Raw genomic sequence first — 55,233 nt, 5'->3', positions numbered from 1 at the left:
GACCGGGGCCTTCTGAAATCACGGGGTGTCTCCTGGGGCGCATCAGAGTACCGACGGTACGCAAGCGCTATTAATTAATTCAACTTGAATAAATTTTAGGAAGTCTTTAGGCCTCAAATCGCAGGGTTTACCCGGTGTATTCGAAACAGGAAGTAACGAAACCGCCAGCGCGGGCGGTTCGGACGAGGGCCTGTCGCTGGACGGAAGGCCGGAAAGGGGCGGAGCGCATGCTCCGGATACTAAAAATATCCGGCGCGGAAAACGTGCTTATTTCACACGTACATACCCGGACAGACAGCGCTCGACGGGTCTGCCAGGGCGACGGGTCATAGCGTGAACGCCAACACCTCGGTCACCACGCCGTCGATGGCGATCGGCAGGGCGAGCACGCCGTGGTAGCCCGGGCCGGACGTCGGGGCGATGCCGGGCAGGCCGGTGGCCAGGGCCTGCAGGACGACGTCGGCGGGCGCGGGGCCCGCCGGTGACGACGATGCCGTCGCGCCCTCGGCGTCGAAGCCGTAGGCGAGGGTGGGCACGGTGCCGGCGCCGTCCGCGACGGGGGCGACCCAGCTCTCGACCCGCAGCGCCGCCGGGACGGTCGCCGGCCAGAGGAAGCTGACCGCGTAGTTCTCGCGGCCCGGCACCGGGCAGGGGAAGGCCATGCCGCTGCGGATGCCGGCCGATGCGGCGGCGGCGGCGCGCGGGAAGGCGGCCGCGTTCGACAGGTCGGCGAAGTACACCGAGGCCTCGTGCTGCCAGGCCAGGCCCGGCAGCCCCGTGCCGCGTTCCAGATAGGTGTCGCTCGACGCCGCCTCGAAGCCGCCCGGCGTGGCGCCGTAGTAGCCGTCGGCCAGGGTCATGTCGGGCGTCACGCGCGGGTCGTTGCGCCACAGCTCGACGGCGCCGACCTCGGCCTGCACGTCGCCGCAGAACAGCAGCACCACGGCCTTGCATTGCTGGTCGACGAACACCGGGTGCGCCACGGCGCAGCTCAGGCCGGCCTCGCGCGCCGCCTCGGCGCGGCGGAACGGGCCGGTCTGCAGGTCCTTCAGCAGGATCGGCCGCCGTTCCTCCCAGGCCATGCCCGGCAGGCCCTCGCCGCGGCCGAAGCACATGCCCCGGCTGAGGAAACCGAAGGCGGCGGCGGCGCCGTAGAGCCCGCCCGCGAGTTCGAGGAGCTGGCCGTCCGCGTCGGGGATCCAGAGTTCGGCGGCTTTGATCAGGGTGGTCATGGGGTTCCTCCTTGCGTTGTTTTTCAGGTTCCGAAGCGGGCGGCCGGGAGCGCCGCGGCCGCCAGGCCGTGCAGCACGTCGCCCACGACGATCACCGACGGGCTGCCCAGTCCGGCCTGCACGATCGACACGCCCAGGCGCGCCAGCGTCGTGGCGACGTGGCGCTGCGTCGGCAGGCTCGCGTGCTGGATCACCGCCACCGGCGTGTCCCCCGGCAGGCCGTGCAGCAGCTCGGCCTGGATGTGCGAGGCCCCCGCCACGCCCATGTAGATCACCAGCGTGAGCCGCGCGTCGCGCGCGGTGGCCGCCAGCGCGCGCCAGTCGGTCGGGTCCTGCGGCGCCGCCGCGCCGGTCTTGGCGTGACCGGTGACGAAGACGACGCCCTGGGCGTGATCGCGGTGCGTGAGCGGCACGCCCAGGGACGTCACGGCGGCCAGCCCGGCGGTGATGCCGTTGACCACCGTGGCCTCGATGCCGGCCTCGCGCAGGTGCTCGACCTCCTCGCCGCCGCGGCCGAAGATGAACGGGTCGCCGCCCTTCAGGCGCACCACCGTCTCGCCCTCGCGCACGGCGGTGATCATGAGTTTCTCGATGAAGGCCTGGGGCGTGCTCTTGCAGCCGCCGCGCTTGCCCACGTGGACGATGCGCGCGCCGGGGCGGGCGTAGGCCGCGACGATGGCGTCGTTCACCAGGTCGTCGACGAACAGCACGGTGGCCGCGCCGATGGCCTTGACGGCCTTGAGGGTCAGCAGCTCGGGGTCGCCGGGGCCGGCGCCCACCAGGGTGCAGGTGCCGAGGGCGGCGGAAGAGGAGAAGGTCGGAGCGGTCATCGTGGAAACGTCGTTCTTGGAAATTCTGGGGCGTGGGGCGTGGGGCGTGGGGGCCGGGCGGATCGGCGCTCAGCCCGACACCGGCAGCGCGACCGGTGGCGTCGCGGCGCTCGCGGTGGCGCGCACCATGCGCTGGAGTTCGGGGATGCAGGAGCCGCAGTTGGTGCCGCACTTGAGTTCGCCCTGCAGCGCGACCAGGCGCTCCTTGTCCGAGCCCGCGCATCGCGCCAGGGTGCCGGCGATGGCGGTCTCGGTGATGCCGAAGCAGCTGCAGACGATCTTGCCGCGCGCGGCGACGCCGGCCGGCGCAGTCGCGCCCGGGCGCAGCAGCAGTCGGCCGAAGGTCTGCGCCGGCAGCTGCTCCTGCAGCAGGGTGCGGATCCAGGCCTCGGCGCGGACGTCGCCGCCCAGCAGGAAGCCTTCGAGGTGCGCTTCCTGGCCGTCGCCGGTGCGCACCAGGCGCGCCGCGCGGCGCTGGCCGTGGCGCGCGTCGACGTAGCGCAGGGTGTCGGCGCCGGCCAGGCCGAGCAGGTCCTCGACCTGCTGGAGCAGTGCGTCGTCCGGCGCCTCGTGCGCGGCGGCGCGCAGCAGGATGCCGGTGCGCTCGACGGCGGCGTCGGCGCCGGCGACCAGCGCGCCGCCGGTGCCGAAGGGCACGCAGCTCGCGAACTCGAAGCGCGGCATCAGCGCGCGCAGCGAACGTTCCACCGCCAGCGCGCGGTCGGCCGGCAGCCAGGCCATCGCCAGCAGGCCCCAGGGCAGCTCGGCCTTGAGGATCTTCACGGCCGCGTGCTTGAGCTCGGGCTGCTTGGAGTCGGGGCAGTAGGCCGGCGTGGTCAATGCGTTGACGCCCGCGATGGCCTCGCCCGCGCCGGAGCGGCCGCCGAGGTATTCGGCGCCCCAGTGCATGGCGATGAAGGCCTGGCTCAGGCCGACCTCCGGGCTCGACTGCACCGGGATCACGACCGAGCCGCGGCGCGAGGTGACGTGGACCAGATCGCCGTCCTTGAGCTGGCGCCGCGCCAGGTCCTGCGGATTCATCTGCACGACGGGCTCCGGGACGTGGCCGAACAGGCGCCCGAGCGTGCCGGTGCGGCTCATGCCATGCCACTGGTCGCGCAGGCGCCCGGTGTTCAGCGAGAACGGGAAGCGCGCCTCGCGCGCCTCGGCCACGGGCTTGTAGGGCGCGACGTGGAAGCGCGCGCGGCCATCGGGCGTCGGGAACACGCCGTCCTCGTAGAGCCGCTCGCGGCCGCGCGCGGCGCCTTCGGGCAAGGGCCACTGCTGCGGGCCGAGCGCGTCGAGCATCGCCCACGACAGGCCCGTGATGTCCAGATCGCGCCCGCGCGTCGATTCGCGGTGCTCGCGCCAGATCGCCTCGGCGCCGGCCGCGTCGTCCAGGGCGTAGGGGAACAGGGTGGTCGACGCGACCGCCGGCAGCTTGCGCTCCAGCCGCCGCGCGAAGTCGGCCACGGCCGACCAGTCGTGCCGCGCCTCGCCCGGCGCGGCCACGGCCGGCCGCACGCGCGAGATGCGCCGCTCGCTGTTGGTGACCGTGCCGACCTTTTCGCCCCAGGTGGTGGCCGGCAGCAGCAGGTCGGCGTAGGCGCAGGTGGCGGTGGTGGCGAAGGCCTCCTGCACCACCACGAACTCGCAGCGCTCCAGCGCGCGCCGCACCGTGGCCTGGTCGGGCATCGACTGGGCCGGGTTGGTGCAGGAGATCCACAGCGCCTTGATCTGGCCGTCGGCCGCGGCCTCGAACATCTCCACCGCCGTCTTGCCCGGCGCGGCCGGCACGTCGGCCACGCCCCACAGCGCGGCGACCTCGGCGCGGTGGTCCGCGTTGGCCATGTCGCGATGGCCGCCCAGCAGGTTGGCCATGCCGCCGACCTCGCGCCCGCCCATCGCGTTGGGCTGGCCGGTGAGCGAGAACGGGCCCGCGCCCGGGCGGCCGATCTGCGCCGTCGCCAGGTGCAGGTTCACCAGCGCGGCGTTCTTGGCCGTGCCGGAGGACGACTGGTTCAGGCCCTGGCAGTACAGGCTCAACGTCGCGGCGGAGGTCGCGAACAGCCGCGCGGCCTCCAGCAGGTCCTCGGCCGCGATGCCGCAGACCTGCGCGACGCGCTCGGGCGTGCAGTCGCGCACCAGCGCGCGCAGGGCGTCGAAGCCGCTGGTGTGGGCGGCGATGTAGTCGGGCTTGGTCCAGCCTTCCCACAGCATCAGGTGCAGCATGCCGTGCGCCAGCATCACGTCGGTGCCGGGCTGGATCGCCAGGTGCAGGTCGGCGATCTCGCAGGTGTCGGTGCGCCGCGGGTCCACCACCACGATCTTCATCGCCGGGTTGGCGCGCTTGGCGTCCTCGATGCGGCGGAACAGGATCGGGTGCGCCCAGGCCGTGTTGCTGCCGGTGATGAACAGGCAGGCGGCGTGGTTGAAGTCGTCGTAGCAGGCCGGCGGCGCGTCGGCCCCCAGCGTCTTCTTGTAGCCGGCCACCGCGCTGCTCATGCACAGGCGCGAGTTGGTGTCGAGGTTGTTGCTGCCGATCAGGCCCTTCACCAGCTTGTTGAAGACGTAGTAGTCCTCCGTCAGCAGCTGGCCGGAGATGTAGAAGCCGACCGCGTCGCGCCCGTGGGCGTCGATCACGCGGGCGAACTCGGACGCCGCGTCGTCGAGCGCGTCGTTCCAGCCGATGGCCATCGGCGCGGCATCGCGCGAGGGACGCCGCATCGGCCGCAGCAGGCGCGTCTGGCGCGTGACCTCGGCGGCGGCCGTCAGGTGCAGGGTCGAGCCCTTGGTGCACAGGCGGCCGAAGTTCGCCGGGTGGTCCGGGTCGCCGCGCACGCCGGTGATCTGCGCGCCGACGGATTCGATGATCACGCCGCAGCCGACGCCGCAGTACGGGCAGGTCGAGCGCGTCTCGCGAGCCGAGACGGTGAGGTCCAGGGCCGGCGCCAGGGGCTGGAGGAGGGACATCACGACGCGTCAGCCCCCGTGGGGCGCCTGCACGCCGAAGCTCTCGTCGCCCAGCGCGCCGGCCGTGGCCGCGCCGGGGCCAGCGCGCGGCGCGGCCAGGTCGAGCGCGTGGGTGGCCAGCTCGGCCGCGTCCAGCTGCACCGCGCCGGCCTCCACCTGGCAGGCGAAGCGCGGCACGCAGCCCTCGTCGGGCGCGCGGGCGCAGCCGTCGTCCAGCGCGATGGTCCAGTTGTGCAGCGGGCAGGCCACGCTGGTGCCGAACACGATGCCCTGCGACAGCGGTCCACCCTTGTGCGGGCAGCGGTCGAGCAGGGCGAACACCTCGTCGGTCGCGGTGCGGAACACCGCCACCGCCACGCCCGCCGGGCGCGCCACGCGGCGCGAGCCCAGCACGGGGATGTCCTCCAGGCGGCAGATCGTCGTCCAGTCGGTCATGGGATCTTCTTTCTCTTCTCGTGGGTTTCTTGTGGACGGGGAGACTCAGGCCGTCACTTCGGCCACTGGCACGAACTGGCGCACGTCGACCGACGCCTGCACCGATTCGAACCACGGGTCCGGCTCGCCGTCGAGCGCGAACTGCAGCCGCTCCCACAGCGCCCGGCGGCCCTCGGCGTCGTCCAGGATGCGCTTCTTGACGTGGTCCAGGCCGACGCGGCCGATGTAGTGCACCGTGCGCTCCAGGTACCAGGCCTCGCCGCGGTAGAGCTCCAGGAAGGCGCCGGTGTACTCCATCACCTCGGCGGCGGTCTTCACCTTGATCAGGAAGTGCGCCACCTCGGTCTTGATGCCGCCGTTGCCGCCGACGTAGATCTCCCAGCCCGAATCGACGCCGATCACGCCGACGTCCTTGATGCCGGCCTCGGCGCAGTTGCGCGGGCAGCCGCTGACGGCGATCTTGACCTTGTGCGGCGAGTACATCGCCCACAGCGCGTGCTCGATGTCTTTGCCCATCTGCGTCGAGTCCTGGGTGCCGAAGCGGCACCACTCGCTGCCCACGCAGGTCTTCACCGTGCGCAGCGACTTGGCGTAGGCCAGGCCGCTGGGCATGCCGATGTCCTTCCAGACGCCCTGCAGGTCCTCCTTCTTCACGCCCAGCAGGTCGATGCGCTGGCCGCCGGTCACCTTGACCGTCGGGATCTTGTACTTGTCGGCGGCGTCGGCGATGCGGCGCAGCTCGTCGGGCGTGGTGTGGCCGCCCCACATGCGCGGGATCACCGAGTACGTGCCGTCCTTCTGGATGTTGGCGTGGCTGCGCTCGTTGATGAAGCGGCTCTGCGGATCGTCCCTGGCCTCCTTGGGCCAGGTGCTGATGAGGTAGTAGTTGACCGCTGGGCGGCAGCTCGCGCAGCCGTCGGGCGTGCGCCAGCCCAGGCCGGCGTAGACCTGCGCGTGGGTCAGGTACTTCTGGCCGCGGATGGCGTCGCGCACGTCCTGGTGGCTGGCGTCGGTGCAGCCGCACATCGCCTTCTTGCCCGGCGCGGCGGAGTAGTCGCCGCCGGCCGTGAACATCAGGATCTGCTCGACCAGCCCGGTGCACGAGCCGCACGAGGCGCTGGCCTTGGTGTGCTTCTTGACCTCGTCGAGCGTGAACAGGCCCTTCTCGCGGATCGCCTTGCAGATGGTGCCCTTGTTGACGCCGTTGCAGCCGCAGACCTCGGCCTCGTCGGGCATCGAGGCGGCCTTGCTGTGGCCCTCGTGGCCGGTGTCGCCGATGTTCGATTCGCCGAACATCAGCTTCTCGCGGATGTCGACGATGCTGCGGCCGTCGCGCAGCAGCTTGAAGTACCAGCTGCCGTCGGAGGTGTCGCCGTAGAGGCAGGCGCCGATGAGCTTGTCGTCCTTGAGCACCAGCTTCTTGTAGACGCCGCCGAAGGGGTCGCTCATGACGATCTCCTCGGTGCCCTCGCCGCCCATGAACTCGCCGGCGCTGAAGAGGTCGATGCCCGTGACCTTGAGCTTGGTCGAGGTCAGCGAGCCCTGGTAGCGCCCGATGCCCCACTGCGCCAGGTGGTTGGCCGCCACCTTCGCCTGCTCGAACAGCGGCGCCACCAGGCCGTAGGCGATGCCGCGGTGCGCGGCGCACTCGCCCACCGAGTAGACGCGCGGGTCGGTCACGGTCTGCATGGTGTCGTTGACCACGATGCCGCGGTTGCAGTGCAGCCGCATCGACTCGGCCAGCGCCGTGTTGGGGCGGATGCCCACGGCCATCACCACCAGGTCGGCCGGCACTTCCGGGCCTTCCTTGAAGCGCACCGCCTTGACGCGCCCGGCGCCGTCGTCGACCAGCTCCTGCGTCTGCGCGGCGAGGCGGAAGGTCAGCCCGCGCCCTTCGAGCGACTGGCGCAGCAGGCCGCCGGCGACGGCGTCGAGCTGGCGGTCCATCAGGCAGGCGCTGTTGTGCACCACCGTCACGCTCATGCCGCGCAGCATCAGGCCGTTGGCCGCCTCCAGCCCGAGCAGGCCGCCGCCGATGACCACCGCGTGCTTGTGCGTCCTGGCGGTCTCGATCATGTAGTCGGTGTCGGCGATGTCGCGGTAGCCGATCACGCCCTTGAGGTCCTTGCCCGGCACCGGGAGGATGAAGGGGTTGGAGCCGGTGCACAGCAGCAGCCGGTCGTAGGTGGTCTCGACCACCTCGCCGTCGGCGCCGACCGCGCGCACCAGGCGCTGCACGCGGTCGATCTCGGTGACCCGCTTGCCGGCGTGCAGGGTGATGCCGTTGTCGGTGTACCACTCCCAGCCGTTGAGCACGATCTCCTCGATCGTCTGCTCGCCCGCGAGCACGGGCGACAGCAGGATGCGGTTGTAGTTGGGGTGCGGCTCGGCGCCGAACACCGTGATGTCGTACATGTCGGGCGCGAGCTTGAGCAGCTCCTCGAGCGTGCGCACGCCCGCCATGCCATTGCCCACCAGCACCAGTTTGAGTTTCTTCATGGGGTTCGATCCTTTCGTGGGTTCAAAGCAAATGCGATGCCCGGCGCGCGTGGACAACAATCGCGCCATGAGCTTCGATGTCGAGATCGGCTACAGCAGCCACCGGGGACCGCGCGACCTGAACGAGGATTTCGCCGGCGCCGTGCGGGCGCCCAAGGGCGAGGAGGCGCGCGGCCTGATCGCCGCCATCGCCGACGGCGTGTCCACCGGGGGCGGCGGGCTGGAGGCGGCGCAGACCACCGTCATGGGCCTGCTGGCGGACTACTTCGCCACGCCCGACACCTGGGAGTCGACGGTGGCGCTGGACCGCCTGATCGGCGCCCAGAACAACTGGCTGGCCAGCCACAACGCGCGCCGCCAGGACGCCCGCACCGGCCTGACCACCCTGACCGCGCTGGCGCTGCAGGGCCACCGCTACACGCTGGCCCACGTCGGCGACACGCGCGCCTGGCACGTGCGCGCCGAGGCGGCCGAGGGCGCTGGCGCGGAGGTCGCGCGCCTGACCACCGACCACGCCTTCGAGCAGCGCGACCTGAAGTCGCAGCTCACGCGCGCGGTCGGCCTGGACGACCAGGTGCGCGTCGACTACGCGCAGGGCGACGTGCGAGTGGGCGACTGCTTCGTGCTGACCACCGACGGCGTCCACGGCGTGCTCAAGGACGTGCGCATCGGCGAACTGGCGCTGGCCGGCGAGGTCGAGGCGGCGAGCGAGGCCTTGGTGCAGGCGGCGCTCGCCGCCGGCACGCGCGACAACGCCACCGCGCTGGTGCTGCGCGTGACCGGCCTGGACGCGCGCTCGCTCGAGGACGAGCAGGTCGACGCGCGCCGGCTCGCCGCGCCGCCGCTGCTGAAGATCGGCGACGTGATCGACGGCTACACCGTCACCGCGCGCGTGGCCGACACCGGCGTGCACCTGATCTACCAGGCGCGCGAGACCGCCACCCGCGCCCTGGTGGCGCTCAAGACCCTGCACCCTTCGCGTGCCAGCGATCCGCAGGAGCGCGCCATGCTGGCGCACGAGGCCTGGCTCGGCCTGCGCGTGAGCGCGCGCGGCGACGCCGGCTTCGTGCGGGTGCATCCGCGCGATCCGCGCGCCAGCGCGCTCTACACCGTGTTCGACTGGCACGCCGGCCGCACGCTGGAGCAGCGCCAGGCCGACGGCCCGGCGCCCGTGGCCGAGGTGGTGGAGGCCGCCATCCAGTGGGCGCGCGCGCTCGGCCGGCTGCACCGCCACGGCGTGGTGCACCGCGACGTCAAGCCCGGCAACCTGCACCGCGGCGACGACGGCCGCTGGCGCCTGCTCGACCTGGGCGTGGCGCTGTCGGGCCGCGAGGACCCGGCCACGCGCGCCCTGCACGCCGGCACGCCCAGCTACATCAATCCCGAGCAGTGGGAGGGCGCCACGGCCGACGCCGGCAGCGACCTGTTCGCGCTCGGCGTCACGCTCTACCAGTGGCTGGCCGGCCGGCTGCCCTACGGCGAGATCGAGCCCTACCAGACCGCGCGCTACCGGCGCGACCCGGCCGCGCTTTCCGGCATCCGGCCGGACGTCCCGCTGTGGCTCGACCACTTGGTGCGCCGCGCCGTCGCGCGCGATCCGCGCGAGCGCTTCGAGACCGCCGAGGAGCTGCTGCTGGCGCTCGAGCGCGGGGCCTCGCGCCCGGTCGCCGCGCCGGGGCCGATCCCGCTGATCCACCGCGACCGCGTGCTGCTGCTGCGCATCGGCCTGGCGGTCTCGCTGCTGTTCAACGCCGTGCTGCTGACCTGGCTGCTCTTCCTGCCGCGATAGGGCCGCACCGGCCGACGGCCGCAGCGGCGGACGCGCGCCTGGTCTCATGATCAGGAACGCACCGGGCGGCGGGCCGTGGGCGACTTCTTCAGGCCGGTGATGGGCGCGGCCGACGCGGCGGCGGCCGGCGACACGCGGGCGCGGCCGCCCTTCTCGGCCCAGGTGCGGGTCCAGCGGATCTGCATGACGCGCATCACGCCCAGCATGATCAGCGACAGCGCGGCGAAGAACACGAAGCCCCAGACGTAGCTGCCGAGGTACTGCTTGGACAGGCCCATGGCGTTGGGCACCAGGCCGCCGCCGAGGGCGCCGATCTCGCCGATCATCGAACCGGCCACGGCCGTGCTGGCCGGCCAGCGCAGCGGCACCAGCTGGAACAGCGCACCGTTGCCCGCGCCCAGGGCGGCGAAGCACACGATCAGCAGCAGCGTGGTGAGCATCAGCGAGGCCGAGCTCACGCCCACCAGCGCCAGGCCGACGGCCACCACGATCAGCACCACCGTCAGCGTGTTGACGCCGCCCCAGCGGTCGGAGATCCAGCCGCCCACCACGCGCACCGCCGCGCCCATGAAGGCCGCGAGCATGGTCAGCTGGCCGGCCTGCACCTTGGAGACGCCGAACTGGTCGTAGTAGTAGGAGGGCAGGAAGGTGATCAGGCCGATGAAGCCGCCGAAGGTCACGCCGTAGATCAGGCTGAAGACCCAGCCGTCCTTCTCGAACAGGCAGGCCACGTGCTCGCGGAAGCTGGCGTGGCTGTCGACGTCCGGCGGCTCCTGCGCGAAGACGATCATCACCACCATCGGGATCAGGATGGCGACGGCGGCCACGCCGTAGACGGCCTGCCAGCCCAGCCACTGCGCCAGCGGCGGCGCCACCAGCACCGACACGGCGGTGCCGATGTTGCCTGCGCCCACCAGGCCCATCGCCAGGCCCTTGTGCTGCGGCGGGAACGAGCCCGAGCCGAGCGACAGCGCGACGCCGAAGCTGGCCCCGGCGATGCCCAGCAGCACGCCCATGGCCAGCAGGTCGTTGAAGCTCTTGACGAAGAAGAAGCCGAACAGCATCGCCACCGCGATCAGGGCCATCTCCACCAGCGTGGCGTTCTTGCGGCCGATGTACTGCGACAGGATGCCCAGCGGGAAGCGCATCAGCGCGCCCGCGATGATCGGCACCGACAGCATCAGGCCCTTCTGGGCCGGCGTCAGGTTGAAGGTCTCGCTGATGAACGGCGCCATGGCGCCGTTGAGCACCCAGATGCAGCACGAGAACGCGAAGTAGAAGAAGGCGGCGAACAGGGTGGGCGAGTGGCCCGATCGCAGGAAGGACTTGAAGGTCGACATGGCAGCTTGGGTTCGATGCGATGCCTCGACACGGGCCCTGGCAGGCTCGCATCGTCGGCGGGTTGGGGGGAGGATTCCGGCGGCGTCGCCGGCGGTGAGGTGCCGGGCGGCGAGCGCCACCGGGATCCGCGGAACCGCGGAGAGATCACCAGGACGGTGCTTCGTTGCACCGTGAGCCGTCGTTCATGCAAGCTCCGTGCCCGGTCCGATCCGGGTTAGCCTCGGTGCTTTTCGGCGCCCCGCGCGTCACGAACATGCCGACCTCGCTGCACCTCGTCCTCGTCGACCTGTCCCTCGTCCCGTCCGCCGGCCTCGCCGGGTCCGCCGGAGCGTTCCCGGCCGTGCGCCGGGCCGTGGAAGAGGTCGGCGGACGACGGGTGACGGTGCATGCCGGTGCGCAGGCGTTCCTGCGCACGCTGCCCGGGCGCGCGGGCGACGTCCCGGCGTCCGACGGCACGGGCGCGATCGGCGCGGCGGACGTCCGGGTGCTGCTGCATGCGCCCTCGGACATCGACGGCGTGCTCGACCTCCTGCGGCGCGTGGCCGTCGCGGACCCGGTGCCCGGCGGCATGCCCTGGCCCGTGGCCGTCGTCGGCCCCCCGCTCGACGCCGCCGCGCACGAGGCGCTGGTCGAGGCCGGCGCGCAGGCCTGGGCCGACGTCGGCGCCATCGACGCACCGGCCCTGCGTGCATTGACCGACCGCGCCGGCGCGCGCTGGCGCCGCGAGCGCGCGCTGCGGTCCGAACTGGTGCAGCTGCGCACCCGCATGGACGAGCGCAAGTGGGTCGACAAGGCCAAGGGCCTGCTGATGCTGGCGCGCGGCATGGGCGAGGACGAGGCCTTCGCATTGCTGCGCAGCACCGCCATGCACGCCAACCTGCGCCTGGGCGAGGTCTCGCGCGCGGTGGTCGACGCCGCGCAATGGGCCGAGGCGGTGAACCGCGCCGGTCAGCTGCGCATGCTGTCGCAGCGCCTGGCGCGCCTGGCCGCGCAGGTGATGGTCAACGTCGAGACCGCCCGCAGCCTCGACCAGCGGCGCTCCGTGGCCGAACGGATCGACGAGAACATCGCCCACCTCGCGCGGCTGCCGCCAGAGCCCGCCTGCGCCGCCGCGCTGGCGCGGGTGCGCGCGGCCTGGGAGGCGCTGGTGGCGGTCTGGCCGCCGCGCACGGCGCCGCGCGACATGGTGCGCATCGACGCCGCCGCCGAGGCATTGCTCGAGGGCGCCGAGGTGCTGGCCGAGGCGCTGCAGACGGCCAGCGGCCGGCGCGCGCTGCGCATCGTCAACCTGTGCGGACGCCAGCGCATGCTGGCCGAGCGCATCGCCAAGGGCGCGCTGCTCGCGACCTTCCGCACCGGCAGCGACGCCGCGCTGCTGCCGGCCACCGCGCTGGCGTTCGAGGACGCGCTGGTCGAGCTGGAGCAGGCGCCGCTGACTTCGCCGGAGGTGCGCGCCGCGCTGGCCGCCGCCCGCGACGAATGGCTGCGCCTCGCGCGCAGCCTGCAGGGCCTGGGTAAATCGCAGGGCGGCGCCGCGCTGGCCCGCTCGGCCGAGGCGCTGGTCGACACCTTCGACCAGCTGGCCGCGCAGTACGAGCGCAGCCTGCAGGTCATCCTCTCCTGAGCCGGCGCGTGCCTACGGGTTCGTGCAGACGAAGCTGCCGGCGGCGTTGACGTTGCCCGCGACGTAGCGGGCATAGGCGGGGTAGGCGCACAGCGGCCGGGTGCGGCCCGGCACGCCGGCGGTGTCGGCCACCACCTGGGCCGGCGGCACGGTGGCGTTCTCGACCCAGTTCTCCAGCGTGGTGAGCGAGTCCCAGGCGGCGTTGAAGACGCTGCTGGTGGCGTGGCCGTAGCCGGGGATCTCGTAGTAGCGCACGAAGTTGTCGACCTGCGCGCCGCCCATGGCGTTGCGCAGGCGCGCGTAGTACTGCGCGGTGGCGCGGGGGCTGACCAGCGCGTCGTGCGAGCCGTGCGCCATCAGGATCTTGCCGCCGCGCGCCTGGAAGGCCGACAGGTCGGCGCTGTTGACGTCCTGCAGCGCGGTCAGCTCGACGATGCGCGACTGCAGCGCGCCCGGGTTCTGCGGATCGACCGCCAGCGAGTTGGCGTTCGGATTGCGCGTCACGAAGAAGCGGATCCACTGGTCCCAGAAGGTGCTGCCGTAGGGTGGCGCGCCCGCGGCCGTGACCGCCGGCATCGGGAAGGCCGGGGCCAGCGTGCCCAGCGACAGCGTGACGATGGTCGGCTGCAACGGGCTGGCGCCGGTGGCGCCGAAGTCGGTGGCCCAGGTGTTGAAGCCGGGGTAGGTGGTCTCGCCGCTGGCCAGGCGGTAGGGCAGCACCAGGGGCGTGTTGGTGACCTCGAAGGCGTTGATCTGCGCGTCCGAGAGGCAGCCGTCGCCGGTGTCCGCACCGCCCGCGCAGCGCAGCGCCGTGCCGTTGAAGGTGGCGGTGCGCGGGTCGAAGCCGGCGTTGCAGGCGGCGACGTTGCTCACCACGCCGTCGGCGACGCCGTCGAGGCCGTCGCAGGCGGCGGTCGAGGCGTCGAGCAGCAGGCGGCGCTTGGCGCGGCTCGGGTAGGCGCCGGGCTGGGCCAGGGCGCGCGTGATGCGGCCGAACTGCAGGTCCAGCGAGGCGGCGTTCCAGGCCGGGTAGAGCACGATGGCGCCGTCGAAGTCGGCCGGCCAGCGCGTGACGGCGAACAGCGCCTCGCGCCCGCCGGTCGAACCGCCGGCGAAGTAGGTGCGGTTGGGCCGGGTGGCGTAGCGCGCGTCGATCAGCGCCGTGGCCACGTCGCGCGTCTTCTTGATGGCGTCGCTGGCGAAGTTGCGCAGCATCTCGTCGTTGGCGCCGAAGCTGCCGTCGCGGCTCGTGGTCACCGGATCGGCCTGGTGGCCGGAGTCGCTGCCGAAGGTGGCGTAGCCGCGGCCGAGCGGCGTGGGCCGGTCGGCCGGACCGGCCGGCACGTTGCCCGCGCCGGTGGCGATGATGCCGTTGTAGCCGCCGCCGCCGAACATCATGGCCTTGCCGTTCCAGGCGGTGGGAAGGTTGAGCTGGAACTTGATGCTCTGCGCGGCGGTGTCGACCGGGCGGATGTCGCCCAGCACCCGGCAGTACTCGCCGACCGCCGTGGCGCCGCTGCCGGCGGCGGGCACGACGGTGGTGCTGGTGACGACGGCGCCCGTGGTGGCCAGGCCGATCGCGTCGGCGGCGACGGTCATGCCGTTCAGCTGGGCGCAGGTCATGGCCTGCCGGGGCGGCGTGGCAGGGGCGTCGTCGTCGCCGCTGCCGCCGCAACCCGCGACGAGGAGCGTGGCGGCCAGCACCGTGCCGAAGGCCGTCGGGCGGCGTGGAAAGGAGAAAGCCTCGGCCTGGGAGGGCGTCGTCATGTCGTGTCTCTTTCTTGTGAGGGGTCTGGCCGGGGTTCCTTTCCGTCGGGATGGCGGGGGACGCGGCGCAGCCAGCTTAGTGGGCCGCGCGCCGCACCGTATCGGTGATTAGCCGGATGGCGTCGCCGCGCGGGCGGCGCCGTCTCAGCGGCGGTACGGGTTGTTCGGGAAACGGTCGTGACGGTCCGGCACGCCGTCGCGGTCGCGATCGCGGAAGCGACGGTGGGCGCGGCGGTCGTACCCGTGATCGTGGCGGTGGTCGTACCGGTGGTCGTAGCGGGGACCGTGGCGGGGCGGCGCGACGCGATACGCCGGCGGTGGCGGCTGCACCACGATCGCCTGGGGCCGGTCGTGGCGGCCGCCCGGATGGCCGTGGGGCTGGGCCTGCGCCGGGGTGGCGAGGGCGCCGAGCGCCAGCAGGGCGGCGGCGGCGGCGAGGAAGATCTGCTTCATGGCGACTCCTTGGAGCTTGCGGGGGGTTGCGATGCCGCCATGGTGGCCCGCGCACGTGAACGCCGTGTAAGGCGCGCGCGAAGTCGGGTGAACGTGTGCAAGCGGCCCGCGAAGTCGGTTCGCGCGATCTTCCTCAGGCGTCGGCGGAACCGGGCGGGCGGCTCCGGCGTGCCGGTCCGGCGACCCTCAGCGCCACTCCTTGGGCAGCAGCGGAACCACGCTCTGATCGGTCATCGCGTAGTGCCTCACGATGGGTTCGCGGTCGAACAGCTTCTTGCGGTCCTCGGCGTCGATCGACGGCTGCAGCGGCTCGGTGCCGACGTACTGCCGGATCGCGTCCATCGATTCCCATACCGAGACGACCGCCACCTCCGTGGTGCCGTCGCCCAGGTCGCGGAACAACGCGGCGGCGCGCTCGTTGCCGGGGGCCGCGTTCATCTCCTTGAGCTTGATCGTCTCCAGGTACGTCTGGCATTCCTCGCGCAGGGGTGTGCGGATCCAGAACGTCCATGCGCGAAAAATCTTGTCCATGCCAGGTCGAATGAAGGTGAGAGGTCGTTGGGATCGGTGGATTCCGGGATGCGGTCGTGCGGTCGCGCTGGCGCGTCGGGACAAACATTAGAGGTGAATACTTTTGAATTACAAAAGCATGACACAACCACTTTTTCTTTGTATCGGCGCCAAGCCCCATTCTGCAGGGGCTGCCACGAGAGCATTCGCTAACGAGAATACCAAAAGTTACTCAAGCGTGGTATTTGTCAGACGAATTGTGAGTCTTTGTCAATTCCCTGCGGACGATCGAGCGTCTCAATGAAGTCGAAAATACTCATGATGATCGACTATCGCCGCACGACATGACAGCCACCTTGCTGGACCACCGGGCCAACAGGCTCCTCGCGGCATTCGGGCCGGAGGACATCGACCGCTGGCTCCCGCACTTCGACCTCGTCGATCTGCCCCTGGGCTGCGTGCTGTGCGAGCCCCACGAGCAGCGCACCTATGCCTATTTCCCGACGACGGCCGTGGTCTCGATGATCTATCTCATGGACACGGGCGCCTCGGCCGAGGTCGCCGTGATCGGACGCGAGGGTTTCGTCGGCGTGTCGACCCTGCTGGGCGGCGGCTCGACGCTCAACCGGGCCGTCGTGCAGAGCGCCGGCCAGCTGCTGCGCCTGCCCGCGCGGATCATCCGGACCGAGGTCGAGCGCGGCGACCGCGTGATGCGCCACCTGCTGCGCTACACGCAGGCGCTGCTCACGCAGGTGTCGCAGACGGCCGTGTGCAACCGCCACCACTCGCTCGACCAGCAGCTGTGCCGCTGGCTGCTGCTGATGCTCGACCGCATCGACGAGGACCGCCTGGAGATGACGCAGGAGATGATCGCCGCCATGCTGGGGGTGCGCCGCGAGAGCGTGACCGAGGCCGCGCTCAAGCTGCAGGCCGCCGGCGTCATCAGCTACCGGCGCGGGCGCATCGACGTCATCGACCGCCCCGGCCTGGAGCGGCGCGCGTGCGAGTGCTACGGCGTGGTGCGCTCGGAGTACGGGCGCCTGCTGCCCGAGCCGGCCTAGCGCAGCAGCGGGATGTTGTTGCCGCGCCGGTCGAAGATGCCGAAGTCGGCCGCCTTGCTGCGCAGCAGCCGGAGGTCGTCGAGCGCTTCGTCGCGCACGTCGTAGGTGCGGGTGCCACGCGCCAGGAGCCGGCCCTCGGGGTCCTGCAGTTCCCAGTGCCAGCATCCCGTCGCTTCCTGATAGACCACAGCTCTCACCGGACACCCCGCTTCCTCTGAGATTCAAAAGACCAGTTCCGCGCCGTTCGCGCAGCCGAGCCGACCGCCGACCTCGGTCTTGGCGAGGTCGAGACCCAGCATGTCACGCAGCACGGTGTTGAGCAAGGGATCGACCAGGGGCGCGAGCACGCTCGACACCACGGTCCCCAGCGCCGTGACGACGCCGCTGAGCGCGCCGGCCACGGCGGCGAGCACGCTCGGCGTGGTGTTGCTCATGGTGCCCGTGGGTCCGGTGGGCGGCACGGGCTGCAGCAGGGTGGCGGCCGAGCGCAGCGTCTGGCCGATCGAGTCCGTGACGTTGAGCGTCGAGAGCGCGAGCCAGGCCGGCTCGGCGCGCACGTCGGGCGGGTTGGCGAAGGTCTGGTCGACGGTGGTGGCGCCGAACGCCAGGTCCCCCTTCAGGGCCAGGCCGCCGCCGTAGAAGGGGATGCGCGATCCGCAGGTCGTGACCACGCCGAGCAGCACCTTGGTGCAGACCTTGGCGCCGACGTCGAGCAGCGGCAGGGGCGCCACCACGGGCGCCGCCGCGCCGCCGAACACCTGCGCCTTCGCCTGCGCGAGCGTGCCGCCGAACGAGCCGATGCGCAGGGTGGCGGCGGTGGTGGTGGTGCGCGCCGTCAGCGAGGTGGCGGCGGGGTTGGCGCAGCTGAAGTCGGTCACGCGCGAGGCGCCGCCGCCGACCTCCAGGCCGATGTCGATGCGCACGTTGGGCGAGAGGAAGAGCGCGTCCTGGATCGGCTGGTTCGCGCATTGCACGAGGCAGGCCACCACGTCGGCCAGGTTCAGGTTGAGCACGCTCTTGAGCGTCGACATCAGCGGCCCCAGCGCGCTGGACAAGGCGTTGGTCAGGTTGGCCAGACCCGTGAGCAGCGGCAGCTCCACCGTGATCAGCGTGCGCACCTGCGCCGTGCGCACGGCGATGGCGTTCGGTCCGGTCGGATCGAGCCGCGCCAGGCCCGGGTCGCCGATCGCCGAGAGCTGGGGCGGCTCGATCACCCGCGCGCTGGCCGTCAGGTTGACGAGCCCGGGCACGCCCAGGGGCACGCTGGCGACCAGCCCGTTGCTGCCGTTGGCCAGCTGCACCATCGCCTCGACGAGCTGGAAGACCTGCAGGTCGACCGCCAGCGCGGCCGCGGGCGTGCCGCTCTGCACCCTGATCAGGCTGCCCAGCCTGACCAGCGGCTGGGCGCCGGGGACGTTGGCCGCCAGGCGCAGCGCGTCCAGCGCGCCGAGCGTCGCCTGGGCGGTGTCGCCCTGCCGGGTCAGCACCGTCGCCGCCGCCTGCAGCAGCGTGCCCACCGGCACGGCGGTGTCGAGCACCTGCTCGTAGCGGCCGGCCGCGATCCCCAGGGTCAGTGCGAGCTGGTCGAGGTAGGCCAGCAGCTGCAGCCGGCTCGTGGCCAGCCCGTCGTACGCCACCGCGTCGAGCGCCAGCGAGCCGCCGAGCATGCCGCCCAGCACCGCGTTGAGCAGGCTCGCGCGCGCGCCGTCGATGCCCGCGAGCGTGCTGCGGATGGTCAGCGCGGCGCGGGGCTGACGCCGCGCGGCGAGGGCGCGGACCTCGATCGTGCGCGGCTGGGCGCCGGGCAGGTTGGGCATCAGCAGCGCGGGCGTGCGGCGCATGGTGACCGTCACGGCGTTGGGCGCCTGGCCGGTGGCCGGCACGCCGTAGTGGGTCGGCGCGGCGTAGGTCGCCGGGTCCCAGCGGCCGCAGTCGACGTCGCCCGCGACCAGGGGCAGGCCGGCGGGCAGGTTGAGCGCGGCGTTGGCCACGGCGGCGGTGCGCGCGCCGGCGCAGTCGGCGCTCGTCGCCAGCGCCTGCGCGCCGGCCAGCGCGGCCAGATCGACGGCCTTCTGCATCTCGCGCTTCAGGTAGAACAGCCAGCCCAGCTCGGTGCCGACCAGCACGCCCACCAGCAGGCCCAGCGCCAGCGCCGTCTGCACCAGCACCGAGCCGGAGGATCGACGCCGGCGGGGCGGGTGGGAGGGGAGGGCGGGCGGCATGGAGCGAGGCATCGGAGGACGGAGCGACGAACCGGGGCGGCTCAGGTCGGCCGCGCCATGGTCGCCCGGCGCGTCATCGCGTCCGGCACCCAGGGCATGCCCGCTAGCGGCATGAGCGCGTTGTGGCTGTACCAGTGGGTGACGCTCACCGTGACGACGCCGCCCGTGGCGGCGACGGCGACCTGCACGTGCGTCGCCACCCAGGCCCGGCGGCTGGCGAAGGTGGCCGCCACCGGGGACGGCACCATCAGCGAGCCGGCCAGCGAGTCGAAGACGACGTCGCTCACCCGCTGCGCGTCCGGCGCCGTGCCGTTGGGCATCAGCGCCACCGCGCGCACGCCGTCCTCCGCCGCGCGCGCGATCGCCTGCTGCAGGTAGAGGATCGCGCCGAGGGTGACGATGCCGTGGACCAGCGCGAGCAGGATCGTGAGCACGAAGGCGAACTCCACCGCCGCCACGCCGTCCTGCCGGCCGCGCGCCCTCATGGCGCCCGCCCGTCGAGCAGCATGCTGGCCTGGCCGGTGAGGGTGGCGGGCATGGCGAAGTTCATCATCGGCAGCATGCGGTCGATGCCCGAGGCGGTGACCGTGACCCGGACCTGACAGCGTTGCGCCCAATCCGCGCCGCAGGCGGGCGTCGCGCAGTCGTCGGTGCCGCTCTGGCAGATCCGCGCCACCACCACGGGCGCGGTGGCGAACCAGCCCTCCACCCGCGAGGCGGCGACCGTGGCGGCCTGCGCGCGGCGCAGTTGCAGCTGCTGCTGCGGCAGCGGGGCGGCCGTGCCGGCGACCTTCTGGTAGCGCAGGGCGGCGCGCGCGCCCTCCTCCGCGGCGTGCTGCAGTCCCATGTGCAGGGTCAGGGCGATGCCGTAGCACAGCGTGGCGTAGATCAGGCCGAAGAACGCCAGGAAGACGAAGGCGAACTCGATCGCGTACACCCCGCGCTGGCCTTCCACCGCACCCGGCGCGCGCCGCCGCCGCCCGCGGGCGCGGAGGTGGTGGTGCGCCGCGGGCCGGGCCATGGCCGTCAGCGCCCCGTGCCGCCTTGGGAGGCGCCGCCGCCGGCGGTGCTGAAGCCGAAGCGCTCGGGGATCGGCTGCTCGAAGCTCTTGAGGTAGCGCTGGTAGCTGCGCCCGGCCACGTCGCCGGGGATCGGGCGCGGCACCGGCGAGGCGGCGGTGCCGTCGCGCTGCAGGGCCAGCAGGCCTGCCGTGGCGTCGCCCACGCGCGTGGGTCCGGCCGGAGCGGCCTCGGTCCCGGCCTGCGGCGACGCGAGGGGCTCGGCGGTCTCGGCGGCGCGGGCGGTCTGCTCGACGGCGAGGAAGGCGAGCGGACCCGAAGCCAGGCTCAGCGCCAGGGCCGCCAGGCGGCGATGGAGGGAGGGGCGGGCGCGTGTCATGGCGGGCTTTCGTCGGCGGTGCGGGAGGAGGCCGCCGAGCGGGCGGCGGGTGGGGAGGGCAGGTCGCGCGCGGCCTGGCGGATGGCGTGGCGCGTCCCGGGCGGGAGGTTGCGCGCGTTCATGAGCTGCTCGGCCTCGTTGCCGCGCCGCGTCGCGAACAGGTAGAGCGCCAGGTTGGCCTGGACCTGGGGCTGGTCCGGCTGCAGCTGGCTCGCCTGCATCAGCGGCACCCGCGCCTGCGCCGTGCGGCCGGCGCGCAGCATCGCGTAGCCCAGGTCGTTGAGGACCAGGACGCCGGTCGGATCGCGCTGGCGCGCCTGCGCCAGCATCTCGATGGCCTGGGTGAAGTCGCCGTCGGCGCCGGCGAGCAGGCCCAGGCCGTGGTAGGCCGCGCCGGCCAGCGGCGTGTCCAGCAGGCGCAGGTACTGCTGGCGGCTCTCGGCGATCTGGCCGGTGCGGCGCAGGGCGTCGGCGCGCATGCGCAGCGTCTCGGCCGTCGCCGGCGTGCGGCGCTCGAGCGCGTCGAGGTGCGCCAGCGACGCGAACCACAGGCCGTCGCGCTGCATCTGCTCGATCAGCCGGACGTGGATCGCCGGCGTCTGCAATGCGCCGGCGCCCGGCTCCAGGGCGGCGTCGGCCGCGGCGCGATCGGCCTGCGCCCGGGCGCCCGCGTACGAGCCGGCGCCGCCGGTGCCGCAGCCGGTGAGCGCCATCACCAGCGCCAGCAGGCCGGTGGCGGTGCCGACCGGAAGTCGTGTCCGGGAGTTCATTTCGAGAGCGCTCCGAGCGAGCGTGTGATGGCCAGGAAGCCCGGCCCGGCCGTCACGATGACCAGGGCCGGCAGCAGGGTGGTGACCATGATCCCGGTCATCTTCACGGTGATGCGGCCGATCTGCGCCTTCAGGTCGGCCCGGCGGCGCTCGCGCAGCCGCTCGCCGAACTGGGTCAGCGGCTCCTGCACGGCGCCGCCGTGGCGGTCGATCTGCACCAGCAGCGCGACCAGGTCGGCCAGCTGCTCGTCGCGGTGCAGCGTGGCCATGCGCTGGAGCGAATGCTCGCGCGAGCGCCCCTGCGCGTACTGTCGGTTGGCGATGGCGAGTTCGCCGGTCAGCACCGGTAGGGTCTCGGTGAAATCGCTCGCCAGCACGTGCAGGGTCTGGTCCAGGCTCAGGCCGACGCCCTGGAGCAGCCGCAGCAGCTCGACGAACATCGGCAGCTCCTGCGCCACGCGCGTGCGCCGCGCGGCCGCGAGACGCGCCAGCACCCACTTGGGCGCCATGAAGCCGAGCACGAAGGCCGCCGCGGCCACCAGCAGCGGATCGCCCGACAGCAGGCCCGCGCCGCGCAGCCCGAGGGCGGCGACCGGCAGCGCCGTGGCCAGCACCGCGCGGGCGGCCAGCAGCCGGAGCTGGCCGCGCAGCGCCGGTCCGCCGCACTGGTCGATCAGGCGGCGGTCCTCGTCGGCCACCAGCAGGCGGCCCCAGCGGGTGCGCAGCCAGTGCGCGCGCCGCTCGGCGCCGGCGCGGCCGGCGGCGCCGGCCTCGGCCCCGGCGCCACCGACATCGTCGGATTCGTCGGTCTCGCCCGCCTTGCCAGCCTCGTCGGGCACCGGTCCCGCCGTCGGCGCCGTGGCGCCGAGCACGGCGCGGCCGAACACGCGGCGGCTGCGCGCGGCGCGCCATTCCCGCTGCGCCACCAGTCCCGCGACGAGCAGCGCCGCCGCCGCCAGCAGCGCGACGCTCAGCGCCATCAGCCGGGTCGCGTCGAGGGACGTGAGGAGCGTCGCCATGGCGTTCACCGCAGCCGCGCCAGGCGGTAGAGCAGCAGCGCGCCCAGCGACTGCAGGCCCAGCGCGCCGAACAGCATCGTGCGGCCGGTGCCGTCGAGCCACATGCGCACGATGTAGTCGGGGTTGCCCGCCATGATGGTCGCGCCCACGCCCAGGGGCAGCAGGCCGAGGATCCAGGCCGACAGGCGCGTCTCGGCCGACATCGCCGCCAGCTCCTGGCCGGCCTGTTCGTTGTCGCGCAGCGAGGTGGCGACACGTTCGAGCAGCAGGTCGGCGCGCCCGCCGTAGCGCACGCCCAGCCCCAGGATCGCGCCGAGCAGGTGCAGCTCGCCCACGCGCAGGTGGTCGGCGGTCTGGTCGAGCGCGGCGTCGAGGTCGACGCCGGCGCGCGCCAGGGCGGCGGCGTGCTCCATCGCCTCGCGCAGCGGCGCCTTGAGCGTCGCGGTCGCGAGCTGGAACGCCGACTGCGGCGAGTTGCCGATGCGCACCATCCGCACCATGGCGTCGATGAAGCCCGGCAGCTGGAGCACCAGGCGGCGGCGGAACTTCTGTACGCGCAGCCAGACGACGAAGCCGCCCCCGGCGGCGCCCAGCAGCAGCACGCCGCCCATGGCCACCGGCCCGAGCGCCGCGCCCGCCGCCAGCGCTGCGGCGCCGCCCGCGCCGACGGCCAGCCCCAGCTGGCGCGGCGTGGCGACGGCGCGCAGCCAGCCCGGCAGGCGCCGCGCGAAGGCCGACGCCGGGGCGTTCGCCGCGGCGGCCGCGGCAGCGGTCGCGGCGGCGAGGGCGGCGGTGCCGTCCGGCCGCGCGGCTTCGTCCATGGTGGGGAAACCGGGCCACCCGCCCGCCGCCGCGCCGGCCATGGGCAGAGAGGCCCACGGATCGCGCGGCAGGCCGGCGGCCGGCGCGCCGCGCCGCACGTCGCCGGCGCGCGGCGCGCCCGCCACCAGGCCGGCGGCGATGCGCTCGGCGAGGTGGCGGCTCGTCGCCCGGCGCAGCTGGCGCCGCGCCGCCCACTGCCACAGCACCAGCCCCAGGGCGCCCAGCAGCAGCACGAAGGCCGCGAAGGCCCACGGCGCGCTACGCACGGTCGGCTCCCTGCGCGCGCCGCAGCATCTGGCGGTAGCGCGTGACCTTGGGCGAATGCGGCGCGATGCCCAGCGAGGCCCAGCGGTCGCGCTCGCCGCCGTCGGGCGTGGCCACGGGATCGTGGCGGTGCAGTTCCTGCATCGCCACCACCTCGTCGTTCACGCCGGTGACCTCCGAGACCGACAGGATGCGCCGGTGCCCGTTGGGCAGCCGGCCGATCTGCACGATGAAGTCGACCGCGTTGGCGATCTGGCGGCGCAGGCTCGACTCGCTGCCCTGGTAACCCGCGAAGCCGGCCAGCATCTCCAGGCGGTAGAGGCACTCGCGCGGCGAGCTGGCGTGGATGGTGCCCATCGAGCCGTCGTGGCCGGTGTTCATGGCCTGCAGCATCTCCATCACCTCGGCGCCGCGCACCTCGCCCACGATGATGCGGTCGGGCCGCATGCGCAGGCTGTTGCGCAGCAGGTCGCGGATCGACACGTGGCCGGTGCCGTCGAAGCCGCCCTGGCGGCTCTCCAGCCGCACCACGTGGGCGTGGCCGAGCGAGAGTTCGGCCGTGTCCTCGATCGTCACCACGCGCTCGTGCTCGGGGATGAAGGTCGCCAGCGCGTTGAGCAGCGAGGTCTTGCCCGAGCTGGTGCCGCCGCTGACCAGGATGTTGCAGCGCGCGCGCACGGCGATCTCCAGCAGCTGCGCGATGGCCTCGTCGAAGGTGCCCAGCCCGACCAGCTCGGCCGGCGTCAGCGGGTCCTTCCGGAACTTGCGGATCGACACCGACAGGCCGTCGAGCGCCAGCGGCTCGCTGATGACGTTGATGCGCCCGCCGTCGGGCAGCCGGGCGTCGACCATCGGATGGGATTCGTCCAGCCGGCGCCCGATCGGCGCCAGGATGCGCCGCACGATGCGCAGCACGTGCTCGCGGTCGGCGAAGTGCACCGTCTCGCGCTCTAGCCGGCCGTGGCGCGAGACGTAGACGTTGCGGTGGCCGTTGATCAGGATGTCCTCCACCGCCGGGTCGGCCAGCAGGTCCTCCAGCGGGCCGAGGCCGGCGAGCTCCTTGGTCAGGGCGTCGGCCACCAGCGCGATCTCGCGGTCGTTGAGCGGCACGCGCTGCGCGCGCATGAAGCCGTCGAGCTCGAAGGCGACGAACTGGCCGATCGCCGCGCGCGACCAGCGCCCGAACTCGGCGCCCATCGCCTCGACGCGGCCGAGCAGGTGGTCGTGCGCCCAGGCCTTGATGTCCTGGTACTGGCGCGACTGCAGGAAGGCCTCGTCGTCGGCGCGGAAGTCGTAGGCGTGGAGGTCGTTCATGACGGATCAGCGCTCCCTGGCGCTGCGGCCGCGCCGCGACAGCGGGGCCACGAGGGAGGCCCAGGACGAACTCGACCGGCCGGACGCGGACGCCGTGCCGCCGGCGTCGCCGCGCAGCTCCCGCACCATGGCCTGCACGGCGTTCACGTAGGGGTCGTTGCGGGCCACGCGGGCGAGCATCTGGCCGCGCGCGCCGGCCGCGAGCAGCGCGGCGCGGCGCTGCGGCAGCACGTGCGCGAGCGGCAGCTGCAGGCGCTCGGCCATGTCGCGCGCGGTCACGGCCAGGGCCGGATCGAACAGGTTGGCCACCAGGCCCAGGCGCGCGGTGTCGACGCCGTGGCCCTGCAGGTCGCGCAGCATCTGCGCCGTCGAGACCAGGCCGCCGATGCTCTGGTCGCACACCACCCAGACCCGGTCGGCCTCGCGCACGCACTGGGCCATGAAGGCCGGGCGGGCGCAGCCGCCCAGGTCGGCGACCTGGTGGTCGAAGAAGTCGGGCAGGCGCCGCAGCAGGGCGGCGTCGTCGTCCGACGAGGTCTCGCGCAGCTGCGCCGGGTCGCAGGGCAGCGGCAGCACCGCCAGGCCGTCGCCGTGGTGGGCCAGCGCGGTCTGCGCCAGGGTCTGGTCGAGCCGGCGCAGGTGGTTGACGCCGTCGACGAAGCTGAAGTCGCTCGGGGTGTCGAGGTAGAGCAGGCCGTCGCGCGCCGGCAGTCCCAGGTCGAGCAGGGCGACGCCGCGCGCCGGCGGCCCGCCGGCCGGGGCGGCGGACCCGCGCCGCACCGCGTCCTGCAGCAGCAGGGCGAGGTGGGTCGCCAGGGTCGTCACGCCCAGGCCGGGACGCGCGCCCAGCAGCACGACGCCGCGGCCGCGCGCGACCGGCAGGCGCGCCGCGGCCGACGGACCGGACGCCGCCGCTGCGGCGTCGCGGCGCTGCATCAGCAGGGCGGCGAGCGTCGCGTTGAGGTCGTGCAGCGAGCCAGCGGTGTCGACGAAATCGGCCACGCCGGCGCGCAGGGCGGCGAGCAGCGCGGCCGGCTCGGTCGAGGCGCCGGTGCCCAGCACGGCCATCTCGGGCCGGACCTGGCGCAGCTGGCGGTGCAGCTCGGCGGCGGTGGCGGCCTGCGCGCCCGCGAAGTCCAGGAACACCGCCTGCGGGCGCAGCGTGACGATGCGCTCCTCGATGGCGCGCAGGCTGCACGCGACCTGCACGACCTTGCCGCGCCGCTGCAGGCCGTGGGCCAGCCAGTCCAGCGTCACGGGCTCGTCGGTGGCGAAGAGGTAGGTCTCGCCGCCGGCCGGCACGGCGGACGGGGGCGGGAACGGCGGGGAGGCGAAATGCCGCGGGGTGGGGGTCATCGGGTCATCTCGAGAAGCCGGGCAGGGCGTCGCGCTCGGCGATGTCGCCCAGCAGGATGCGGTTCCAGACGTTGCCGTCGCGCTGCTCGGCGCCGCCGGGCAGGCGCTGGCTCAGGTCGGTGCCGCGCGCGATCGGCCGCACCAGGTGGGGCGTGACCACGATCACCAGTTCCTTCTCGTTCATGCGGTAGTTGTTCTGCTTGAACAGCAGGCCGATCACCGGCAGGTCGCCCAGGAACGGCACCTTGCTGGCGTTGGACAGCGTGCTGCGGCTGACCAGCCCGCCGATGACGAAGCTCTCGCCGTCGCCCAGCTCGACGGCGGTGTCGGCGCGGCGCGTGGTGATCGCCGGCACCGGGATGCCGTTGAGGTTCAGGGCGTTGGTGTAGTCGAGGTCGCTGGCCTCCGGGGCCACCTTCAGCGCGATGCGGTCGTTCGACAGCACGGTCGGCGTGACGGTCAGGCCGATGCCGAAGGGCTTGTAGGTGATGACGACGGTGCCCAGGCCCTGCGGCACCGGGATCGGCAGCTCGCCGCCCGAGAGGAAGCTCGCGCTCTGCCCCGAGGTGGCCACCAGCGTCGGCTCGGCCAGCACGCGCGCGAGGCCGTTGCTCTGCAGCAGCCGCAGCGCCAGGCCGACGCTGCGCGTCTGGTCGTCGTTGTTCAGGCCCAGCACCAGGTTGAAGGCCTGCAGCAGCGAGGTCGACGTGGTGTTGATGAAGCTGAAGCCGCTGCGCACGTTGGGGCCGACGGTCGTCAGGTTGATGCCCGCTTCCTTCAGCACGCTGCGGTTGAACTCGACGATCTTGACCTCGACCTGCACGGTCTGGCTGCGCACCGCGACGACGGAACGGTCGGCCAGCGGCGCGTCCGCGGCGCCCGAGGTCCGGGCGTCCTGCACCCGGCGCGCGTGCGCTTCCAGGCTCGGCACGCTGCCCTCGACCACGCCCTGGGGGCGTCGCACCACCACCTCGTAGGTGGTGGCGGCGTCGGCGCCCCGGCGCCACACCATGAGCGTGGTGCGCCCGGCCGCCTTGCCCGTGACGATCAGCCGGGCGCCGTCGGCGCCGCGGGCGCGGCGCGTGACCAGCACGCTGGCGACGGCCTCGTCGGCGACGGCCAGCCGCTCGATGGCGGTGTCGATCAGCAGCTCGCGCTGCGCGCCGGCGGCCAGGGCGAACTCGCGCGCGTCGGGCGCGGCCACGGCGGCCGTCGGGCAGGCCGCGAACAGTGCCAGCGCCGCGCAGCCTCCGGGGACCACGCCGGCGCGCCGCGCGCGCCGCACGCGGCCCCGGCCCTCCGCCGGAGGGGGTGTCGTGCGACCTGGGGGAAAACGGAGCATGCGTGGGGTTCTCTGGGAAAACGGGTCGGTCCGGCGGGCCGGCTCAGTAGCTGACGGTCTCGCGCTTGTCGCCGCGGATGGATTCGATCTCGATGCCCCCGCGCGCCGATGTCCCGGCACCCGCGGTGCGGGGCCGGGCGGCGGGCACCGGGACGGCGTACGGCGCGGTCGCGGCGTGGACGGGCGCGGCCGACGCGGACGGCCAGGTCGCGAGGGTCGTCGCGCCGCCGCCGGCCAGGTCGTCCATCGCGAGGCCGGCCTGCGCCTGGTCGATCGGGCGGACCACGGACACCGCCGGCCCGCCGGCGACCGGCCGCAGGGCGGTCGGCAGGGTGGCGAACAGCGCGGCGTCGGGCAACGCCGCGTCGCCCGGATGGCGCAGGGCCAGAAGCAGCCGGCCGTTGGCTTCCGCCAGCGCGAGGCGCGCCACGTCCTGCACCGGCACCGCCAGCACCGCCGTGCGCGCGGCCTCGAGCGGACGAGCCGGGACCGCGCCGCCCGCGCCGTTCTCCGTCGCCGGCATGCCGTCGACCGACGCGCTGCCGTAGGCCAGCACGCGCTGGCGCGACAGCAGCAGCCGCGCCTGGCTGCGCGCGACCTCCCGGCCGTCGGTCTTGAGCATCAGGAACACGTCGACGAAATCGCCCGGCTGCACCCGGTTGGCCACGCCCAGCACCTCGTCGGCGCGGATGGCCACGGCCCGCTCGCCCTCGGCCAACCGCAGGGCAAGCCCGGCGGCCAGCCCGCCCTCCATCACCAGCGCGCCGGCGGCCAGCTCGTTCACCGGCACGCGGCCGACGGCGGCGCTCGCCTCGCGCAGGGCGCCCGGCGGCCCGATGGGCAAGCGCACGACCTGCAGCGCGTCGGCCGCCAGGGTCTCGCCGGCGGCCACCCGGCGCGTCGTGACGACGACCGGGAAGGAAGGCGCCGCGACGATCGGTGCCGCGACGGCATCCGTGCCCGACGGCGTGGCCGGCGCGCGACCGCCCAGCCACCACGCGTAGCCGCCCAGCGTCAGGGCGAGCAGCACCAGCACGGCGGCGAGGATCTGGGTCAGGCGGAACATGGGAAAAGCGGCGGGCGCGGCGGTGACGGGTCGGGAATCAGGGCGATGCCGGGACCGCGCCCGATGCGAGCCACAGGAGCGCCGCGATGGCCAGATAGCCGGCGTAGGGGATGGCCATGGTCATCGCGATCCGGGACGCCGACGCATCCGCGAGCGTGCCGGTCCCTGCGTCGATCTCGCCGTCGGCGCATCGTCGCCGTCGGAGCAATGCAGGTCCGCGATGGCGTGCCAGCCAGAACAGCGCGTGACCGCCCGCCAGCAGTCCGGCGCCGACGGCGATCGGCACCAGCGCCGGTGCGCCCAGCCACAGGCCCAGCACGCCGGCGAACTTCACGTCGCCCGCGGCCATCATTCCCAAGGCATAGAAGCACAGCAGGATGGCGAAGGCGCCGAGGCCACCGGTCAGGGCTTGCTGCCATGTCATGGCCGGCGTCGAGCCATTCCAAAAAAGGGCGGTAATGGCACATGCGGCACTGACCAGCAGCCATCGGTTCGACACCCTGCGTCGGGCGAAGTCTTCGAAGGCAGTACCAATGAGCCAAAAGACGAGAATTAAAGACAACTCGAATTCCAGTAGGGGAATATTGCCCGATGCTTCGAGTTTTCCTTGCTGTTACACCAATGCGTTGAGCTTGCCTGCGATGAACGTGAAAGCGTGGGACAGACCATTGGCAAGAGTGCCTGTGCTGCTGAAAAGAGTGACAAGTATTGCAGCCATCAGTCCAGCGACAATGCCGTACTCAATGGCCGTAGCACCACGTTCATCGCGGACGAATTTGAGAAAAGCGGCTTTCATGACGATCCTTCAATCGGTTGGTTTCAAAAATAAAATCGAGCTGGAGCCAAAAATGTAGCTTCGGTGATTTTTTGAATCAATACTGAGAAAGTACTCGTCCGCGCTGAAGTGTTTTTAAATTCCCCGCCTGCCCGGAGGTCGGTGAATTCGCATCCCGCCGGATTGCGGAATGGACGTTGAAAACCATCGATTTAAGCAGCCAATTCCGAAGCAGGGAAAACCAGCACCAAAACCCGCCAATTCGTCAATCCCGCTCCCGGATTTCGCGATGCGAACTCCGCACCCGTGGGCCGCCGGCCGGGCGGAGGAGCCCGAAGGCGCCTCGGCGCGTCCCCGGGGCCCGAAGAAATTTCTCGAAAATCTGAAGCGACGTTGTGAAAACGCCAAAAATGTCTCGTTTGCGAAGCGGTCCATCCGGGACGGCCGGTCGGATGGACGCGCTTCTCAGGCCCTGACGGTCGCCTCGACCATGCAGCGCGGGTCGTAGCCGGCCATGAACAGGGCGCCGATGAAGGCGGCCATGCGCGCCTTGTGCGCCTGCGCGCCGTGGCGGCTGGTCCAGGCGACGAAGCGGTCCGGCGGACCGCGGCGCAGGGTCTCCTCCATCAGCAGGCCCACCCGCACGGCGGCGCTGGCCCAGCGCCCGGCCGTGGCGATCTCCGAGCCGATGTTGTAGCTGAGCACGCCCGGATCGACGGCGTCCGGGAACGCCCGCCGCACGCGCCGCTGCAGCTGGTTGCCGACCGCCGGAAAGCGCAGCATCGCCGACAGCGGCTGCGCGGCCCGCCCGGTGTCGCGCCGCCACATCTCCACCAGCGTGCCGACCGCGGCCGCGACGCGCGACTCGTAGATCGGCAGGCCGTCGGCGGCGTAGAGCGCATGGATCTTGCACAGCGTCGAGTTCATCCGTGGAATGCTGCGGAAGTTGCCCGACGGGTCCGGCTCGGCGAGCCGCAATGCGTTGCCACTGGTCTTCAGGTAGAGCGGCAGCTTGTCGCCCAGGCTGACGAGGTAGGCGCTGGCGCCGACCCGGCTGTTGCGATCGGCGCCCCATTCGACGACGGCCTCGCAGGCGGCATGCGTCGCCACGACGTCGTTCCGGTCCACGGCCTCGCGCAGGGCCGTCGACAGGTCGCGCATGCGCAGCATCGTCTCCAGCCAGTCGCCCGTGACCATGCCGGTGAAGCGCCACCGGTAGCAGTCGGGAACCAGCTGGTCGAAGGTCGTGACGACGTTCAGGCCCAGCGGCATGTAGGGTGAAACGCTCATGTTCAACCGCACGGTGAGGTGGGTCAGGCGACCCGCCAGCCATTCGGAGAATTCGCGCACCTCGGCGTCCTGCAAAAATGCCTGGCGCATCATGAACTCCTGTTCCTCGGACGGACGCCGCAGGAGCGGCGTGCGGAACGTTCAAAAGGCCGGATGAAATTATGAGAACAAATCAATTCTGCTCCAGCTAGAGTCGAGGCTCGTCGTTGTTTTTCTTCGGTGACGTCGTTCCGAATCCGCGCCCGGGGGGCGGATTTCCAGCGCTCGCCCGCGTTCGTACCGCGCCGGCGATCGGCGCGTCGAAATCGGGATGGAAAAAATCGGGACGTGACGGGGCCGGCCGTTTTCACGGACCCTGCGTGGGACTTTCATCGTCGATCGCGGCCTGGGAGGAAATATGGCGGGTGGGTCGCTCCTTTTCGCGGACTGGAATAAGAAGAATTGGTTTCAGAAATTGGTTTGTACGCAAACTGTGACAGGTCGTCCGTGCGCTACCGCACATAGCCGGCACACGGGGTACCGCCTTTAACATCGCGCGGTGGACCTCAAGCAACTGGAATATTTCGTTCGCGTCGCCGAACTCGGCAGCTTCACCCGCGCGTCCGTCGTGCTGGAGATCGCGCAGCCGGCGCTCAGCCGGCAGGTCCGGCTGCTGGAGGTGGAGTTGCGGCAGAACCTGCTCACGCGCAACGGGCGAGGCGTGACGCCCACCGAAGCCGGCAAGCTGCTGCTCGAGCACGGCCGCGGCATCCTCCACCAGGTGGCGCGCACCTACGAGGAACTCGGCCGCGTGCGCGGCGCGCTGGCCGGCCGCGTCTGCCTCGGCCTGCCGCCGAGCATGTCCAAGGCGCTCACGGTGCCGATCACGCGCGAGTTCAGGAAGCGCCTGCCCAACGCGGCGCTGTCGGTGAGCGAGGGCCTGTCGATCGCGATGCAGGAGGGCCTGCAGACCGGCCGCCTCGACGTCGCGCTGCTCTACAACCCGCTGCCCTCGGCCGAGCTGGAGACGGCGCCGCTGCTGACGGAATCGCTGTTCCTGATCGGCCGGCGCGAGCCGGCGCCGGACGGGCGCGCGGCGGACGACGCCGCGCCGCGCACCCTGCGCGAGGTCGCGCTGCTGCCGCTGGTGATCCCGAGCCGCCCCCACGCGATGCGCATGCTGGTGGAGAAGCAGATGGCCGAGATCGGCTGCCGCCCGAACATCGCGCTGGAGATCGACGGCGTCGCCGCGATCCTCGACCTGGTGCTCGACGGCGCCGGCTTCGCCGTGCTGCCGGCGCACGCGCTGGGCACCGTGGCGCAGCCGGAAGCCTTCGTCCTGCGGCCGATCGTCGAGCCGGCGCTGCGCAGCAACCTGGTGATCGCCACCGCCGCCCGCCGGCCGGCGACGCTGACGCAGCAGGCGCTGGTGGCCCTGGTGCGCGACATCGCCGCGTCGGTCTTCGCGGACGCCGTGCCCGGGTAGCGGGCGGGGCGACACAGTTTGTAGCAGCGCCCGCGCGGGCGGCGCACCATGATCGACGGCACCACCCCACGAAGGTCGCGTCATGGAATTCCAGATCAACGGAGCGCCCGTGCGGGCGACGTTCGACACGCGCACGTCGCTGCTCGACCTGCTGCGCGACCACCTCGGCCTGACCGGCACCAAGAAGGGCTGCGACCAGGGCGCCTGCGGCGCCTGCACGGTGCTGGTCGACGGCGAGCGCATCAACGCCTGCCTGGCGTTGGCGGTGCAGTACCAGGGCCGCGCGATCACCACCGTCGAGGGGCTGGCCCCGGCCGGCGAACTCCATCCGCTGCAGCGCGCCTTCGTCGCGCACGACGGCTTCCAGTGCGGCTACTGCACCCCCGGCCAGCTGTGTTCGGCCGTCGGCATGATGGCCGAGGCGCGGGGCGGCATGCCCAGCGTCGTCACCCGCGACCTCGGCGCCGGCACGGTGGTGCTCGACCGCGAGGAACTCCAGGAGCGCATGAGCGGCAACCTGTGCCGTTGCGGCGCCTACAACGGCATCGTCGACGCCATCGCCGAGATCGTCGCGGCGGAGCCGGCCCCGTCGTCATCGCCATCGCCATCGACGACGGAGGCCGCATGACGCCCTTCGCCTACCACCGCGCGACGGACGCGGCCTCCGCGGTGCGGCTGGCGGGCGGGTCGGCCGCCGCGCGCTACCTGGGCGGCGGCACCAACCTGGTCGACCTGATGCGCGAGACCGTCGAGCGACCCGACATGCTGGTCGACGTCTCGGGCCTGTCGCAGGCGATCGAGGCGCGCGCCGACGGCGGCATCGTCATCGGCGCGGCGGCGCGCAACAGCGCGGTGGCGGCGCATCCAGCCGTGCGCGAGCGTTTTCCGCTGCTGGCCCGCGCGCTGCTCGCCGGCGCCAGCGGCCAGATCCGCAACATGGCGACGGTCGGCGGCAACCTCCTGCAGCGCACGCGCTGCGGCTACTTCTACGACGGTGCCGCGCGCTGCAACAAGCGCGCGCCCGGCAGCGGCTGCGACGCGGTCGACGGCGTCAACCGCATCCACGCCATCCTGGGCGCGTCGCCGGCCTGCGTGGCGACGCATCCGTCGGACCTGTGCGTGGCGCTGGCCGCGCTCGACGCCGTGGTGCACGTCGAGGGCCCGGCCGGCGCGCGCACGGTGGCGCTGGTCGACCTGCACCGCCTGCCGGGCGACCGGCCCGAACTCGACCACGTGCTGGTGCCGGGCGAGCTGATCGTCGCCGTCGAGCTGCCGGCGCTCGCCTTCGGCGGCCGCTCGGCCTACCGCAAGGTGCGCGACCGCGCCAGCTACGCCTTCGCGCTGGTGTCGGTGGCGGCGGCGCTGGACCTCGACGGCGGCACCGTGCGCGACGTCCGCCTGGCTCTGGGCGGCGTGGCGCACAAGCCCTGGCGCGCGACGAGGGCCGAGGCGCTGCTGCGCGGCGCGAGCGCGACGGCCGCCACCTTCGAGGCCGCCGCCCGCGCCGAGCTGGCCGACGCCCGGGGGCTGGGCCACAACACCTTCAAGATCGACCTCGCCCGGCGCGTCGTCGTCGCGGTGCTCGGTCAACTGGCCGGAGATGCGTCATGAGCGCCGCGCCGGGCCGCCCCAAGCAAGCTCGCACCGCAGTGCGCAGCACGGAGGTTTTCAGATGAGCTTGATCCAGGACATCGCCACGCACGCGGTGAAGAAGGCCGCCGAGTACGTGCCCGACCGCTGGCTGCCCGGCGCGGCGCCCGACCCGTTGCGCCACGCGCGGGGACCGCTCGGCGCGCCGGTGTCGCGCGTGGACGGGCCGCTCAAGGTGGCGGGGCGGGCGCGCTTCGCGGCCGAGGTGCCGATGGCGGGGCTGACCCATGCCGCGCTGGTCCACAGCACGATCGCCAGCGGCCGCATCGCGCGCCTGGACACCGCCGCCGCCGAGGCCGCGCCCGGCGTGGTGCTGGTGATGACGCATCGCAACGCGCCGCGCCTGGCGCCGCCGAAGCTGATGATGACGGCGCCGCGCGCCGCCGGCACCAGCGACCTGCCCGTGATGCAGGACGCGCGCATCCACTGGAACGGGCAGATCGTGGCGCTGGTGCTGGCCGGCACGCGGGAAGAGGCCGACCATGCCGCCTCGCTGATCGAGGTGGACTGCGAGAGCGAACCGGCCGTGACTTCCTTCGCCGCCGCCATGGCCCGTGCGCGGGTGCCGAAGAGCCTGCTGGGCGAGCCGCCCGAGGTATCGATCGGCGACGCCGAGGCGGCACTGGCGTCCGCAGCCTTCCGCGTCGACGCCGTCTACACCACGCCGCGCCACAACCACAACGCCATCGAACTCCACGCCGCCACCGTGGCGTGGGAGGGCGACACGCTCACGGTGCACGACGCCACCCAGGCGGTCAACGCCACCGCGTGGACATTGGCGCAGGTCTTCGGCATCGAGGAGTCGCAGGTGCGCGTGCTGTCGCCCTTCGTCGGCGGCGGCTTCGGCGGCAAGATCCTGTGGGACCACCAGATCCTGGCGGCGGCCGCCTCGCGCCTGGCGGGCCGCCCGGTGCGCGTCGTGCTCTCGCGCGAGGGCGTGTTCCGCGCCGTCGGCGGGCGCACGCCGACCCGGCAGCGCGTGGCCCTGGGCGCCCATGCCGACGGCACGCTCGCCGCGCTGATCCACACCGGCTGCGTGGCCATGACGCCGCACAACGACTGCCCGGAGCAGTTCACCTTCCCGGCGCGCCACCTCTACGCCAGCGAGACCTTCGCGCTGGGCCAGAAGGTGGCCGACATGCACATGGTGGCCAACACCTTCATGCGCGCGCCGGGCGAATCGGTCGGCACCTTCGCGCTGGAATCGGCGCTCGACGAACTGGCCCACGCGATGGGGATCGATCCGCTCGAACTGCGCCGCCGCATCGAGCCGCGGAAGGATCCGGTCTCGGGCCGGCCGTTCTCGTCGCGCCACCTGCTCGACGCCTACGCGGCCGGCGCCGAGCGCTTCGGCTGGGACCGCCGATCGGCCACGCCCGGCTCGCGCCGGGAGGGCGAGTGGCTCGTCGGCATGGGCATGGCGACGGCGACCTACCCGTACTTCCGCATGCCCGGCGGCGCCGCGCGCATCCGGCTGGGCATCGACGGCACGGCGCTGGTGCAGATGGCCAGCCACGAGATGGGCATGGGCACGTCGACCGTGCAGGCGCAGCACGTCGCCGCGCGGCTGGCGCTGGCCCTGGAGGACGTGCGCTTCGAATACGGCGACAGCTCCCTGCCCTCGGGCACCCTGGCCGGCGGCTCGTCGCAGACGGCCTCGATCGCGGCGGCGATCATCGCGGCGCACGAGGTGCTGGTGAAGCAGCTGCTGCGCCACGTCGGCGGGGATTCGCCGCTCGCCGGCGCCCGGCCGGAGCAGGTCGAGGCGCGCGACGCCGGGCTGTGCCTGCGCGAGGCGCCCGAGCGCTGGCAGGGCTACGCGGCGATCCTCGCGGGCGCGGGCCTGACCGAGCTGGTCGCCGAGGCCGACGCGCCGCTGCCGCTGGAGGCGCAGAAGTACGCGATGCATTCCTACGGCGCGCAATTCTGCGAGGTGCGGGTCAACGCCGTGACGGGCGAGACCCGGGTGTCGCGTTTCCTGGGCTCGTTCGACTGCGGCCGCATCCTCAACCCGAAGACGGCCGCCAGCCAGTTCCGGGGCGGCATCGTGATGGGTCTGGGTCTGGCGCTGACCGAGGAGACCTGCTTCGACGAGCGCACCGGCCGCATCGCCAACCCGTCGCTGGCCGAATACCACGTGCCGGTGCACCTGGACGTGCCGGCGATCGACGTGATCTGGACCGACGCGCCCGATCCGCACAGCCCGCTGGGCGCCCACGGCATCGGCGAGATCGGCATCACCGGCGTGGGCGCGGCGGTGGCCAACGCGATCCACAACGCCACCGGCCGTCGCGTGCGCGACCTGCCGATCACGCTCGACAAGCTGCTCTGAGCGGAGGGCGTCGTGGCCGCCGCCGGGGTCTTGAGCCGCCGGCGTGCACGGAGCGCGCGCTTGCAGGCATCATGCGGACCCCCGCGCCGGGCGCCCCGTCGCGCGCGGTGCGATCCGGCACATCCAGCATCCAGCCCCCGAAAGACCATCGACATGTCAGGCAGCGGTTTCCACGTCCACGGACCCCACGATCACGAGATCGAGCACGCCATCCAGGGCCATGCCCAGGGTCACGGCGACGCGCACGACGCCGGCGCGGCGGGCGAGCGCTCGCACGGCGGCGGCGGCATGACCGGCCGCATCGCCGTGTGCACCGCCGTCATCGCGACCGTCGGCGCCGTCTTCTCCTACCTCGGCGGCGCCACGCAGGCCGACGCCGGCCTGTTCAAGAACAACGCCGCCATCAAGATGACCGAGGCGTCCAACCAGTGGAACTACTTCCAGGCCAAGAGCACGAAGCAGACGCTGACCGAGTTCGCCCGAGACGCCGCGCCCGAGGAGCGCCGCAAGCCGCTGCAGGACAAGATGGACCGCTACGAGGCCGAGAAGACCGAGATCCAGCGCGCCGCCAAGGCGCTGGAAGCCACGGCCCTCGACTGGGACCGCAAGTCCGAGGCGCAGCTGCACCAGCACCACCGCTGGGCGCAGGCCACGACCCTGCTGCAGGTCGCCATCGCGCTGGCCGCCATGGCCCTGCTGACGCGCCGCAAGTGGCTGGAATACGGCATGTTCGGCGTCGCCGCCGCCGGCCTGGCCGCCGGGGCGGCGGCCGCGCTGCACCTCTGAGGCGAACGCCTGGGAAGGTTCTCAGTCGAGCTTCACGCCCGTGGCCTTGATCACCGGCGCCCAGCGCCGGGACTCGGCGCGCGCCAGGGCGAAGAACTGCTCGGGCGTGCCGGGCATGGCCTCCATGCCGATGTCGTCGAAGCGCTGCCGCACGGCGGCGGTGCCGAAGGCGCGGTTGAGCTCGGCGTTGAGCCGGTTGACGACGGCGGGCGGCAGCCCGGCCGGGCCGAGCAGGCCCTGGAACGCGAACACCTCGCTGTCGCGCACGCCGACCTCGGCCAGCGTCGGCACGTCCGGCAGCTGCCGGCTGCGCGCGCCGGAGCCGATCGCCAGCACGCGCACCTTGCCGCTCTTCATGACCTGCAGGCCGGCGGCCAGGTCCAGGAACATGCACGGCACCTGGCCGCCCATCACGTCGGCCATGGCGGGCGCGGCGCCGCGGTAGGGGATGTGGGTTATGAAGGTGCCGGTGCGGTTCTTGAACATCTCCATCGACAGGTGGTGCGGCGAGCCGTTGCCCGGCGACGCGTAGTTCACCTTGCCGGGGTTGGCCTTCACGTAGGCCAGGAATTCCTTGAAGTCCCTGGCCGGGAAGTCCGGATGCACGACCAGCGCGAGCGGGAACTTGCCGATCGCGCCGACGTAGCTGAAGTCCTTCTGCGGGTCGAAGGGCAGGCGGCCGAACAGGTGCTCGTTGAAGGCCAGCACGGCGTTGTCGGCCGACATGACGGTGTAGCCGTCGGGCCGGCTCTTGGCGACCAGGTCGGCGCCGATGTTGGTGGCGGCGCCGGGGCGGTTGTCGATCACGATCTGCTGGCCGAGCGTGGCGCGCATCGCCTCGGCCAGCGTGCGCGCGATGACGTCGGTGCCGCCGCCGGCCGGGTACGGGACGATCCACTTGACGAGCTGGTCGGGCCAGGCGGCCTGGGCGTGGGCGAGGGGCGGGAGGGCGGCGGCGAGCGCGGCGCCGGAAGCGAGCGTGCCCAGGAGGGTGCGGCGGTCCATGAGGGGGTGTCTCCGGTGGTTGTTCGAACGAGGGACGACGATGGTACGGGCAGGCCCCGCGACCCGTCGTCTCCCCGCACGCGACGCGGCCGTCCGGCGGGCGGACGCCGTCGGCGGCCTCAGCCGCGTCGGCGCGCGCCGGCGCCCGCGCGCTTCCGTGCGAGCGCCAATGCGACGGCGTACACGAGTCCCGCCGCCAGGCTGGTGTGGCCGCTGAAGGCCACCAGGCCGAAGCCCCATCCCCGACCGGCCACGGCGACGGCGAGCGCGGCGAGCAGCAGGCTCCAGCCGGCGATGCGCAGGATGCGCGTCGCGGCGTCCCTCAGGGCCCGGCCCAGCAGCTCGTCCTGCTGCCGCTCGGTGGCCAGCGCCAGCGCCGCGAAGCCGGCCACGCTCGCCGCGAGCACGAGCGCGTGCGTCATGCGAGACCGCCCTCGGAGCGCACCGGCGCGCTCGTCCGGGCACGCCGGCCGGCCGCGACCACGGGACGGTGGCGCGCGGTGCGCAGCGCCAGCATGGCGTGCAGCCCGGCCAGGGCCCACAGCGCCAGGTCGATGCCGGCGAACACGCCGTCGCCCTCGGCGATGCTGCGCCACAGTGGGCGCGACGCGACCGCCGCGTCGAGCACCGGCAGCAGCGCGAGCGCGGCGGCGGCGAGCCACAGCTGCTCGATCCAGGCGCGCTTCACCGGCCGGAACGCGGCGTGCAGCAGCGCGGCGCCCCAGGCCAGGAAGAACACCTGGATCTCCCCGTCGGCGCGCCCGGCCAGTCCCGCGGGCAGCAGCCGGTTGGCCCACAGGAAGGCGGCCATGGCGATCGACAGCCCGGCGATGGCCGCGACGTTCAGGCGCTCGACCACCCAGAAGCCGACGTGCACCCGGTCCGGCCGCGCCAGCCTGGCGCGTCGCTTGACGGTCCACATCACCAGTCCCGTGCCCACCATCGCGGTGCCGGCCAGGCCGACGGCGAAGTACAGCCAGCGCAGCGACAGGTCGCCGAAGCGCCCCATGTGCAACGCGACCATCACGCCGCGCGTCTCGGCGGCCGGGCCGACGCGGTCGTGCGTCTCCAGCAGGCGGCCGGTGACGCCGTCGAACAGCAGGTACTGCGGGCTCGTCGACACGCGCCCCGGGTCGCCGCGCGAGATGGCCACGCGCGCGGCCGCGTCGCCGGCCTGCGTGGCGGTGACGCGGCCGACGTCGCCCGCGCCCCAGCGCGCCTGGGCCTGGCGCACCATGGCGTCCACCGGCGCCAGCGGCGCCGCCGTGCCGCTGGGCTTGCCGGGCTGGATGAAGGCGCTGAGTTCGCGCGTCATCTGCTGGCGCTCGGCCGGCGTCCTGAAGGCGGCCTGCTCGCCCCACGGCATGTAGAGCGCCATCAGGGTGACGAGGCCGGTGTACGTGATCATCAGGTGGAAGGGCAGCCCGAAGACCGACAGCGCGTTGTGCGCGTCGAGCCACGAGCGCTGGCCCTTGCCCCAGCGGAAGGTGAAGAAGTCGATGAAGATCTTCTTGTGCGTGATGACGCCGCTGACGATGGCCACCAGCATGAACATCGCCGCCGCGCCGGCCAGCCAGCGGCCCCAGAGCACCGGCACGTAGTGGAACTGGAAGTGGAAGCGGTAGAAGAACTCGCCGCCCAGCGTGTCGCGCGCGGTCACCCGCGCGCCGTTGTCGGGGTCGAAGCTGCCCTCGGCGAAGCTGCGCCGGCCGGGCTCGCGCGACGCGGTGCGCCAGAACGCCGAGACGGTCGGATTGCGCGCGTCGGGCATGCGCAGGCTCCACTGCGGGGTGCCCGGAGCGATCCGGGCCAGCTCGTCGGCCACGCGCTGCGCGGCCACGGCGGGGTCGGGCGGATCGGCGCGATGCGCCACCTCGGGCCGCGCCCATTGCGAGAGCTCGTCCTTGAAGTAGCTGACCGTGCCGGTGAGGAACATCGCGTAGAGCACCCAGCCCAGCAGCAGGCCGGTCCAGGTGTGCAGCTCGGACATCGTCTGGCGGATGCCGCGCGGCTTCGGGAGCGCGGTGGCGGCGGCGGTGGTGGTGTCGGCGTCGGACATGGATCGATTCCCTCAGCGCGCCGGACCGGCGAACCAGACCGAGCAGGCGGCCGCCAGCAGCGGCGCCGCCGCCAGCAGCAGGCCGGTCCAGGCCCGGCGCGCGCTGCGCACCGCGAAGACCCAGACCACCGCGCCGGCGTAGACCGCGAAGCTCATCAGCATGCCGGCCAGCACCGCCTGGGGCCGGCTCACCGGCAGCGCGAGCACGGCCACGCTGGCGAGCGCGGCCAGCGCGTAGCCGCCCGCCACCGCCGCCACGATGCGCGAGACCAGCGGACCGACGGCGACCACGCGCCTGGAAACCCGGCCGATCACGGGTGCGGCTGGGCGGCGGCGCCGGCGGGGATCGGGGCCACGCCGGCGGGCTTGACGTAGGTGAGCGTGGTCACGTAGCTGGTGCCTTCGAACTTCTCCGGGCCGCCGGCGCCCGGGCGCTCGCCGGCGGTGCGGTCGTTCATGGCGACCTCGGCCACGTAGGTGCCCTTCCAGGGCATGTCGAACTTCACCAGGCCCTGCGCGTCGGTCTGCGCCTCCTTGGCCCAGCCCGACTGCGTGACCAGCGTCACCTTGGTCTTGGGCCGGGGCTCGCCCTTGAAGAACAGCCGGAACCCGCCCCGGTCGTCGATCGGCACCAGGTCGAGCACCAGCCGCGGCGGCTGGGGCGCGAGGCGCGTGACCAGGCGCGCGGCCGGGAGGTAGCGGTTCTGCGTCTCCCGGTCGCCCTGCTTCGAGGTGTAGAGCGGATAGTCGGCGTCCTCGGCCACGATGCCCTCGCCGGCGGCGGCGCCGAAGGGCAGGGCGAAGCCGTCGGCCACCTTGCGCGCCGGCACCGCCTGCTCGCCGCGCGCCGACAGCAGCGTCGCCGTCGGCCGCACGAACTTGTCGAGCGGGCCCGGCGAGGCCTCGCGCAGGTTGTCGCCGAACTCGCCGAAGCGCACCACGGCGGTCTTCTGGCCGGCGGGCTGCTCGATCCAGATCTGGTGGGCCTGGGCGGCGGTGGCGGCCAGCAGGGCGAGGGTGGCGAGGGCGAGGGAGGTGGGACGGGTCATGAGGGTCGTGAAGGTCGTGAGAGTCCTGATCGACGTGAAGAGGACGTCAGAAACTGATCGAGGCCGAGAGCATGAGCGTGCGCGGAGCGCCCACGGTCACATACGTGCTGGTCACCCAATAGGCCTTGTCGGTCACGTTTTCCAGGTTCGCCCGGAACAACACCGGCTTGCCCGCCACCCGGGTGGCATAGCGTGCGCCGATGTCGAGGCGCGTCCAGCTCGGCATGCGCAGCAGGTTGGCCGCGTCGTAGTAGAGCGACGAGGTGTTGATCACCCGGCCATTCAGGCTCAGGCCCGGCACCCAGGGCGTGTCCCAATCCAGTCCGACGTTGAAGGTGTGGTCGGGCACGCCGTTGGCGTCGTTGCCCTGGTTCACCCCGCCGGTGGTGCGCGTGAGCTTGGCGTCGTTGAACGATGCGCTGGCCATGGCGCGCAGGCCACGCTGGATCTCGCCGTAAGCGGTCAGTTCGAAGCCACGATTGCGTTGCTCGCCGCCGAAGCTGTAGATCTGCGTGATCGGATCGGTGAGCGAGTTCGGTCGGGTGATCTGGTAGACGGCCGCCTGGGTGGTCAGCGTGCCCCAGTCCGCCTTGACGCCGACTTCGTACTGCTTCGACTTCTGCGGTGCGAACACCTCGCCCCGGTTGGCGGTCGTCGGCCCGGCGATGCCCCCGGCGGTCAGGCCTGCGGTGTAGTTGCCATACACCGAGATGTTGCGCCGAGGTTTGAACACCAGCCCGACCAGTGGCGTGACGGCGCTGGCGTCGTAGGCCGTGGACCCGTTGACGCTCTTCTGGTCGATGGTCTGGTCGCGCAGGCCCAGGGTCAGCAGGAAGCGATCGTCAAGGAACGACATGGTGTCGGCGATCGCGAGACTGTGCTGCGACAGGTCGGCGGTCCTGCTGGGCTCGTCGCGCGCGAAGTCGATTGCCGGCAAGGCGGACGGGTTGTAGAGGTTGGAGGCGACCGATGCGGTGGTCAGCCGATAGAAATAACCGGTTTCCCGATCCATGCGGTTGGCCGCGAGCACCAGGGAGTGGCCGATGGCGCCGGTCCTGAAACGCGTGCGCAGGCCGATTTCACCGGATGTCGTCTTGTTGTATTCGTCGTAGTAGCCGTTGTTGACCGAGAAATTGCCCTGCGTGTTCGGTCGCAGGTCGACAGGGCGGGTGATGGCGGTCGGAAAGTTCTGATCGGTCGACACGTCGCTGTAACCCACACCGCCATAGACCGTGGTGTTGCTGTCGATATCGAATTCGAGCCGCGACATCACGGTCTTGGCCTTGTCCGTCAAGTCCGCACCGGGATAGAAGCTCGAGCGGTTGTCCGGAACCGCGGGGATCTGCGTGATGCCGCTGCGAAATGCGATCTGCGGTCGGAAGTCCGTCGTCTTCCCGCTGGTGGTGAGCGCGTCGAGCGACCAGCGCACCCGGCTGCCCGCGTAATCCAGTCCCACCGAACCCAGGCCGAGTCGCTGGCGCCCGCCATCGATGTTGCCTTCGCCGTTGCGCCACACGCCGTTGACGCGCACGCCCCACTGGTTGTCCTCGCCGAAGCGACGGCCGACGTCCACGTGCGTCCCGAACTGGGCCTTTCCCATGTAGGTGGTCGTCAAGCGGGTCAGCGGCTCGTCCGCGGCACGCTTGGTCACCACGTTGATGGTGCCGCCGATGCTGCCGTTCGGTCCCACGCCATTGGTCAGCGAACCCGGACCCTTGAGCACTTCCACGCGTTCGATCATCTCGAGCGGGATGCGGGTGGCAGGTGCCAATCCGAACAGGCCGTTCATGCTGACGTCGCGGGAGCCGACCGAAAAACCACGGATCTGGAAGTCGTCGCCATAGCCGCCGCGTGCCGCCAGGGTACGGACCGACGCATCGTTCATGACCACGTCGGCGATCGTGAGCGCCTGCTGGTTCTCGATCAGCTCCGACGTGTAGTTGGTGGTGCTGAAGGGCACGTTCATCAGGTCGGTGATGCCCAGGATGCCCAGGCTGCCGCCGCGCGCGAACTGGCCGCCGGAGTAGGTCTTCTGCAGGCCGCCGATGGCTTCGGCCTGGTCGGTGACGACGACCTCCTTCAGCTCGGTGTTGGTCGTGGTCTGCGCCGCGACGCCGGCGGCCGCGAGGGCGAGGCAGGCGCCCAGGCCGCGATGGACCCAGTGCGCGAGCGGCCGGGCAGCGAAGGGAGGGAAGGCGGAGGAACGAAAGCCACGGGAGGGATGCATGAGGACCAGGGAATCAGCGTGAAAGGCAGGAATGGAACGACGAACCACGGTCCGATGGAGAACCGTGCGGGCGAGGGATCGCCGACGAAGTGCGAAGCGTGTGGTTATGCGGTAGGATTTCCAGGATGCGAATGGAAATGACAACCGTTCTCATCAAGAGTGTACACGCGACATGCCGCATGGAGCCACGACGAGGGTCGTTGGAAACTGTTTCTATCGGTTCGCCTGGCACCCTGACCGGCCAGGGTCGGATTCCGTCCGGAACGTCCAGGCACGGCCCGGACACGCCGTCAGCGCAGGTCGACGAGGTCAGTGTGTCGATCGCGCGCGTGTTTCGCCATCGAACGCATCGCGTGCCCGTCACGCAGGGGCACGGATGGCGACCGGCGACATGGCGGCGATGGCGTCGCCACCGACATGGCCGTCCCGGCGCCAGAGCCCGGGACAGGACGACGCCGTTGCCGGCGCCTTCCAGGCGTTCCTAGGCGTCGCCGACGTTGACCGTGATGGTGCCGATGCCGTCACACTTCGGGCAGCGCTGGCCGGATTCGGCACGGCCGGAACCGCCGCATTCGGGGCACGGGCCCTTGGCCGTTCCCGGCGTGCCGGGAGGGAATTCGTCGCCCGCGGTCACGGGCTGGAATTCGTTCGCGGCGCCCGGGTCCTCCTCGCCGGCGGCGGACTCCTTGGCCAGGTCGGTCGAGGGCTGCTTGGATTGCGGGGTGTCGGCCATGGGTCGTCTCCTGGTTCTACTTGGTGGTTCGATCGGGTGAGGAAAGTCGCATGGCATTTCCGCGATCGCCGACGTCGCCGGTGCGCGTCCCGTTCGAGGCCGCGGTCGACGCCACGGCGACGGCGGTGGCATCCACGGCGGGTCGTTCCGCCGCCAGTTCGGCCACGAGCGCCATCGCGACCGGGATGAGGATGGCGCCGCAGACCGAGGTCATGCACAGGCGCCGGTAGACATCGTCGTTCATGGGTCGCGCTTTCCTTGAAAACCACGAGCGTCCGAAAAACCCTCGGGACCGCCTGTCAGGAATTGGCGCTACATCGATAGGGCGCTTGGCGGAGCGCGCCGCAGGGCGTCCGGGAACCGGCGCCGCACCCGTGCGCGGCCCGCCGCTCCGGCCTACCAGAACCGCCGGCGGGCCTTGGAGGCCAGCACGGCCAGCGGCCGCAGGTCCTTGAGCACGCCGGCCGACGCCGTCTCGCCGAAGCGGCGCCGGTAGGCCGCCTCGTAGACGTGCGCCGGTCCGTGCGCGGTCCTGTCGCCGTGCAGGGCTCGCCGGCGCCACTCGCACGCCAGCGCCCACAGCTCGTCTCGGGACAATCGGTCGATGTCGGTATCGATCATGCGGTCGGCATTTCCAGATCTTCGGTCGCCGCGGCCTTCGGGACCGAGGGCGCGCGACGTGGACACGGGGATTCCCGCATGCCGGTCGGACCGAGCCACGGACCCGGGTCCGACGGTTCACCGGAACATGCGATTGCCTCGATGATACTGTCTTTTCATACAGCTTTGTCGCTAAGATCGTGTGCCTCGACCACTGCCCGGAGACACCGTGAACGCCTGCGCCATCGCCTTGCCCGAGACCGTGTCGACGACGACGGTGCCCGTCCCCACCACCGTTCCCGTCGGCGCCGGACAGCCCCGCCCGCCACCGCCGTGCATCGACGTCCGCCGCCAGGCCGCGCGCGTCGTGGCGACGACCCGCCGGCACTGGCTCGACGACGCGCCCTGACGCGCATCCCGACGCCGCGCGTTCCGCCGGGCGTGTGCTCCTACTCTGCCTTGACGTTGTTGTCCTTGACCACCTTCGCCCAGCGCGCGGTCTCGGCCACCATCCACTGCGCGATCTGCTGGCGGTTCATGTCCGAGGGCTCGGAGCCCAGTTCCTGCAGCCGCCTGGCGACGTCCGGGCGCGCGACGATGCGCGCGATCTCCGATTGCAGCTTCTCCAGGATCGCCGGCGGCGTGCCGCCCGTGGCCAGCAGCCCCTGCCATGAGCCGGTCACGAAATCCGGGATCTGCGAGGCCACCGTCGGCACGCCCGGCGCCGCCGCGAAGGGCTTGGCGCTCGTCACGGCGATGGCCCGGATCTTGCCGCCCTGCACCAGCGGATTGGTCGCCAGCACGCTGGCCATGGCGGTGTCGATCTGGCCGCCCGCGAGATCGGCCAGGGCCTGGGCGCCGCCCTTGTAGCCGATGACGTTGAACTCGAAGCCCTTGTCCTGCGCCAGCAGGATGCCCGCGAGCTGGCTGATCGACGCCAGCGGCGTGCCGAAGCTCACCGGCTTGCCGCTCTTCTTCTGGTAGGCGGCGAGTTCGTCGATGGTCTTGACCGGCAGGTCCTGGCGCACCACCAGCAGGTGCGGCGAATAGGCGGGAATCGCGATCGGCGCCAGGTCCTTCACGGGGTTGTAGTTGAGCTGCGGGATGACGCTCGGGCCGATGGTCAGCACGCTCATGTCCAGCATCAGCAGGTTGTAGCCGTCGGGCGCCGACTTGGCGACGAAGGAGGCGCCGATCTGGCCGTTGCCCCCGGCCTTGTTCTCGACGATCACGGTCTGCTTGAAGCTCTCGCCCAGTTCCTTGGCCAGCAGCCGCGCCAGCACGTCGGAGGTGCCGCCGGGCGGGTTGGGCACGACGATGCGGATCGGCTTGGCGGGATAGGCCGTGGCGTCCTGCGGCTGCGCCTGCGCGCCCCACGAGGCGCCTCCCAGCAGCAGGGCCGAGGCGAGCCCGATGAGGCGGCGTCGGGGCGGGGAACGGGTCGGGGTGGTGCGGATGCTCGAAGTTCGCATGGTCGTCTCCAGTGGATGGCTCGGTGGGAAAGGCCGCCGTCGGGGCGGCCGTCGGCGCTCAGGGCGCCCGGAAGATCACGTTCTCCAGCGGCTGCCCCTGCCGGAGCCGTTCGATGTTCCGGGCCATGAAGCCGTAGCGCCGCTCCAGCAGCGCCGGCGTGATGGCCGAGACGTGCGGCGTGGCGCGCACGTTGGGCAGCTCGTGCAGCGGCCAGCGCGACGGCGCGACCGGGTCCCCGCCCTTCGTCGGGTAGCGGTACCAGACGTCGAGCACGGCGCGGCCGAGGCGGCGCGTGCTCAGGGCCTCGTAGAGCGCCCGTTCGTCGACCACCTCGGCGCGCGCCACGTTCACCAGCAGGGCGCCCGGCGGCAGCAGGCCGAGCTGGCGCTCGCCGATCAGGCCGCGCGTGCCCTCGTCGAGCGGGCAGCACACGACCAGCGACCGCGCGCGCGGCAGCACCGCGTCGAGCGCCGACACGGCGACGTGCTCGTGCACCAGATCCGGCGGACCGGGCCGGCCGCCGCGCGTGACGGCGATCACGTGCATGCCGAAGGCGCGGGCGCGCCGGGCGATCTCCTGGCCGATGTGGCCGAAGCCGAGGATGGCCACCGTCGTGCCGTGGACCTCGTCGTGCGGGGCGCGCGCCGCATAGGACCGCGCCCAGGCCTCGGCGTCGAGCCGCGCCGGGTACTGCCACGGGCGCAGCGCGTGCTCCAGCAGCGCGTGCAGCGTGAACTCGGCGATCGGCACCTCGTGGCCGTGCACGTTGCACACCGGGGTGCCGGCGGGCAGGGCGTCGCGGGCGATCTGCTCCGAGCCGGCGCCGGGCACCTGCAGCAGCCGGCAGCGCAGCCGGGCGGCCTCGCCGGCGCCCAGCGCGTTGGCGACGACGACGTCGGCGTGCAGCGCGCCCGCGGCCGGGAAGGCGTCCAGCGCCTCCACGTCGTGGGCGGGGCCGAGCAGCGCGCGCAGGCGCGGCGCATGGGGGGCGTGGAGCCCGATGATCTTGATCTGCATGGCGGGAGCGAATCCGGTGAGGGGGTGGAGCGGGGCCGGGGGTCAGCGGCTCTCGCGCACGATCAGCCCCGGCTGCCGCTTGAAGTCGTCCTTCAGGCGCGCGCCCAGGCCGGCGGCGACCGGCGGCTGCGCCATGCCGTCCACGATCACCGGCAGCTCGGTGACGATGTCGCGGTACCAGGTCGCCAGGGTGGCGCGCACCACCTCCTGGTAGATGGCGGTGGGGGCGTGCAGGGCCATGTGCAGGCCGGCCATCAGCGTGATCGGGCCGGTGCAGTCGTGCGGCGCCAGCGGGCGGTTGTAGGCCTGCGCCAGGGCGGCGATCTTTCGGCCCTCGGTGAAGCCGCCGCACCAGGCCAGGTCCAGCATCACGACGTCGAGCGCGTCGCCGGCGAGCAGGTCGCGAAACGGCCGCAGGCCGCCCAGGGTCTCGCTGCCGCAGATCGGCACGCGGGTGCGGCGGCGCAGGTCGGCCAGGCCGGCGACGTCGTCCATCTTGCACAGCGGGTCCTCGACCCAGAACACGTCGTAGTCCTCCAGCGCCTGGCAGATGCGCAGCGCCGAGTGGCCGCCGAACAGGCTGTGCAGCTCGCACATCACCTCGATCCGGTTGCCGACCGCCTCGCGGACGCGGCGGAACGGTTCCAGCCCCTGCTCGATCTGCGCCAGCGTGATGAGGTGGCCCTGGCTGGCCGGCGCGTGGATGTCGAAGGGCCAGATCTTCATCGCCTTGTAGCCCTCGGCCAGCAGGCTCTCGGCCAGCGCCCCGGCGTCGCGCATGAAGGCGACCTGGTCGTCGTAGGGCCCGGCGGAACGGTCGGCCGCGCCGATGTCGCGCCGCTGGCCGCTGGTGTTGAAGGCGTAGCCCGCGCAGGTGTTGTAGACCGGCACGGCCGGCCGCGCGCCGCCGCCGAGCGCCTGGTAGACCGGCACGCCCTGACGCTGGCCGGCCAGGTCCCACAGCGCGATGTCGACCGCGCTGGCCGAGCGCACCTCGGTGCCCGAGCCGTGGTAGCCCACGTAGGGCGTCAGCAGGTGGCGCGAGATGCCCTCGATGTGGCGGGCGTCGCGGCCGAGCAGCCAGGGCGCGAGTTCCTCGTGCAGGCAGGTCTCGACCGAGGCGGCGCCGCGGAAGGTCTCGCCCAGGCCGACCAGGCCGTCGTCGGTGTCGATCTCCAGCCAGATCAGGCTGGGCCGTTCGGGCAGGCGGTAGGTGCGCAGGGCGCGGACGAGGGACATGGGAGGCGACTCCGGGAGATGGTTGGCGAACGCAGGAAGGGCCGATGGAGCCGTCGGCGGATCAGTCGGCGGAGATCCCGCGGGTCTCGATCAGCGTCTTCCAGCGCGCGAACTCGCGCGCCTGCAGCGCCGTGAACTCGGCCGGCGTGCCGGCGACGATCTCCAGGCCCTGCTCGGTCAGGCGCCGCGCCACCTGCGGCTCGCGCAGGGCGGCGGCGGCGGCCGCTGCGGCCTTCTCGCGCACGGCCGGTGGCAGGCCGCGCGGCGCGGCGAGGCCCTGCCACGAATAGACCTCGGCGTCCTTCACGCCGGCCTCGGCCAGGGTCGGCGTGTCCGGCAGCACGGACGAGCGCCGGGCGCCGGTCACCGCGATGGCGTGCAGCTTGCCGGCGCGGATCTGCGGCAGCACGGCGTTGACGTTCTGGAACGAGTAGTCGACCTGGTTGCCCAGCAGGTCGTTGATCGCCGGAGCGCCGCCCTTGTAGGGCACGTGCAGGCCGGAGGTGCGCGTCTGCTGCCAGAAGAGTTCGGCCGAGAGGTGGTCGGACGCGCCGTTGCCCGAGCTGGCGAAGCTGACCCGGCCCGGGTCGGCGCGCAGCTCGGCCAGCACGTCGGCCACGGTGCGTGCCTTCTTGTCCGGCGCGGCGACGAGCACGTTGGGCGCCTGCACCAGCACGCTGAGGTAGTCGAAATCCTTCCGCGCGTCGTAGGGCACCGACTTCATCAGGTGCGGCGCGATGACGTAGGGCGCCAGCGAGGCGACCATCAGCGTGTAGCCGTCGGGCGCCGCGCGCTTGACCGCGCCGGCGCCCAGCGTGCCGGTCGCGCCCGGGCGGTTGTCGACGACGAAGGACTGCCCGAGGGCGGTCTGCATCTGCGTCGCCATCGCGCGCGCCGCGGCGTCGGTGGCGCCGCCGGCGGGGAAGGGCACGACGACCGTCACGGCGCGTTCGGGCCAGGCGGTCTGGGCGTGAGGGCTGGCGGAGGACAGTGCGGCGCAGGCGGCCCAGGCCGCGTACAGGATCGTCTTCATGGTGGCGCATGGTCGGCCGACGTGCCGGAACATGTCAATTCCGAAACGGATTTGTCTGACAACTCGCTATAGTCCGGAGACAACTTTCCTGCGTGCCTCCCATCCCATGTCCACGACGTCCCTGACCGACACGGTCTACGAACAGGTCCTGCTGCTGATCAAGGACGGGCGGCTCGCCACCGGCGATCGCCTGCCCGGCGAGCACGCCCTGGCGGCGCGCTTCGCGGTGTCGCGGCCGGTGGTGCGCCAGGCGATGGCGCGGCTGCGTTCCGAGGGGCGCGTGACGGCGGCCCACGGCGCCGGCCATTTCGTCGGCGAGGAGCCGCAGATCACGCGCATCGACTACGGCCCGATCCAGGGCATCCCCGACGTGCGCGGCTTCCTGGAGTTCCGCTGCCTGCTCGAGGGCGAGAGCGCCGCGCTGGCCGCCCGCTCGCGCGAGAGCCGCCTGCGCGCGGCCGTCACGGCGCGGCGCAAGGCGATGGAGGTGGCGACGCAGCGCGGCCAGCCGGGCATCGAGGAGGACATCGCCTTCCACGCCGCCATCGCGCGGGCGAGCGAGAACCGCTACCTGATCGTGACCATCGCCGCGCTCACCGAGCAGACCCGCCTGGCGATCCGCTGGGTGCGCGAACTCTCGCCGCAGCCGATGCTGCACCGGGGGCGCGACGTGCGCGCCGAGCACCTGCGCATCGACGAGGCCATCGCCGCGCGCGACGCCGACGCGGCGCGGGAGGCGATGACCGACCACCTGCGCAGCGGCATCGCGCGGCTGTTCCCCCGGCCGGCCTGACGCGGGCCGCCGGACCCGCGCCGGTCAGCCCTTCTGCGCCTCGCCCTCGATGTGGCGGCCGTAGACGGCCAGCACGATGCGTTCGGACTGGACCAGGTAGTCGTCGAGCGCGGCCGCCGCCTTGGCGAAGTCGCCCGCCTCGACCAGGGCGAGCAGGGTCGCGTTCATGTCGACGTAGGGCGCGTGCAGCAGCTCCGGATCGCGCAGCAGGCCGAAGGCCAGCCGCAACTCCGCCAGCACGGAGGCGAACAGGTGGTTCAGCCGCTCGCTGTCGGCCAGCTCGACGATGGCCATGTGGAACGCCATGTTGGCCGTGCCGACGCCCAGCCAGTCGCCCGCCGCGCGGCAGCGCAGGGCGTCGTCGACCTGGGTGCGCATCTTCTTCTGCGCCGGATGGCAGCGGTAGGCCTTCGCCAGCGCCTGGCACTCGATGAGCCGGCGCACGCGGTAGATGTCGATGATGGCCGCGATGTCGGGGATCGTGACGAAGACCCCGCGGTTGAGCGAATGCCGGACCAACCCCTCCTTGATCAGCATGCGGAACACCTCGCGCAGGGTGTTGCGCGAGATGCCCAGGCTGTCGCTCAGGGCCTGCTCCGACAGCCGCTGGCCCGGCGCGAACTCGCCCCGCGTGATCTTCTGGCGCAGCTGCTCGGCCGTGCGCTCGGCCAGCGTCTGGGGTACGGGGGGAGGGGACGCGGGCAGGCTCATGCGGTGGCGGATCGAGAGGATCGAGGTGGACGGGAAGGCGCAGGGGTTGTAGCAGACCGCCGCCGGCGGGCCCGAAACGACCCGTCGTGGTGCGGGTTTGCACCTAGGAACTGGCATGCGAATTGCAGGCACATCGACACTGGATTGTTCAACAATCCATCCACGCTGATTCACCAATCCATCTTTTTGGTTGAGTCATTCAGGAATTCAACCCGGAGTGCCCTTCGTGTCCACCGCCATCAACCTCTGGCCCCTGATCGGGGTCGCCGTCATCGTCGCGGGCTTCGTGCTGCGCTTCAATCCGATGCTGGTCGTGATCGTCACGGCCGTCGTCACCGCCTTCGCGGCCAACTTCCCGGCGGAGCGGGTCCTCGCGGCCATCGGCACCGGCTTCGTCAAGACGCGCAACCTGCCGTTGATCATCCTGCTGCCGCTGGCGGTCATCGGCCTGCTGGAGCGCCATGGGCTGCGCCAGCACGCGCAGCGCTGGATCGGCGGCATCCGCTCGGCCACGGTCGGCCGGCTGCTGATCGTCTACCTGGGCGCGCGCCAGCTGACGGCGGCCATCGGCCTGACCAGCCTGGGCGGCCATCCGCAGATGGTGCGGCCGCTGCTCGCGCCGATGGCCGAGGGTGCCGCCGAGGCGAAGTACGGCCGCCTCACCGACAAGGTCCGCCACAAGCTGCGCGCCTTCGCCGCCGCGACCGACAACGTCGGCCTGTTCTTCGGCGAGGACATCTTCGTGGCCTTCGGCGCCATCGTGCTGATGACCACCTTCCTGCGCGAGGCCGGCATCGACATCGAACCGATCCACGTCGCGCTGTGGGGCATCCCGACGGCGGTCTGCGCCTTCGCCATCCACGCCTTCCGGCTGTGGCGTCTCGACCGCTCGCTGGCGCGCGAGCTGCAGGAGGGCGGGCCGGCGACCTTGAACGTGGAGGCCGCTCCCATCGACGCCACCGCTACCGCCACCGTGGCCAAGGGAGCCTGACATGACGCTGTCCATCGTCCACCTTTACTACCTCGTCGGCGCGATCCTGGCGATCACCGCCGTCATGACGCTGGCCGACCGCCAGCACACGCGGCGCTATTCCAGCGCCTTCTTCTGGGGCCTGTATTCGCTGGTGTTCCTCGTCGGCGACCTCGTGCCGCCGGTGTGGGTCGGCGTCGGCGTGATCGTGATGGCGCTGATCGCGGCCTTCGGCGGCGTGGGCGTCGGCCGGCATCTCGCGCGCACGCCGCAGCAGTACCTCGACAGCGCGAAGCGACTGGGCAACCGGCTGTTCATCCCGGCGCTGGCGATTCCGGTGGTGACCATGGTCGGCACGCTGACGGCCAAGTACCTGGTCTTCGGCGGCACGCCCTTGCTCGATCCGCGCAACACCACGCTGGTGAGCCTGGGCATCGGCTGCGTGGTGGCGCTCGCGCTGGCCTGCAGGCTGACGCACGAGACCCCGGTGCAGGGCATCCGCGAATCGCGCCGGCTGACCGACGCGCTGGGCTGGGCGCTGGTGCTGCCGCAGATGCTGGGCATGCTGGGGCTGGTGTTCTCCGACGCCGGCGTGGGCAAGGCGGTGGCGCACATCACCACCAGCTACATCAACATGGACGTGCGCTTCTTCGCCGTCGCGGTCTACGTGATCGGCATGGCGCTGTTCACCGTCGTCATGGGCAACGGCTTCGCGGCCTTCCCGGTGATGACGGGCGGCGTCGGCGTGCCGGTGCTGGTGGGCGTCTACCACGGCGACCCGGCGGTGATGGCGGCGATCGGCATGCTCTCGGGCTACTGCGGCACGCTGCTCACGCCGATGGCGGCCAACTTCAACATCGTGCCCGCCGCGCTGCTGGAGCTGCCGGACAAGAACGCCGTGATCCGGGCGCAGATCCCGACGGCGTTGACGCTGCTCCTCTGCAATGTCTTTCTCTTGAACTTCCTCATGTTCCGGGCATGAAGCACACCCCCCGTCTTCGCGCACTTCGATTGAAAGGAAGGTCATGACGAGCAAGCCTTTTTCGTCCCCGCGCCGCGTGCTGGTCACCGGCTTCGAGCCCTTCGAGCAGGACATCCTCAACCCCTCGTGGGAGGTGGCCCGGGCGCTGCACGGCGCGGTCGTCGACGGTGCCGAGATGCACGCGGTGCAGCTGCCGTGCGTGTTCGGCCGCGCCATCGAGCGGCTCGACCGCGCCCTGGCCGAGGTCCGCCCGACCTTGGTCGTCGGCCTGGGGCTGGCGGGCGGGCGCGCCGACTGGACGCCCGAGCGCGTGGCGATCAACGTCGACGACGCGCGCATCCCCGACAACGCCGGCGGCCGGCCGATCGACGCGCCGGTGGTGCCGGGCGGGCCGGTCGGCTACTTCTCCACGCTGCCCATCAAGGCGATCGTCCACGCCCTGCGCGACGCCGGGGTGCCGGCGTCGGTCTCGCAGACGGCCGGCACCTTCGTCTGCAACCACGTGTTCTACGCGCTGATGCACCGGCTGGCGACGGTGCCGGCGCTGGCCGGCGCGCGCGGCGGCTTCGTGCACGTGCCGCTGCTGCCCGAGCAGGCGGCGCAGCGCCCCGGCCAGCCGAGCATGGCGCTGCCGACCCAGGTCGAGGCGCTGCGCGTGCTGCTGCGCACCGCCCTCGCGGTCGAGGCCGACCTGCGCGAGGGCGGCGGCCAGCTGCACTGACGACCCCGTCGACCCCACCGAACCCGCCTTCCGGAGCACCCCGACCATGAAGATGAAGATCGACCTCAACAGCGACCTCGGCGAGAGCCTGGGCGCCTGGCGCATGGGCGACGACGCCGCCATGCTGGACATCGTGAGCAGCGCCAACGTGGCCTGCGGCTTCCACGCCGGCGACGCCGCCGGCATCCTGCGCACCCTGGAGCGCGCCGCCGCGCGCGGCGTCGTCGTCGGTGCCCACGTGAGCTATCCCGACCTCGCCGGCTTCGGCCGTCGTGCCATGGACATCGCCAGCGCCGACCTGGTGGCCGACGTGATCTACCAGATCGGCGCGCTCCAGGGCCTGGCCAGGGCGGCCGGCACGCGGGTGCGCTACGTCAAGCCGCACGGCGCGCTCTACAACACCATCGCGCACGACGCGCGCCAGGCCGACGACGTGATCGCCGCCCTCCGCGCCGTCGACGCCGACCTGGTGCTGGTCGGCCTGGCCGGCTCGCCGCTGCTGGCGCGGGCGCGCGCCGCCGGCCTGCGCGTGGTGGCCGAGGCCTTCGCCGACCGCGCCTACCGGGCCGACGGCGCGCTGGTGTCGCGCCGCGAGCCGGGCGCCGTGCTGCACGACGCCGAGGACGTGGCCGCGCGCATGCTGCGCCTGGCGACCGAGGGCGTCGTCACCGCCATCGACGGCAGCGACGTGCGCATCGAGGCCGACTCGATCTGCGTCCACGGCGACAGCCCCGGCGCGGTCGCGATGGCGCGTCGCGTGCGCGAGCTGCTGGCGCGCGCGGGCGTCGAGGTGGCCGCGTTCGTGGACCCGGCGCCGGGGGCGGACGCCGAGGTCCGCGCCCGCACCGGCGCCGCCATGGCGGTGCCCGCGTGATGCGCTTCCTTCCCGTCAACCTCGACGCGCTGCTGGTCGAGCTCGACGACCTGCCGCAGACGCTGGCGCTGCTGGCGTCGCTGCGCGCCGAGCCGATCGACGGCGTCGAGGAAATCGTGCCGGCCGCGCGCACGCTGCTGGTCCGCTTCCGGCCGTCGCGCGTGTCGCCGGCCGAGCTGGTCGCGCGCATCGGCGGACGCCGTGTGGACGCGTTGGTCGAGCGCGACGCGACGCTGATCGAGATTCCGGTCGACTACGACGGCGAGGACCTGGACGACGTCGCGCGCATGCTGGGCATCGCGCGCGAGGAGGTCGTGCGCCGCCACACGGGCAGCGAGTACACGGTCGCCTTCACCGGCTTCGCGCCGGGCTTCGCCTACCTCACCGGCGGCGACGCGATCCTGAACGTGCCGCGCCGGACGACGCCGCGCACCCGCATCCCGGCCGGCGCCGTCGGGCTGGCCGGCGCCTTCAGCGGCGTCTATCCGCAGGCGAGCCCCGGCGGCTGGCAGATCATCGGCATCACCGCCGTGCCGATGTGGGACCTGGGGCGCGCGGTGCCCGCGCTGCTGCAGCCGGGCTTCCGCGTGCGCTTCGTCGACCGGGCCGCGGCCGGCGCGGGCGCGGCGCACGGGGCGACGGCCTCCTCGGCGGCATCGGCCCCGGCAACCCCATCGACTTCCCCGGCGGCCCCTGCGACGGGCGAGTCCGCCACCGCGACGGCGCCTGCCGAAGCCGCCGGTGCCGACGCGCCGGCCGCGCCGTCGGACGCCGTGTCCGGCCGCCCGGCGCTGGAGGTCCTGGCCACCGGCGTGCAGGCGCTGTTCCAGGACGCGGGCCGCCACGGCCAGGCCGGGCAGGGCGTGTCGGCCTCCGGCGCGATGGACCGGGCGTCGCTGCGCGCGGCCAACCGGCTGGTCGGCAATCCGGGCGACGCGGCCGGCGTCGAGATCGCCGCCGGCGGCTTCGAGCTGCGCTGCCGGGGCGACGCGGTCGTGGCGTTCGCGGGCGCGGACGTCCCGGTCCGGCTGACGGCGGCCGACGGTCGCGCGTCGGACGTGCCCGGCTGGACGGCGATCGCGCTGTCCGACGGCGACCGCCTGCGCCTGGGCGAACCGCGCGCGGGCCTCCGGTCCTACCTGGCCGTGCGCGGCGGCTTCGACATCCCGGCGGTGCTGGGCAGCCGCTCGACCGACACGCTGGCCCGCGTCGGTCCGCCGGCCATCGCCACGGGCGACGTGCTGCGCATCGGCGCGGTCGAACGCGGCGCCATCGTCGGCGCGCCGGAGGAGCCGCCGGCCGACCTGCCCTCGACGGCCGAGGTCGTCGTGCTCGACGTCGTCATGGGCCCGCGCACCGACT

General features: G+C 72.5%; 54 protein-coding genes (2 of these 54 only partly in view). 15 read left to right on the top strand and 39 right to left on the bottom strand.

Translation table 11 applies throughout. The annotated features are described in order from the left end of the window. From ABID77_RS15685 to nirB, 6 genes are all read right to left on the bottom strand, one after another. A protein-coding gene (locus tag ABID77_RS15685) for an ROK family protein (protein ID WP_429597777.1) crosses the window boundary here: on the bottom strand, window positions 1–22 show its start. The gene continues 1,223 nt to the left of window position 1, outside the view; 22 of the gene's 1,245 nt are visible here — the first part of the coding sequence; the start codon lies at window positions 20–22; its stop codon lies off the left edge, out of view. Window positions 23–326: 304 nt separating this feature from the next. Further along, entirely contained in the window at window positions 327–1,232 is a 906-nt protein-coding gene (locus ABID77_RS15680) for a GAF domain-containing protein (protein ID WP_429597775.1), read from the bottom strand. Between the two features lie 23 nt (window positions 1,233–1,255). Continuing rightward, window positions 1,256–2,062: a uroporphyrinogen-III C-methyltransferase gene (gene cobA / locus ABID77_RS15675; protein ID WP_429597773.1), complete on the bottom strand. Its 807-nt coding sequence runs from the start codon at window positions 2,060–2,062 to the stop codon at window positions 1,256–1,258. Window positions 2,063–2,131: 69 nt separating this feature from the next. After that, window positions 2,132–5,035: a molybdopterin-dependent oxidoreductase gene (locus ABID77_RS15670; RefSeq protein ID WP_429597771.1), complete on the bottom strand. Its 2,904-nt coding sequence runs from the start codon at window positions 5,033–5,035 to the stop codon at window positions 2,132–2,134. Window positions 5,036–5,044: 9 nt separating this feature from the next. After that, entirely contained in the window at window positions 5,045–5,470 is a 426-nt protein-coding gene (nirD, locus tag ABID77_RS15665) for a nitrite reductase small subunit NirD (RefSeq protein WP_429597769.1), read from the bottom strand. A 45-nt stretch (window positions 5,471–5,515) separates the two neighbouring features. Then, complete coding sequence (gene nirB / locus ABID77_RS15660) at window positions 5,516–7,969, bottom strand: nitrite reductase large subunit NirB (protein ID WP_429597767.1); 2,454 nt, start codon at window positions 7,967–7,969, stop codon at window positions 5,516–5,518. 67 nt (window positions 7,970–8,036) lie between these two features. Here nirB and ABID77_RS15655 point away from each other — a divergent pair, with 67 nt between their 5' ends. After that, window positions 8,037–9,758, top strand: coding sequence for a protein kinase domain-containing protein (locus ABID77_RS15655; protein ID WP_429597765.1), 1,722 nt, complete (start codon window positions 8,037–8,039; stop codon window positions 9,756–9,758). A 50-nt stretch (window positions 9,759–9,808) separates the two neighbouring features. Here the strand turns inward: ABID77_RS15655 and ABID77_RS15650 are convergent, their stop codons facing one another. Beyond that, complete coding sequence (locus tag ABID77_RS15650; RefSeq protein ID WP_429597763.1) at window positions 9,809–11,098, bottom strand: MFS transporter; 1,290 nt, start codon at window positions 11,096–11,098, stop codon at window positions 9,809–9,811. A 254-nt stretch (window positions 11,099–11,352) separates the two neighbouring features. Here ABID77_RS15650 and ABID77_RS15645 point away from each other — a divergent pair, with 254 nt between their 5' ends. Beyond that, window positions 11,353–12,723: an ANTAR domain-containing protein gene (locus ABID77_RS15645; RefSeq protein WP_429597761.1), complete on the top strand. Its 1,371-nt coding sequence runs from the start codon at window positions 11,353–11,355 to the stop codon at window positions 12,721–12,723. Between the two features lie 12 nt (window positions 12,724–12,735). Here ABID77_RS15645 and ABID77_RS15640 read toward each other — a convergent pair whose 3' ends face one another. From ABID77_RS15640 to ABID77_RS15630, 3 genes are all read right to left on the bottom strand, one after another. Then, the gene (locus ABID77_RS15640; RefSeq protein ID WP_429597759.1) at window positions 12,736–14,490 is read right to left on the bottom strand and encodes a tannase/feruloyl esterase family alpha/beta hydrolase; all 1,755 of its coding nucleotides are present in this window, start codon (window positions 14,488–14,490) and stop codon (window positions 12,736–12,738) included. Window positions 14,491–14,634: 144 nt separating this feature from the next. Beyond that, window positions 14,635–14,943 carry a hypothetical protein gene (locus tag ABID77_RS15635; protein ID WP_429597757.1) on the bottom strand — a complete coding sequence of 103 codons (309 nt, stop codon included), beginning with the start codon at window positions 14,941–14,943 and terminating at the stop codon, window positions 14,635–14,637. 186 nt (window positions 14,944–15,129) lie between these two features. Continuing rightward, entirely contained in the window at window positions 15,130–15,474 is a 345-nt protein-coding gene (locus ABID77_RS15630) for a hypothetical protein (RefSeq protein WP_429597755.1), read from the bottom strand. A gap of 323 nt (window positions 15,475–15,797) precedes the next feature. Between ABID77_RS15630 and ABID77_RS15625 the strand changes: the two genes are divergently transcribed. Then, window positions 15,798–16,514 carry a Crp/Fnr family transcriptional regulator gene (locus ABID77_RS15625; protein ID WP_429597753.1) on the top strand — a complete coding sequence of 239 codons (717 nt, stop codon included), beginning with the start codon at window positions 15,798–15,800 and terminating at the stop codon, window positions 16,512–16,514. Here the strand turns inward: ABID77_RS15625 and ABID77_RS15620 are convergent. The 15 genes from ABID77_RS15620 to ABID77_RS15550 all read right to left on the bottom strand — a co-directional run bounded on the left by ABID77_RS15620 (window position 16,511) and on the right by ABID77_RS15550 (window position 30,245). Beyond that, entirely contained in the window at window positions 16,511–16,711 is a 201-nt protein-coding gene (locus ABID77_RS15620; RefSeq protein ID WP_429597751.1) for a hypothetical protein, read from the bottom strand. The two genes, ABID77_RS15625 and ABID77_RS15620, sit on opposite strands and share 4 nt — an antisense overlap. 24 nt (window positions 16,712–16,735) lie before the next feature. Then, on the bottom strand, window positions 16,736–18,736 hold the full coding sequence (locus ABID77_RS15615; protein WP_429597749.1) for a TadG family pilus assembly protein: 2,001 nt from the start codon (window positions 18,734–18,736) through the stop codon (window positions 16,736–16,738). 41 nt (window positions 18,737–18,777) lie between these two features. Continuing rightward, entirely contained in the window at window positions 18,778–19,221 is a 444-nt protein-coding gene (locus ABID77_RS15610; protein WP_429597747.1) for a TadE/TadG family type IV pilus assembly protein, read from the bottom strand. Next, window positions 19,218–19,757, bottom strand: a complete 540-nt coding sequence (locus ABID77_RS15605) for a TadE/TadG family type IV pilus assembly protein (RefSeq protein ID WP_429597744.1) — start codon at window positions 19,755–19,757, stop codon at window positions 19,218–19,220. Before ABID77_RS15605 ends, ABID77_RS15610 begins: the two co-directional genes overlap by 4 nt. Window positions 19,758–19,762: 5 nt before the next feature. After that, on the bottom strand, window positions 19,763–20,134 hold the full coding sequence (locus ABID77_RS15600) for a DUF3613 domain-containing protein (RefSeq protein ID WP_429597741.1): 372 nt from the start codon (window positions 20,132–20,134) through the stop codon (window positions 19,763–19,765). After that, window positions 20,131–20,904: a tetratricopeptide repeat protein gene (locus ABID77_RS15595; RefSeq protein WP_429597738.1), complete on the bottom strand. Its 774-nt coding sequence runs from the start codon at window positions 20,902–20,904 to the stop codon at window positions 20,131–20,133. Before ABID77_RS15595 ends, ABID77_RS15600 begins: the two co-directional genes overlap by 4 nt. Beyond that, window positions 20,901–21,923, bottom strand: a complete 1,023-nt coding sequence (locus tag ABID77_RS15590) for a type II secretion system F family protein (protein WP_429597735.1) — start codon at window positions 21,921–21,923, stop codon at window positions 20,901–20,903. The genes ABID77_RS15595 and ABID77_RS15590 overlap by 4 nt, the downstream gene beginning before the upstream one ends. Window positions 21,924–21,928: 5 nt before the next feature. After that, complete coding sequence (locus ABID77_RS15585; RefSeq protein WP_429597732.1) at window positions 21,929–23,011, bottom strand: type II secretion system F family protein; 1,083 nt, start codon at window positions 23,009–23,011, stop codon at window positions 21,929–21,931. Continuing rightward, window positions 23,004–24,323 (bottom strand): CpaF family protein, encoded by a 1,320-nt coding sequence (locus ABID77_RS15580; protein ID WP_429597729.1) that lies wholly within the window; start codon window positions 24,321–24,323, stop codon window positions 23,004–23,006. Before ABID77_RS15580 ends, ABID77_RS15585 begins: the two co-directional genes overlap by 8 nt. Before the next feature lie 6 nt (window positions 24,324–24,329). Beyond that, window positions 24,330–25,679 carry a histidine kinase gene (locus tag ABID77_RS15575; protein WP_429597726.1) on the bottom strand — a complete coding sequence of 450 codons (1,350 nt, stop codon included), beginning with the start codon at window positions 25,677–25,679 and terminating at the stop codon, window positions 24,330–24,332. A gap of 4 nt (window positions 25,680–25,683) precedes the next feature. Continuing rightward, window positions 25,684–27,021, bottom strand: coding sequence for a type II and III secretion system protein family protein (locus tag ABID77_RS15570; RefSeq protein ID WP_429597723.1), 1,338 nt, complete (start codon window positions 27,019–27,021; stop codon window positions 25,684–25,686). A gap of 43 nt (window positions 27,022–27,064) precedes the next feature. After that, the gene (gene cpaB / locus ABID77_RS15565) at window positions 27,065–28,087 is read right to left on the bottom strand and encodes a Flp pilus assembly protein CpaB (protein ID WP_429597721.1); all 1,023 of its coding nucleotides are present in this window, start codon (window positions 28,085–28,087) and stop codon (window positions 27,065–27,067) included. Window positions 28,088–28,124: 37 nt separating this feature from the next. Continuing rightward, a complete protein-coding gene (locus ABID77_RS15560; protein ID WP_429597718.1) occupies window positions 28,125–28,649 on the bottom strand; it encodes an A24 family peptidase in 525 nt (174 codons plus the stop codon). A gap of 51 nt (window positions 28,650–28,700) precedes the next feature. After that, window positions 28,701–28,883 carry a Flp family type IVb pilin gene (locus ABID77_RS15555; protein ID WP_429597715.1) on the bottom strand — a complete coding sequence of 61 codons (183 nt, stop codon included), beginning with the start codon at window positions 28,881–28,883 and terminating at the stop codon, window positions 28,701–28,703. Between the two features lie 444 nt (window positions 28,884–29,327). Further along, entirely contained in the window at window positions 29,328–30,245 is a 918-nt protein-coding gene (locus tag ABID77_RS15550) for a hypothetical protein (protein WP_429597713.1), read from the bottom strand. 445 nt (window positions 30,246–30,690) lie between these two features. Here ABID77_RS15550 and ABID77_RS15545 point away from each other — a divergent pair, with 445 nt between their 5' ends. The 5 genes from ABID77_RS15545 (at window position 30,691) to ABID77_RS15525 (ending at window position 36,385) form a co-directional block, all read left to right on the top strand. Further along, on the top strand, window positions 30,691–31,617 hold the full coding sequence (locus tag ABID77_RS15545) for a LysR substrate-binding domain-containing protein (protein WP_429597710.1): 927 nt from the start codon (window positions 30,691–30,693) through the stop codon (window positions 31,615–31,617). 82 nt (window positions 31,618–31,699) lie between these two features. Next, a complete protein-coding gene (locus ABID77_RS15540; protein ID WP_429597707.1) occupies window positions 31,700–32,245 on the top strand; it encodes a 2Fe-2S iron-sulfur cluster-binding protein in 546 nt (181 codons plus the stop codon). Next, window positions 32,242–33,228 (top strand): FAD binding domain-containing protein, encoded by a 987-nt coding sequence (locus ABID77_RS15535; protein WP_429597704.1) that lies wholly within the window; start codon window positions 32,242–32,244, stop codon window positions 33,226–33,228. Before ABID77_RS15540 ends, ABID77_RS15535 begins: the two co-directional genes overlap by 4 nt. Window positions 33,229–33,289: 61 nt before the next feature. Continuing rightward, entirely contained in the window at window positions 33,290–35,599 is a 2,310-nt protein-coding gene (locus tag ABID77_RS15530) for a xanthine dehydrogenase family protein molybdopterin-binding subunit (RefSeq protein ID WP_429597701.1), read from the top strand. Between the two features lie 153 nt (window positions 35,600–35,752). Continuing rightward, window positions 35,753–36,385: a DUF4337 family protein gene (locus tag ABID77_RS15525; RefSeq protein ID WP_429597698.1), complete on the top strand. Its 633-nt coding sequence runs from the start codon at window positions 35,753–35,755 to the stop codon at window positions 36,383–36,385. A 21-nt stretch (window positions 36,386–36,406) separates the two neighbouring features. Here ABID77_RS15525 and ABID77_RS15520 read toward each other — a convergent pair whose 3' ends face one another. The 9 genes from ABID77_RS15520 to ABID77_RS15480 form a co-directional block, all read right to left on the bottom strand. Continuing rightward, window positions 36,407–37,390, bottom strand: coding sequence for a Bug family tripartite tricarboxylate transporter substrate binding protein (locus ABID77_RS15520; RefSeq protein ID WP_429597695.1), 984 nt, complete (start codon window positions 37,388–37,390; stop codon window positions 36,407–36,409). Between the two features lie 119 nt (window positions 37,391–37,509). Then, the gene (locus ABID77_RS15515) at window positions 37,510–37,812 is read right to left on the bottom strand and encodes a DUF3325 domain-containing protein (RefSeq protein ID WP_429597693.1); all 303 of its coding nucleotides are present in this window, start codon (window positions 37,810–37,812) and stop codon (window positions 37,510–37,512) included. Continuing rightward, window positions 37,809–39,449 carry a PepSY-associated TM helix domain-containing protein gene (locus ABID77_RS15510; RefSeq protein ID WP_429597690.1) on the bottom strand — a complete coding sequence of 547 codons (1,641 nt, stop codon included), beginning with the start codon at window positions 39,447–39,449 and terminating at the stop codon, window positions 37,809–37,811. Before ABID77_RS15510 ends, ABID77_RS15515 begins: the two co-directional genes overlap by 4 nt. Before the next feature lie 12 nt (window positions 39,450–39,461). Continuing rightward, window positions 39,462–39,761: a DUF3649 domain-containing protein gene (locus ABID77_RS15505; RefSeq protein ID WP_429597893.1), complete on the bottom strand. Its 300-nt coding sequence runs from the start codon at window positions 39,759–39,761 to the stop codon at window positions 39,462–39,464. Then, the gene (locus ABID77_RS15500) at window positions 39,761–40,498 is read right to left on the bottom strand and encodes a cobalt ABC transporter substrate-binding protein (RefSeq protein ID WP_429597687.1); all 738 of its coding nucleotides are present in this window, start codon (window positions 40,496–40,498) and stop codon (window positions 39,761–39,763) included. Before ABID77_RS15500 ends, ABID77_RS15505 begins: the two co-directional genes overlap by 1 nt. A 46-nt stretch (window positions 40,499–40,544) precedes the next feature. Next, on the bottom strand, window positions 40,545–42,725 hold the full coding sequence (locus tag ABID77_RS15495) for a TonB-dependent receptor (RefSeq protein WP_429597685.1): 2,181 nt from the start codon (window positions 42,723–42,725) through the stop codon (window positions 40,545–40,547). A gap of 481 nt (window positions 42,726–43,206) precedes the next feature. After that, entirely contained in the window at window positions 43,207–43,458 is a 252-nt protein-coding gene (locus ABID77_RS15490; RefSeq protein ID WP_429597682.1) for a hypothetical protein, read from the bottom strand. A 16-nt stretch (window positions 43,459–43,474) separates the two neighbouring features. Beyond that, entirely contained in the window at window positions 43,475–43,702 is a 228-nt protein-coding gene (locus ABID77_RS15485) for a hypothetical protein (protein WP_429597679.1), read from the bottom strand. Window positions 43,703–43,854: 152 nt separating this feature from the next. Further along, on the bottom strand, window positions 43,855–44,079 hold the full coding sequence (locus ABID77_RS15480) for a hypothetical protein (protein WP_429597676.1): 225 nt from the start codon (window positions 44,077–44,079) through the stop codon (window positions 43,855–43,857). 208 nt (window positions 44,080–44,287) lie between these two features. On the opposite strand from ABID77_RS15480, the gene ABID77_RS15475 reads away from it, so the two are divergent. Then, window positions 44,288–44,467, top strand: coding sequence for a hypothetical protein (locus tag ABID77_RS15475; RefSeq protein ID WP_429597674.1), 180 nt, complete (start codon window positions 44,288–44,290; stop codon window positions 44,465–44,467). 40 nt (window positions 44,468–44,507) lie between these two features. On the opposite strand, the gene ABID77_RS15470 is transcribed toward ABID77_RS15475, so the two are convergent. From ABID77_RS15470 to ABID77_RS15455, 4 genes are all read right to left on the bottom strand, one after another. Further along, complete coding sequence (locus ABID77_RS15470) at window positions 44,508–45,530, bottom strand: Bug family tripartite tricarboxylate transporter substrate binding protein (RefSeq protein WP_429597671.1); 1,023 nt, start codon at window positions 45,528–45,530, stop codon at window positions 44,508–44,510. Window positions 45,531–45,588: 58 nt separating this feature from the next. Next, complete coding sequence (locus ABID77_RS15465; RefSeq protein ID WP_429597668.1) at window positions 45,589–46,548, bottom strand: 2-hydroxyacid dehydrogenase; 960 nt, start codon at window positions 46,546–46,548, stop codon at window positions 45,589–45,591. A 42-nt stretch (window positions 46,549–46,590) separates the two neighbouring features. Continuing rightward, complete coding sequence (locus tag ABID77_RS15460) at window positions 46,591–47,787, bottom strand: mandelate racemase/muconate lactonizing enzyme family protein (protein ID WP_429597665.1); 1,197 nt, start codon at window positions 47,785–47,787, stop codon at window positions 46,591–46,593. 61 nt (window positions 47,788–47,848) lie between these two features. Next, window positions 47,849–48,820, bottom strand: coding sequence for a Bug family tripartite tricarboxylate transporter substrate binding protein (locus tag ABID77_RS15455; RefSeq protein ID WP_429597663.1), 972 nt, complete (start codon window positions 48,818–48,820; stop codon window positions 47,849–47,851). Between the two features lie 106 nt (window positions 48,821–48,926). Between ABID77_RS15455 and ABID77_RS15450 the strand changes: the two genes are divergently transcribed. Then, window positions 48,927–49,613: a FadR/GntR family transcriptional regulator gene (locus tag ABID77_RS15450; protein ID WP_429597661.1), complete on the top strand. Its 687-nt coding sequence runs from the start codon at window positions 48,927–48,929 to the stop codon at window positions 49,611–49,613. Between the two features lie 24 nt (window positions 49,614–49,637). Here ABID77_RS15450 and ABID77_RS15445 read toward each other — a convergent pair whose 3' ends face one another. Further along, window positions 49,638–50,324 carry a GntR family transcriptional regulator gene (locus tag ABID77_RS15445; RefSeq protein ID WP_429597658.1) on the bottom strand — a complete coding sequence of 229 codons (687 nt, stop codon included), beginning with the start codon at window positions 50,322–50,324 and terminating at the stop codon, window positions 49,638–49,640. A gap of 226 nt (window positions 50,325–50,550) precedes the next feature. Between ABID77_RS15445 and ABID77_RS15440 the strand changes: the two genes are divergently transcribed. The 5 genes in view from ABID77_RS15440 to ABID77_RS15420 are tightly spaced (at most 52 nt apart) and all read left to right on the top strand, a layout consistent with a single transcriptional unit that may run on beyond the window. Next, on the top strand, window positions 50,551–51,315 hold the full coding sequence (locus ABID77_RS15440; protein WP_429597654.1) for a DUF969 domain-containing protein: 765 nt from the start codon (window positions 50,551–50,553) through the stop codon (window positions 51,313–51,315). Window position 51,316: 1 nt separating this feature from the next. Then, window positions 51,317–52,276 carry a DUF979 domain-containing protein gene (locus ABID77_RS15435; RefSeq protein WP_429597651.1) on the top strand — a complete coding sequence of 320 codons (960 nt, stop codon included), beginning with the start codon at window positions 51,317–51,319 and terminating at the stop codon, window positions 52,274–52,276. Between the two features lie 43 nt (window positions 52,277–52,319). After that, window positions 52,320–52,997, top strand: coding sequence for a pyroglutamyl-peptidase I (pcp, locus tag ABID77_RS15430; protein WP_429597648.1), 678 nt, complete (start codon window positions 52,320–52,322; stop codon window positions 52,995–52,997). A 52-nt stretch (window positions 52,998–53,049) separates the two neighbouring features. Next, window positions 53,050–53,871 (top strand): LamB/YcsF family protein, encoded by an 822-nt coding sequence (locus ABID77_RS15425; protein WP_429597891.1) that lies wholly within the window; start codon window positions 53,050–53,052, stop codon window positions 53,869–53,871. Next, on the top strand, window positions 53,871–55,233 hold the 5' portion of the coding sequence (locus ABID77_RS15420) for a 5-oxoprolinase/urea amidolyase family protein (protein WP_429597645.1). 362 nt of this gene lie beyond the right edge of the window; the window shows 1,363 of its 1,725 coding nt (coding positions 1–1,363); its start codon is at window positions 53,871–53,873; its stop codon lies off the right edge, out of view. Before ABID77_RS15425 ends, ABID77_RS15420 begins: the two co-directional genes overlap by 1 nt.

The organism is Variovorax sp. PvP013 (assembly GCF_050435945.1).
Classification (GTDB): domain Bacteria; phylum Pseudomonadota; class Gammaproteobacteria; order Burkholderiales; family Burkholderiaceae_C; genus Variovorax.
The sequence above is the reverse complement of the archived record's forward strand: the minus strand, read 5'-3'. Positions and strand labels throughout refer to the sequence as shown.

Coding starts and splice junctions, on each gene's coding strand:
- ABID77_RS15480 (WP_429597676.1), bottom strand. CDS start 44,079: ATGATCGATACCGACATCGACCGATTGTCCCGAGACGAGCTGTGGGCG.
- nirD (WP_429597769.1), bottom strand. CDS start 5,470: ATGACCGACTGGACGACGATCTGCCGCCTGGAGGACATCCCCGTGCTG.
- ABID77_RS15680 (WP_429597775.1), bottom strand. CDS start 1,232: ATGACCACCCTGATCAAAGCCGCCGAACTCTGGATCCCCGACGCGGAC.
- ABID77_RS15650 (WP_429597763.1), bottom strand. CDS start 11,098: ATGTCGACCTTCAAGTCCTTCCTGCGATCGGGCCACTCGCCCACCCTG.
- ABID77_RS15530 (WP_429597701.1), top strand. CDS start 33,290: ATGAGCTTGATCCAGGACATCGCCACGCACGCGGTGAAGAAGGCCGCC.
- ABID77_RS15515 (WP_429597693.1), bottom strand. CDS start 37,812: ATGACGCACGCGCTCGTGCTCGCGGCGAGCGTGGCCGGCTTCGCGGCG.
- ABID77_RS15540 (WP_429597707.1), top strand. CDS start 31,700: ATGGAATTCCAGATCAACGGAGCGCCCGTGCGGGCGACGTTCGACACG.
- ABID77_RS15655 (WP_429597765.1), top strand. CDS start 8,037: ATGAGCTTCGATGTCGAGATCGGCTACAGCAGCCACCGGGGACCGCGC.
- ABID77_RS15670 (WP_429597771.1), bottom strand. CDS start 5,035: ATGTCCCTCCTCCAGCCCCTGGCGCCGGCCCTGGACCTCACCGTCTCG.
- ABID77_RS15520 (WP_429597695.1), bottom strand. CDS start 37,390: ATGGACCGCCGCACCCTCCTGGGCACGCTCGCTTCCGGCGCCGCGCTC.
- ABID77_RS15550 (WP_429597713.1), bottom strand. CDS start 30,245: ATGATGCGCCAGGCATTTTTGCAGGACGCCGAGGTGCGCGAATTCTCC.
- ABID77_RS15605 (WP_429597744.1), bottom strand. CDS start 19,757: ATGGCCCGGCCCGCGGCGCACCACCACCTCCGCGCCCGCGGGCGGCGG.
- nirB (WP_429597767.1), bottom strand. CDS start 7,969: ATGAAGAAACTCAAACTGGTGCTGGTGGGCAATGGCATGGCGGGCGTG.
- ABID77_RS15630 (WP_429597755.1), bottom strand. CDS start 15,474: ATGGACAAGATTTTTCGCGCATGGACGTTCTGGATCCGCACACCCCTG.
- ABID77_RS15615 (WP_429597749.1), bottom strand. CDS start 18,736: ATGCCGCCCGCCCTCCCCTCCCACCCGCCCCGCCGGCGTCGATCCTCC.
- ABID77_RS15610 (WP_429597747.1), bottom strand. CDS start 19,221: ATGAGGGCGCGCGGCCGGCAGGACGGCGTGGCGGCGGTGGAGTTCGCC.
- ABID77_RS15625 (WP_429597753.1), top strand. CDS start 15,798: ATGACAGCCACCTTGCTGGACCACCGGGCCAACAGGCTCCTCGCGGCA.
- ABID77_RS15600 (WP_429597741.1), bottom strand. CDS start 20,134: ATGACACGCGCCCGCCCCTCCCTCCATCGCCGCCTGGCGGCCCTGGCG.
- ABID77_RS15485 (WP_429597679.1), bottom strand. CDS start 43,702: ATGAACGACGATGTCTACCGGCGCCTGTGCATGACCTCGGTCTGCGGC.
- ABID77_RS15635 (WP_429597757.1), bottom strand. CDS start 14,943: ATGAAGCAGATCTTCCTCGCCGCCGCCGCCGCCCTGCTGGCGCTCGGC.
- ABID77_RS15580 (WP_429597729.1), bottom strand. CDS start 24,323: ATGAACGACCTCCACGCCTACGACTTCCGCGCCGACGACGAGGCCTTC.
- ABID77_RS15455 (WP_429597663.1), bottom strand. CDS start 48,820: ATGAAGACGATCCTGTACGCGGCCTGGGCCGCCTGCGCCGCACTGTCC.
- ABID77_RS15495 (WP_429597685.1), bottom strand. CDS start 42,725: ATGCATCCCTCCCGTGGCTTTCGTTCCTCCGCCTTCCCTCCCTTCGCT.
- ABID77_RS15450 (WP_429597661.1), top strand. CDS start 48,927: ATGTCCACGACGTCCCTGACCGACACGGTCTACGAACAGGTCCTGCTG.
- ABID77_RS15640 (WP_429597759.1), bottom strand. CDS start 14,490: ATGACGACGCCCTCCCAGGCCGAGGCTTTCTCCTTTCCACGCCGCCCG.
- ABID77_RS15470 (WP_429597671.1), bottom strand. CDS start 45,530: ATGCGAACTTCGAGCATCCGCACCACCCCGACCCGTTCCCCGCCCCGA.
- ABID77_RS15510 (WP_429597690.1), bottom strand. CDS start 39,449: ATGTCCGACGCCGACACCACCACCGCCGCCGCCACCGCGCTCCCGAAG.
- ABID77_RS15535 (WP_429597704.1), top strand. CDS start 32,242: ATGACGCCCTTCGCCTACCACCGCGCGACGGACGCGGCCTCCGCGGTG.
- ABID77_RS15590 (WP_429597735.1), bottom strand. CDS start 21,923: ATGGCGACGCTCCTCACGTCCCTCGACGCGACCCGGCTGATGGCGCTG.
- ABID77_RS15500 (WP_429597687.1), bottom strand. CDS start 40,498: ATGACCCGTCCCACCTCCCTCGCCCTCGCCACCCTCGCCCTGCTGGCC.
- ABID77_RS15490 (WP_429597682.1), bottom strand. CDS start 43,458: ATGGCCGACACCCCGCAATCCAAGCAGCCCTCGACCGACCTGGCCAAG.
- ABID77_RS15425 (WP_429597891.1), top strand. CDS start 53,050: ATGAAGATCGACCTCAACAGCGACCTCGGCGAGAGCCTGGGCGCCTGG.
- ABID77_RS15445 (WP_429597658.1), bottom strand. CDS start 50,324: ATGAGCCTGCCCGCGTCCCCTCCCCCCGTACCCCAGACGCTGGCCGAG.
- ABID77_RS15525 (WP_429597698.1), top strand. CDS start 35,753: ATGTCAGGCAGCGGTTTCCACGTCCACGGACCCCACGATCACGAGATC.
- pcp (WP_429597648.1), top strand. CDS start 52,320: ATGACGAGCAAGCCTTTTTCGTCCCCGCGCCGCGTGCTGGTCACCGGC.
- ABID77_RS15570 (WP_429597723.1), bottom strand. CDS start 27,021: ATGCTCCGTTTTCCCCCAGGTCGCACGACACCCCCTCCGGCGGAGGGC.
- cobA (WP_429597773.1), bottom strand. CDS start 2,062: ATGACCGCTCCGACCTTCTCCTCTTCCGCCGCCCTCGGCACCTGCACC.
- ABID77_RS15465 (WP_429597668.1), bottom strand. CDS start 46,548: ATGCAGATCAAGATCATCGGGCTCCACGCCCCCCATGCGCCGCGCCTG.
- ABID77_RS15435 (WP_429597651.1), top strand. CDS start 51,317: ATGACGCTGTCCATCGTCCACCTTTACTACCTCGTCGGCGCGATCCTG.
- ABID77_RS15575 (WP_429597726.1), bottom strand. CDS start 25,679: ATGACCCCCACCCCGCGGCATTTCGCCTCCCCGCCGTTCCCGCCCCCG.
- ABID77_RS15460 (WP_429597665.1), bottom strand. CDS start 47,787: ATGTCCCTCGTCCGCGCCCTGCGCACCTACCGCCTGCCCGAACGGCCC.
- cpaB (WP_429597721.1), bottom strand. CDS start 28,087: ATGTTCCGCCTGACCCAGATCCTCGCCGCCGTGCTGGTGCTGCTCGCC.
- ABID77_RS15645 (WP_429597761.1), top strand. CDS start 11,353: ATGCCGACCTCGCTGCACCTCGTCCTCGTCGACCTGTCCCTCGTCCCG.
- ABID77_RS15555 (WP_429597715.1), bottom strand. CDS start 28,883: ATGAAAGCCGCTTTTCTCAAATTCGTCCGCGATGAACGTGGTGCTACG.
- ABID77_RS15595 (WP_429597738.1), bottom strand. CDS start 20,904: ATGAACTCCCGGACACGACTTCCGGTCGGCACCGCCACCGGCCTGCTG.